General features: G+C 63.9%; 55 protein-coding genes and 1 tRNA gene (1 of these 56 only partly in view). 30 read left to right on the top strand and 26 right to left on the bottom strand.

Translation table 11 applies throughout. The features are described 5' to 3' along the window. Positions 1-3 precede the first annotated feature (3 nt). The 3 genes from M2281_RS24010 to M2281_RS24000 all read right to left on the bottom strand — a co-directional run bounded on the left by M2281_RS24010 (position 4) and on the right by M2281_RS24000 (position 2,778). A complete protein-coding gene (locus M2281_RS24010; protein ID WP_280823723.1) occupies positions 4-585 on the bottom strand; it encodes a DJ-1/PfpI family protein in 582 nt (193 codons plus the stop codon). Between the two features lie 26 nt (positions 586-611). Continuing rightward, the gene (locus tag M2281_RS24005; RefSeq protein ID WP_280823722.1) at positions 612-782 is read right to left on the bottom strand and encodes a hypothetical protein; all 171 of its coding nucleotides are present in this window, start codon (positions 780-782) and stop codon (positions 612-614) included. An 88-nt stretch (positions 783-870) separates the two neighbouring features. Continuing rightward, the gene (locus tag M2281_RS24000) at positions 871-2,778 is read right to left on the bottom strand and encodes a propionyl-CoA synthetase (RefSeq protein WP_280823721.1); all 1,908 of its coding nucleotides are present in this window, start codon (positions 2,776-2,778) and stop codon (positions 871-873) included. 382 nt (positions 2,779-3,160) lie between these two features. Here M2281_RS24000 and M2281_RS23995 point away from each other — a divergent pair, with 382 nt between their 5' ends. Continuing rightward, positions 3,161-3,322: a hypothetical protein gene (locus M2281_RS23995; RefSeq protein WP_280823720.1), complete on the top strand. Its 162-nt coding sequence runs from the start codon at positions 3,161-3,163 to the stop codon at positions 3,320-3,322. 27 nt (positions 3,323-3,349) lie between these two features. On the opposite strand, the gene M2281_RS23990 is transcribed toward M2281_RS23995, so the two are convergent. Both M2281_RS23990 and M2281_RS23985 read right to left on the bottom strand, forming a co-directional pair. Next, entirely contained in the window at positions 3,350-3,712 is a 363-nt protein-coding gene (locus tag M2281_RS23990) for a cell division protein ZapA (RefSeq protein WP_280823719.1), read from the bottom strand. Positions 3,713-3,718: 6 nt separating this feature from the next. Continuing rightward, complete coding sequence (locus M2281_RS23985; RefSeq protein WP_280823718.1) at positions 3,719-3,991, bottom strand: DUF4164 domain-containing protein; 273 nt, start codon at positions 3,989-3,991, stop codon at positions 3,719-3,721. A gap of 260 nt (positions 3,992-4,251) precedes the next feature. Between M2281_RS23985 and tkt the strand changes: the two genes are divergently transcribed. From tkt to M2281_RS23960, 5 genes are all read left to right on the top strand, one after another. Continuing rightward, the gene (gene tkt / locus M2281_RS23980) at positions 4,252-6,243 is read left to right on the top strand and encodes a transketolase (RefSeq protein WP_280823717.1); all 1,992 of its coding nucleotides are present in this window, start codon (positions 4,252-4,254) and stop codon (positions 6,241-6,243) included. 26 nt (positions 6,244-6,269) lie between these two features. Then, positions 6,270-7,280 (top strand): type I glyceraldehyde-3-phosphate dehydrogenase, encoded by a 1,011-nt coding sequence (gene gap, locus M2281_RS23975; RefSeq protein WP_280823716.1) that lies wholly within the window; start codon positions 6,270-6,272, stop codon positions 7,278-7,280. 183 nt (positions 7,281-7,463) lie between these two features. Then, positions 7,464-9,284, top strand: a complete 1,821-nt coding sequence (locus M2281_RS23970; RefSeq protein ID WP_280823715.1) for a potassium/proton antiporter — start codon at positions 7,464-7,466, stop codon at positions 9,282-9,284. 113 nt (positions 9,285-9,397) lie between these two features. Then, positions 9,398-10,594, top strand: a complete 1,197-nt coding sequence (locus tag M2281_RS23965; protein ID WP_280823714.1) for a phosphoglycerate kinase — start codon at positions 9,398-9,400, stop codon at positions 10,592-10,594. Between the two features lie 263 nt (positions 10,595-10,857). Next, positions 10,858-11,883, top strand: coding sequence for a class I fructose-bisphosphate aldolase (locus tag M2281_RS23960; protein WP_280823713.1), 1,026 nt, complete (start codon positions 10,858-10,860; stop codon positions 11,881-11,883). Between the two features lie 294 nt (positions 11,884-12,177). Here the strand turns inward: M2281_RS23960 and mauJ are convergent, their stop codons facing one another. After that, positions 12,178-13,494, bottom strand: a complete 1,317-nt coding sequence (gene mauJ / locus M2281_RS23955; RefSeq protein WP_280823712.1) for a methylamine utilization protein MauJ — start codon at positions 13,492-13,494, stop codon at positions 12,178-12,180. A 225-nt stretch (positions 13,495-13,719) separates the two neighbouring features. On the opposite strand from mauJ, the gene M2281_RS23950 reads away from it, so the two are divergent. Next, complete coding sequence (locus M2281_RS23950) at positions 13,720-14,439, top strand: SGNH/GDSL hydrolase family protein (RefSeq protein ID WP_280823711.1); 720 nt, start codon at positions 13,720-13,722, stop codon at positions 14,437-14,439. 127 nt (positions 14,440-14,566) lie between these two features. Here M2281_RS23950 and rpoH read toward each other — a convergent pair whose 3' ends face one another. Then, positions 14,567-15,478, bottom strand: a complete 912-nt coding sequence (gene rpoH, locus M2281_RS23945; protein WP_425537795.1) for an RNA polymerase sigma factor RpoH — start codon at positions 15,476-15,478, stop codon at positions 14,567-14,569. A gap of 175 nt (positions 15,479-15,653) precedes the next feature. After that, the gene (locus M2281_RS23940; RefSeq protein WP_280823710.1) at positions 15,654-16,682 is read right to left on the bottom strand and encodes an RluA family pseudouridine synthase; all 1,029 of its coding nucleotides are present in this window, start codon (positions 16,680-16,682) and stop codon (positions 15,654-15,656) included. 31 nt (positions 16,683-16,713) lie between these two features. On the opposite strand from M2281_RS23940, the gene M2281_RS23935 reads away from it, so the two are divergent. From M2281_RS23935 to M2281_RS23925, 3 genes are all read left to right on the top strand, one after another. Continuing rightward, positions 16,714-17,100 (top strand): fimbrial protein, encoded by a 387-nt coding sequence (locus M2281_RS23935; RefSeq protein ID WP_280823709.1) that lies wholly within the window; start codon positions 16,714-16,716, stop codon positions 17,098-17,100. Beyond that, positions 17,097-17,495: a VOC family protein gene (locus tag M2281_RS23930; RefSeq protein ID WP_280823708.1), complete on the top strand. Its 399-nt coding sequence runs from the start codon at positions 17,097-17,099 to the stop codon at positions 17,493-17,495. Before M2281_RS23935 ends, M2281_RS23930 begins: the two co-directional genes overlap by 4 nt. 198 nt (positions 17,496-17,693) lie before the next feature. Next, positions 17,694-17,768, top strand: a tRNA-Glu gene (locus tag M2281_RS23925). Positions 17,769-18,080: 312 nt separating this feature from the next. On the opposite strand, the gene M2281_RS23920 is transcribed toward M2281_RS23925, so the two are convergent. Together M2281_RS23920 and M2281_RS23915 are read right to left on the bottom strand one after the other, a co-directional pair. Next, entirely contained in the window at positions 18,081-19,019 is a 939-nt protein-coding gene (locus tag M2281_RS23920) for a hypothetical protein (RefSeq protein ID WP_280823707.1), read from the bottom strand. 104 nt (positions 19,020-19,123) lie between these two features. Beyond that, the gene (locus tag M2281_RS23915; RefSeq protein ID WP_280823706.1) at positions 19,124-19,825 is read right to left on the bottom strand and encodes a hypothetical protein; all 702 of its coding nucleotides are present in this window, start codon (positions 19,823-19,825) and stop codon (positions 19,124-19,126) included. A gap of 282 nt (positions 19,826-20,107) precedes the next feature. Between M2281_RS23915 and M2281_RS23910 the strand changes: the two genes are divergently transcribed. Further along, positions 20,108-20,821, top strand: coding sequence for an AprI/Inh family metalloprotease inhibitor (locus M2281_RS23910; RefSeq protein WP_280823705.1), 714 nt, complete (start codon positions 20,108-20,110; stop codon positions 20,819-20,821). Between the two features lie 69 nt (positions 20,822-20,890). Here the strand turns inward: M2281_RS23910 and M2281_RS23905 are convergent, their stop codons facing one another. Continuing rightward, positions 20,891-21,373, bottom strand: coding sequence for a GNAT family N-acetyltransferase (locus M2281_RS23905; protein ID WP_280823704.1), 483 nt, complete (start codon positions 21,371-21,373; stop codon positions 20,891-20,893). Positions 21,374-21,530: 157 nt separating this feature from the next. Between M2281_RS23905 and M2281_RS23900 the strand changes: the two genes are divergently transcribed. Together M2281_RS23900 and M2281_RS23895 are read left to right on the top strand one after the other, a co-directional pair. Then, complete coding sequence (locus tag M2281_RS23900) at positions 21,531-21,812, top strand: DUF2218 domain-containing protein (protein ID WP_280823703.1); 282 nt, start codon at positions 21,531-21,533, stop codon at positions 21,810-21,812. A gap of 269 nt (positions 21,813-22,081) precedes the next feature. Then, positions 22,082-22,291, top strand: coding sequence for a hypothetical protein (locus M2281_RS23895; protein WP_280823702.1), 210 nt, complete (start codon positions 22,082-22,084; stop codon positions 22,289-22,291). Positions 22,292-22,293: 2 nt separating this feature from the next. On the opposite strand, the gene M2281_RS23890 is transcribed toward M2281_RS23895, so the two are convergent. Then, a complete protein-coding gene (locus M2281_RS23890; RefSeq protein WP_280823701.1) occupies positions 22,294-22,821 on the bottom strand; it encodes a transporter suffix domain-containing protein in 528 nt (175 codons plus the stop codon). A 280-nt stretch (positions 22,822-23,101) separates the two neighbouring features. On the opposite strand from M2281_RS23890, the gene M2281_RS23885 reads away from it, so the two are divergent. From M2281_RS23885 to M2281_RS23875, 3 genes are all read left to right on the top strand, one after another. Next, complete coding sequence (locus tag M2281_RS23885; protein ID WP_280823700.1) at positions 23,102-23,551, top strand: hypothetical protein; 450 nt, start codon at positions 23,102-23,104, stop codon at positions 23,549-23,551. A gap of 205 nt (positions 23,552-23,756) precedes the next feature. Beyond that, positions 23,757-24,134: a hypothetical protein gene (locus tag M2281_RS23880; protein ID WP_280823699.1), complete on the top strand. Its 378-nt coding sequence runs from the start codon at positions 23,757-23,759 to the stop codon at positions 24,132-24,134. 652 nt (positions 24,135-24,786) lie between these two features. Further along, complete coding sequence (locus tag M2281_RS23875) at positions 24,787-24,963, top strand: hypothetical protein (RefSeq protein WP_280823698.1); 177 nt, start codon at positions 24,787-24,789, stop codon at positions 24,961-24,963. Positions 24,964-24,980: 17 nt separating this feature from the next. Here M2281_RS23875 and M2281_RS23870 read toward each other — a convergent pair whose 3' ends face one another. From M2281_RS23870 to M2281_RS23835, 8 genes are all read right to left on the bottom strand, one after another. Beyond that, positions 24,981-26,495 (bottom strand): ATP-binding protein, encoded by a 1,515-nt coding sequence (locus tag M2281_RS23870; RefSeq protein WP_280823697.1) that lies wholly within the window; start codon positions 26,493-26,495, stop codon positions 24,981-24,983. Between the two features lie 356 nt (positions 26,496-26,851). Then, positions 26,852-27,601, bottom strand: coding sequence for an ABC transporter ATP-binding protein (locus tag M2281_RS23865; protein ID WP_280823696.1), 750 nt, complete (start codon positions 27,599-27,601; stop codon positions 26,852-26,854). Beyond that, positions 27,598-28,431 carry an ABC transporter ATP-binding protein gene (locus tag M2281_RS23860; RefSeq protein WP_280823695.1) on the bottom strand — a complete coding sequence of 278 codons (834 nt, stop codon included), beginning with the start codon at positions 28,429-28,431 and terminating at the stop codon, positions 27,598-27,600. Before M2281_RS23860 ends, M2281_RS23865 begins: the two co-directional genes overlap by 4 nt. Then, on the bottom strand, positions 28,428-29,345 hold the full coding sequence (nikC, locus tag M2281_RS23855) for a nickel transporter permease (protein ID WP_280823694.1): 918 nt from the start codon (positions 29,343-29,345) through the stop codon (positions 28,428-28,430). The genes M2281_RS23860 and nikC overlap by 4 nt, the downstream gene beginning before the upstream one ends. Further along, the gene (locus M2281_RS23850) at positions 29,342-30,352 is read right to left on the bottom strand and encodes an ABC transporter permease (RefSeq protein ID WP_425537798.1); all 1,011 of its coding nucleotides are present in this window, start codon (positions 30,350-30,352) and stop codon (positions 29,342-29,344) included. The genes nikC and M2281_RS23850 overlap by 4 nt, the downstream gene beginning before the upstream one ends. A 76-nt stretch (positions 30,353-30,428) precedes the next feature. After that, entirely contained in the window at positions 30,429-32,060 is a 1,632-nt protein-coding gene (locus M2281_RS23845; RefSeq protein WP_425537797.1) for an ABC transporter substrate-binding protein, read from the bottom strand. Between the two features lie 142 nt (positions 32,061-32,202). Beyond that, a complete protein-coding gene (locus M2281_RS23840; protein ID WP_280823691.1) occupies positions 32,203-33,264 on the bottom strand; it encodes a dipeptidase in 1,062 nt (353 codons plus the stop codon). Between the two features lie 201 nt (positions 33,265-33,465). After that, positions 33,466-34,275, bottom strand: a complete 810-nt coding sequence (locus M2281_RS23835; protein WP_280823690.1) for a phytanoyl-CoA dioxygenase family protein — start codon at positions 34,273-34,275, stop codon at positions 33,466-33,468. Between the two features lie 92 nt (positions 34,276-34,367). On the opposite strand from M2281_RS23835, the gene M2281_RS23830 reads away from it, so the two are divergent. Beyond that, on the top strand, positions 34,368-35,294 hold the full coding sequence (locus M2281_RS23830) for a LysR family transcriptional regulator (RefSeq protein WP_280823689.1): 927 nt from the start codon (positions 34,368-34,370) through the stop codon (positions 35,292-35,294). Positions 35,295-35,301: 7 nt separating this feature from the next. Here M2281_RS23830 and M2281_RS23825 read toward each other — a convergent pair whose 3' ends face one another. After that, a complete protein-coding gene (locus M2281_RS23825) occupies positions 35,302-35,550 on the bottom strand; it encodes a hypothetical protein (RefSeq protein ID WP_280823688.1) in 249 nt (82 codons plus the stop codon). A 176-nt stretch (positions 35,551-35,726) separates the two neighbouring features. Between M2281_RS23825 and M2281_RS23820 the strand changes: the two genes are divergently transcribed. The 7 genes from M2281_RS23820 (at position 35,727) to phoB (ending at position 45,509) form a co-directional block, all read left to right on the top strand. Further along, positions 35,727-38,984 (top strand): PAS domain-containing hybrid sensor histidine kinase/response regulator, encoded by a 3,258-nt coding sequence (locus tag M2281_RS23820; RefSeq protein WP_280823805.1) that lies wholly within the window; start codon positions 35,727-35,729, stop codon positions 38,982-38,984. 338 nt (positions 38,985-39,322) lie between these two features. Then, positions 39,323-40,360, top strand: coding sequence for a PstS family phosphate ABC transporter substrate-binding protein (locus M2281_RS23815; RefSeq protein ID WP_280823687.1), 1,038 nt, complete (start codon positions 39,323-39,325; stop codon positions 40,358-40,360). Positions 40,361-40,430: 70 nt separating this feature from the next. Continuing rightward, positions 40,431-41,897 (top strand): phosphate ABC transporter permease subunit PstC, encoded by a 1,467-nt coding sequence (gene pstC / locus M2281_RS23810; RefSeq protein WP_280823686.1) that lies wholly within the window; start codon positions 40,431-40,433, stop codon positions 41,895-41,897. Further along, complete coding sequence (gene pstA / locus M2281_RS23805) at positions 41,894-43,213, top strand: phosphate ABC transporter permease PstA (RefSeq protein WP_280823685.1); 1,320 nt, start codon at positions 41,894-41,896, stop codon at positions 43,211-43,213. Before pstC ends, pstA begins: the two co-directional genes overlap by 4 nt. 13 nt (positions 43,214-43,226) lie before the next feature. Next, positions 43,227-44,051 carry a phosphate ABC transporter ATP-binding protein PstB gene (gene pstB, locus M2281_RS23800; protein WP_280823684.1) on the top strand — a complete coding sequence of 275 codons (825 nt, stop codon included), beginning with the start codon at positions 43,227-43,229 and terminating at the stop codon, positions 44,049-44,051. A 44-nt stretch (positions 44,052-44,095) separates the two neighbouring features. After that, complete coding sequence (gene phoU, locus M2281_RS23795) at positions 44,096-44,803, top strand: phosphate signaling complex protein PhoU (protein ID WP_280823683.1); 708 nt, start codon at positions 44,096-44,098, stop codon at positions 44,801-44,803. Between the two features lie 16 nt (positions 44,804-44,819). Then, positions 44,820-45,509, top strand: coding sequence for a phosphate regulon transcriptional regulator PhoB (phoB, locus tag M2281_RS23790; protein ID WP_280823682.1), 690 nt, complete (start codon positions 44,820-44,822; stop codon positions 45,507-45,509). Here the strand turns inward: phoB and M2281_RS23785 are convergent. Continuing rightward, entirely contained in the window at positions 45,488-46,741 is a 1,254-nt protein-coding gene (locus M2281_RS23785; RefSeq protein WP_280823681.1) for an ROK family protein, read from the bottom strand. The genes phoB and M2281_RS23785 overlap by 22 nt on opposite strands. Before the next feature lie 227 nt (positions 46,742-46,968). On the opposite strand from M2281_RS23785, the gene xylF reads away from it, so the two are divergent. The 4 genes from xylF (at position 46,969) to M2281_RS23765 (ending at position 52,098) form a co-directional block, all read left to right on the top strand. Further along, on the top strand, positions 46,969-48,012 hold the full coding sequence (xylF, locus tag M2281_RS23780; protein ID WP_280823680.1) for a D-xylose ABC transporter substrate-binding protein: 1,044 nt from the start codon (positions 46,969-46,971) through the stop codon (positions 48,010-48,012). Between the two features lie 150 nt (positions 48,013-48,162). After that, positions 48,163-49,542 carry a sugar ABC transporter permease gene (locus tag M2281_RS23775; RefSeq protein WP_280823679.1) on the top strand — a complete coding sequence of 460 codons (1,380 nt, stop codon included), beginning with the start codon at positions 48,163-48,165 and terminating at the stop codon, positions 49,540-49,542. Between the two features lie 14 nt (positions 49,543-49,556). Beyond that, the gene (locus M2281_RS23770; protein ID WP_280823678.1) at positions 49,557-50,345 is read left to right on the top strand and encodes an ATP-binding cassette domain-containing protein; all 789 of its coding nucleotides are present in this window, start codon (positions 49,557-49,559) and stop codon (positions 50,343-50,345) included. 91 nt (positions 50,346-50,436) lie between these two features. Then, a complete protein-coding gene (locus M2281_RS23765; protein ID WP_280823677.1) occupies positions 50,437-52,098 on the top strand; it encodes a CHASE domain-containing protein in 1,662 nt (553 codons plus the stop codon). A 60-nt stretch (positions 52,099-52,158) separates the two neighbouring features. Here M2281_RS23765 and M2281_RS23760 read toward each other — a convergent pair whose 3' ends face one another. From M2281_RS23760 to M2281_RS23745, 4 genes are all read right to left on the bottom strand, one after another. Then, entirely contained in the window at positions 52,159-52,485 is a 327-nt protein-coding gene (locus tag M2281_RS23760; protein WP_280823676.1) for a hypothetical protein, read from the bottom strand. A 212-nt stretch (positions 52,486-52,697) separates the two neighbouring features. Beyond that, positions 52,698-53,744 (bottom strand): sensor histidine kinase, encoded by a 1,047-nt coding sequence (locus tag M2281_RS23755; protein ID WP_280823675.1) that lies wholly within the window; start codon positions 53,742-53,744, stop codon positions 52,698-52,700. A 190-nt stretch (positions 53,745-53,934) separates the two neighbouring features. Beyond that, the gene (locus tag M2281_RS23750) at positions 53,935-54,102 is read right to left on the bottom strand and encodes a DUF1328 domain-containing protein (RefSeq protein ID WP_280823674.1); all 168 of its coding nucleotides are present in this window, start codon (positions 54,100-54,102) and stop codon (positions 53,935-53,937) included. 125 nt (positions 54,103-54,227) lie between these two features. Continuing rightward, on the bottom strand, positions 54,228-55,022 hold the full coding sequence (locus M2281_RS23745; RefSeq protein ID WP_106725236.1) for a response regulator: 795 nt from the start codon (positions 55,020-55,022) through the stop codon (positions 54,228-54,230). 215 nt (positions 55,023-55,237) lie between these two features. Here M2281_RS23745 and M2281_RS23740 point away from each other — a divergent pair, with 215 nt between their 5' ends. Then, complete coding sequence (locus M2281_RS23740; RefSeq protein ID WP_280823673.1) at positions 55,238-55,438, top strand: NepR family anti-sigma factor; 201 nt, start codon at positions 55,238-55,240, stop codon at positions 55,436-55,438. Between the two features lie 4 nt (positions 55,439-55,442). Then, positions 55,443-55,709 carry the start of an RNA polymerase sigma factor gene (locus tag M2281_RS23735; protein ID WP_280823672.1) on the top strand. 282 nt of this gene lie beyond the right edge of the window, so 267 of the gene's 549 nt are visible here — the first part of the coding sequence; the start codon lies at positions 55,443-55,445; its stop codon lies off the right edge, out of view.

Here is a 55,709-nt window from a genome sequence, read left to right as displayed (position 1 = left end):
AGATCAAGAGTATTCGCGCGCGAAAAGCTCGCGCATTTCGGCAAGCTGCGGCCCGCGCTCCGGAAACAGCGTTTGCAGGAAGGCGAGCGCGAAGGTGCCAGACGCCGAGCCGGGCGCCGACACGATGCGGCCATCGGCCACCGCATGCGGCACGTCGCGATAGCGCGCGGCGCCGGCATAGTAGGGCTCGTGCTTCAGGATCCACTCGCGGCCGTTGCTGGTGTGGTCGGCCTTGGCGAACAGGCCGGCGCGGGCAAGCGCCAGCGTGCCGCCGCAGATGCCGCCGACCACGCCGCCACGCTCCTCGACGGTGCGCAGCAGCGCGGAGACATCGGGCGCGCGGGGCGTGGCCCAGGTGTCGGAGCCGATGACGGCAATGGCGTCGAGATCGGCATTTTCGGCCGGATCGGCGCCGCGCTGCGGGGTGAGGCTGAAGCCGCTCAACGAGCTGACCGCCTCGCCCGTGGGCGTGAGCGAGACGGTACGCAGGCCAAACCATTCCGCCGCCGAGGCGGCCAGCAGGCCGTATTCCCAGTCGGCGAAACCGTCGATGAAGACAAAACCGATGGTCCTTGGTTCACTCATGGCAAACTCCTCTCCGGTGACGTCGTTCAGCCCTGGCTGCGCGCGCGGCGAGCCGCGTAGATGTCGGGCCAGCCTAGATCCTTTTGAATGCTCTCCGGAAGCGAGTTCAGAAAGCGTTCGGTACGGATCTGGTCGCGCAGGGTCTGGATCTTGCCGGCATAGTGCCTGACGGCTCGGAATACATCGGGGGTGAACATGGCGACTCTCCTTGGCTTACGGAGAGCACTGTCGCACACCCGTCCTGACAACAGTCTGTCAGGAGCCTGCCCGGACCCGCCAAAGACTTTAAATGCCGATGCCGCGCGCGGCGAGCGCTGCCTTGATCTCCTCGAGAATGACGGGATCGTCGATGGTGGCGGGAATGATCCACTCCTCCTTGTCGGCGATCTTCTGCATGGTGGAGCGCAGGATCTTGCCCGAGCGTGTCTTGGGCAGGCGCTTGATGGTGACCACCAGCTTAAGCGCTGCGACGGCGCCGATGCGCTCGCGCACCAGCTGCACGATCTCCTGCTCGATTGTCGTGGTGTCGCGAGTGGCGGCGGAGGACAGCACGACGAAGCCGCAGGGCACCTGGCCCTTCAGCTCGTCATGGATGCCGACCACGGCGCATTCGGCGACATCGGGGTGCGAGGCCAGCACTTCCTCCATGCCCCCGGTGGAAAGGCGGTGGCCGGCGACGTTGATGATGTCGTCGGTGCGGGCCATGATGAAGAGGTAGCCGTCCGCGTCCAGAAAGCCGGCGTCGGCGGTCTTGTAGTAGCCGGGGAACTCGTCGAGATAGGCGCGGCGGAAGCGATCGTCGGCGTTCCAGAGCGTCGGCAGGCAGCCGGGCGGCAGCGGCAGCTTTATCACCACATTGCCGAGCGTGCCGGCTGGCACTGGATGTCCGGCATCGTCCAGCACCTGCACGTCGTAGCCGGGCATGGCCACGCCCGGCGAACCGTATTTCACCGGCAGCTGGCCAAGACCCATCGGGTTCTGGCTGATCGGCGCGCCGGTCTCGGTCTGCCACCAATGGTCGATCACCGGGCGGTCGAGATGCTGCTCGGCCCATTTGATCGTGTCTGGATCGGCGCGCTCGCCGGCCAGGAACAGCGTGCGGAATTTCGTCAGGTCATGGCGGGGGATGAAGGTGCCGCCCGGGTCTTCCTTGCGGATGGCGCGGAAGGCGGTGGGCGCGGTGAACAGGGCGACCACGCCATGCTCGGAAATGACGCGCCAGAAGGTGCCGGCATCGGGCGTGCCAACCGGCTTGCCCTCGAACAGGATTGTCGTGCAGCCGTGGAAGAGCGGCGCATAGACGATGTAGGAATGGCCGACCACCCAGCCGACATCGGAAGCGGCCCAGAAGACTTCGCCCGGCTTCACGCCGAATTCGTTCTCCATCGACCATTTCAGCATGACCATGTGGCCGCCATTGTCGCGCACCACGCCCTTGGGCTGGCCGGTCGTGCCGGAGGTGTAGAGGATGTAGAGCGGGTCGGTGGCGAGCACCGGCACGCAAGCCACCTCGCGGCCGGACGCCTTTGTCGCGGCGACGGCCTCGGCATAGTCGAGGTCACGGTCGGGGATGAGCTCGCAGCGCTGTTCTTCGCGCTGCAGGATGATGCAGCGCTCGGGCTTGTGGCGCGCAAGCTCGATGGCGCCGTCGAGCAGCGGCTTGTAGGCGATGACCCGGTTCGGCTCGACGCCGCAGGAGGCCGAGATGATGAGCTTTGGCGTGGCGTCGTCGATGCGGGTGGCAAGCTCCTTGGGCGCAAAGCCGCCGAAGACCACGGAATGGATGGCACCCAGCCGCGCGCAGGCGAGCATGGCAAAGGCAGCTTCCGGCACCATCGGCATATAGATGATGACGCGGTCGCCCTTTTGGACGCCCTGGTCCTGCAGCACGGCGGCAAGCGCGGTCACTTCGGCGAGCAACTCGGCATAGGTGAATTTCTGCTGCCGGCCGGTGGTGGGGCTGTCATATATCAGCGCGATCTGGCCGGCGCGGCCGCTGGCGACGTGGCGGTCGATGGCGTTGTGGCAGCTATTGCATTCGGCTCCGGTGAACCAGCGGCCATAGACGCCGGAGTCAGGGTCGAACACCTTGTCCCAGGGCTTGAACCAGTCGATGTCGCGCGCGGGTTCGGCCCAAAACCCTTTGGGATCGCGTTGCCAGCTCTCATAGACCTGATGGTAGCGCGAAGACATGACGACACCTCCCAATGCCGGGCCTGCACGGCCTTTTCTTAGACAATGATAGTCCAAGGCGTCCATCTGACTAAGGGCTAAGCTCTGCTCACTTGTATGATGTTGGCTCCCTTTTTCACTGACCTCCCCATTGCGGGTGGAAATCGACCCCCACTCCGGTTTGCTTCGCAAACCACCTCTCCCCCGATCGGCGGGGGAGAGGAGACGCCGTCCGCGAGCTTGGCGCCCTTCCTCTCCCCTTTTGAGGGGGAGAGGTGCCGAGCGAAGCGAGGTGGAGTGGGGGTAGGTCGCGCCTTATGCGATTGCCCGATGGACGGGACAGGTGCGAGGCGCCTTGCCGGGGGCACTTTGACAAAGCCAGGCGTTGCTGCTCAATGGCAGCATGTCCAAAGCGCTTTCGCTCGTCATCATTGGCATCATGCTGATCCAGGTCATCAAGCCGCTCGACCTTCCGGGGCTGAGGCAGCGGCGTGATTTCTGGAAGCTGGCGCTCATTGCGCTGGGGGCGATCGGCCTGACCGTGGTGCTCAGCCACGGGCTCTGATTGGGCTTAGAGTCCGACGGCCGAGCGCTATTTCCGAGCGGCGAGCTTTTCGGCCAGATCTTCCATGCGCTGGGCAAGGCCCGAAAGCGCGCCGGTCAGTGCCGCGTCGTTCTTGTCGGCCTTGGTGAGGGCGTCGTCGCGCGTCTTGCGCAGCGTGCTGATCTCGGTCTCCATGCCCTTCACGCGCTTGCGCAGTTCGGACAGCTCGTCCATCACCATGATGCCGGCCATGACGGTCAGGCGCTGGTCGCCGATCTCGCCGAAAGAGTCCTTCAGATGCGAGACATAGAGGTCGAAGTTGCGGGCGAGCTCGATCAGGTGCTCTTCCTGGCCCTCGTCGCACGCCATGCGATAGGCCTTGCCGTCGATCGTGACAGTGACTTGCGCCATCGGACCCTACCTGTCGAGCACGGCGCGGATCGTTTCCATCGCCGTCACCAGCCTGCGTGAGACTTCCTTGTTGGCTTCCTCCAGCCGCTCGGCGCGCGCTTCCGAATTGTCGAGTTCTTGCGCAAGCCGGCTGCGATCGGCATTCATGCGCTGCACTTCGGCTTCGGCTTCGCCGTAATCCTGCTCGCGCTCGAGGTGCGCCGAAACGCTCTGTTCAAGCGTGTCGATGGCCTGGCCGAGCCGGCTGATGACTTCCTTGAGTGTGGTTTCCCCGGTCATGGCTCCGTCTAAACTCCCGCCCATCACCGAATCGTTCACGTTCAGAACGACTTACCCGGGAAACATTATGCTTCGTGCTAAGGGGCCGTCAACAAAGCGATTCGGGCTTTCCCCTGCTATCGCGTTTCGAAACACCGCCGCGACGTCAAGTCCGGTTCGAAAGACCCCGGCTTTGGTTGACTCATGCGGCATGCCTGCTATGTGTCGCCTGCTTTCTCTGGGGGCGCCCCGCCCCGAAAAATAAGGCTTGGCGAGCAATCATGACCTCACGCGATAAACACGACCGGATGGCCAACGCGATCCGCTTTCTGTCCATGGATGCCGTCGAGAAGGCCAATTCGGGCCATCCCGGTCTTCCGATGGGCGCCGCGGACATTGCCACCGTCCTCTTTACCCGCTTCATGAAGCACGATCCGAAGAACCCGCACTGGGCCGACCGCGACCGCTTCGTGCTGTCGGCCGGCCACGGTTCGATGCTGCTCTACTCGCTGCTCTATCTGACCGGCTACGAGGACATCACCCTCGACCAGATCAAGAATTTCCGCCAGCTCGGCTACCGCACCGCCGGCCACCCCGAGTTCGGCCACGCCGCCGGCATCGAGACCACCACCGGTCCGCTCGGCCAGGGCATTGCCAATGGCGTCGGCATGGCGCTCGCCGAACGCATCCTGAACGCCCGCTTCGGTGACGCGATCGTCGACCACTTCACCTATGTGCTGGCCGGCGACGGCTGCCTGATGGAAGGCATCAGCCAGGAAGCGATCGCACTGGCCGGCCACCTGAAGCTGAACAAGCTGATCGTCTTCTGGGACGACAACAACATCACAATCGACGGCGCGGTTTCGCTCTCGGATTCCACCGACCAGCGCGCGCGCTTTGCTGCCAGCCACTGGAACACGCTGGCCGTCGACGGCCACGATCCGGAAGCCATCGCCGCTGCCATCGAGGCGGCCCGCCGCTCCGACCGTCCGACGATGATCGCCTGCAAGACCACCATCGGCTTCGGCGCGCCCACCAAGGCCGGCACCAGCAAGGTGCACGGCTCGGCGCTCGGCGCCGAGGAAATCGCCGGTGCCCGCAAGGCGCTGGGCTGGGATTTCCCGCCCTTCGAAATCCCGTCCGACATCCTCGACGCCTGGCGCGTTTCGGGCCTCAACGCCTGCAAGAAGCGCAAGGAGTGGGAAGCCCGTCTGGCCGAGGCCAACGCCGAGATCCGCGCCGAGTTCGAACGCCGCATGAGCGGCGACCTGCCGGCCAACTTCGATTCGGTCATCGCCGAGTACAAGCAGAAGCTCGCCGCCGACAAGCCGAAGGTCGCCACCCGCAAGTCGTCGGAAATGGCGCTGGAGGTCATCAACGGTGCGATGCCCGAGACGATCGGCGGCTCTGCCGACCTGACCGGCTCCAACAACACCAAGACCAGCCAGACCAAGCCCATCGCCCCCGGCGAATATGGCGGCCGCTATGTCTATTACGGCATTCGCGAGCACGGCATGGCTGCTGCCATGAACGGCATGGCGCTGCATGGCGGCATCATCCCGTACGGCGGCACCTTCATGACCTTCTCGGACTATGCACGTCCGGCCATGCGCCTCGCTTCGCTGATGGGCATCCGTTCGATCTTCGTCATGACGCACGATTCGATCGGCCTCGGCGAAGACGGCCCGACCCACCAGCCGGTCGAGCACCTGGCCGCGCTGCGTGCGATCCCGAACCACAACGTCTTCCGTCCGGCCGACGCCACCGAAACCACCGAATGCTGGCAGCTGGCGCTGGAATCGACCAAGACCCCGTCGACGCTCGCACTCACCCGCCAGAACCTGCCGGCGGTGCGTACGGAATATGTCGAGGAAAACCTCTGCGCCTACGGCGCCTACGAGCTGGCGACGGCTGACGGCGAAGCTGCCGTGACCATCTTCGCCAGCGGCTCGGAAGTCGAGATCGCGCTTGCCGCCCGCGCCCAGCTGCAGGCGCACGGCCACCCGACCCGCGTCGTCTCGGTGCCGTGCTTCGAGCTCTTCGAGAAGCAGAGCAACACCTACAAGGCTGCCCTCATCGGCAAGGCCCCGGTCAAGATTGCCATCGAAGCTGCGATCCGCATGGGTTGGGACCGCTTCATCGGCCTCGACGGCATCTTCGTCGGCATGCACGGCTTCGGGGCCAGCGGCACCATCGAGCAGCTTTACCAGCACTTCGGCATCACCGCCGAAGCCACGGTGAAGGCGGCTGAAGAACGTCTGAAGTCGAACTGATTTTTTGCCCCCAGGGAGAAGCTGATATGACCGTCAGAGTAGCCATCAACGGATTTGGCCGCATCGGCCGCAACATTCTGCGCGCCATCTACGAGTCCGGCCGCAAGGACATCGAGGTCGTCGCCATCAACGATCTCGGCCCGGTCGAGACCAATGCGCACCTGCTGCGCTATGACAGCGTGCACGGCCGCTTCCCGCACGAGGTGAAGGTCGATGGCGACACCATCAGCATCGGCAGCGGCGCCATCAAAGTCACCGCGATCAAGGATCCGGCACAGCTGCCGTGGAAGGATCTCGGCGTCGACATCGCGCTCGAATGCACCGGCATCTTCACCTCGAAGGACAAGGCTTCGGCGCATCTCGCCGCCGGCGCCAAGCGCGTCATCGTCTCGGCCCCGGCCGACGGTGCCGACCTGACGGTGGTCTATGGCGTCAACCATGACCAGATCACCAAGGATCACATCGTCATCTCCAACGCCTCGTGCACCACCAACTGCCTGGCGCCGGTGGCCATGGTGCTCAACAATGCCTTCGGCATTGAGAAGGGCTTCATGACGACGATCCACGCCTACACCGGCGACCAGCCGACGCTGGACACGATGCACAAGGACCTCTACCGCGCCCGTGCGGCCGCCATGTCGATGATCCCGACCTCGACCGGTGCTGCCAAGGCCGTTGGCCTGGTGCTGCCGGAACTCAAGGGCAAGCTGGACGGCGTTTCGATCCGCGTGCCGACCCCGAACGTCTCGGTCATCGACTTCAAGTTCGTCTCGAAGAAGCCGGTCACCGTTGAAGAGGTCAACGCCGCGCTCGTCGCCGCTGCCGACGGTCCGCTCAAGGGCATCCTGGCCTACACCAAGGAGCCGCTTGTCTCGATCGACCTCAACCACAACCCGGCCTCGTCGACCTTCGCGCTCGACCAGACCAAGGTCATCGACGGCAACCTCGTGCGCGTCATGTCCTGGTACGACAACGAGTGGGGCTTCTCCAACCGCATGGCCGACACGGCCGTTGCCATGGCCAAGACCTTCGCCTGAGGCGATAGCTTCGCACCACGCATTTCGGACGCCCGGCCTCACCGCTGGGCGTTTCGTTTTCTACGCCGTCAAAAAATGCACTTGGCATAACGTCTTTCGGCCAAGTCGCTTGCACATGGCCATGTCTTCGCCGCACTCTGTGAGGAAGTCGAACGACACGGAGCATGGGGAAGCAGACTACCGATGGATCAGGCGATTTATCTCGTAACGCTGGTGGGGACTGCACTGGTGCTTGCGGCCGCGTTTTCGAGCCTGATAGCCTTTCGCTTCGGCGCGCCACTGCTGCTCCTCTTCCTCGCCATCGGGCTTGTCACCGGCCAGGACGGGCTCGGCATCCAGTTTGACAATGCCGGCGTCGCCTATTTCGTCGGCTCGCTCGCTCTGGCGGTCATCCTGTTCGACTCGGGTTTCGGCACGCCGGTCAATGTGCTGCGCCAGGCTGGCCTGCCGGCGTTGACGCTGGCAACCGTAGGCGTTGCCATCACCGCCGTCGTCTTCGGCGTGGCCGCGCACTACCTCACCCATTTCTCCTGGCTCGAATCCTTCCTGCTCGGCGCCACTGTGGCCTCCACCGACGCGGCGGCCGTGTTCTTCCTGCTGCGTGCCGGAAACATCAATCTGCGCGAACGGGTGCGCTCGACGCTGGAAATCGAATCGGGCTCCAACGACCCCATCGCGATCTTCCTGACGCTTACGCTGGTCGAGATCATCGCCATGGGCGTCGATCCGGAAGCCAAGCTGCTGTTCACCGATCTCGTCGTCGGCTTCGTCGTCACCATGGGGCTCGGCGCCGCCGTAGGCGTGCTCGGCGGCTTTGCCATCGCGCGGCTGGTGGATTGGCTTAACCTCGATCGCGGCCTGGCGCCGATCTTTATCCTGGCCCTGTCGCTGCTGGTCTTTGCGGCCGCGGGCGCCATTGGCGGCTCGGGGTTCCTGGCGGTCTATCTCGCAGGCATGGTCGCCGGCAATTCCGACATAAGGGGCGCGGCGGCACAGAAGCGCTTCCAGGGCGGCATGTCCTGGCTGGCGCAGATCATCATGTTCCTGGTGCTTGGCCTGTTTGCGACGCCATCCCAGTTTCCGGGAATCATCCTCGGCGCCGTCGCGCTCGGCCTGTTCCTGATCTTCATCGCCCGTCCGGTGGCCGTGTGGCTCTGCCTGAAGCCGTTTCGCCTTCCGAGCACCGAAGTCGCCTTCATCTCGTGGGTGGGCCTGCGCGGCGCCGTGTCGATCCTGCTGGCCATTACCCCGCTGCTGGCCGGGCTGGAGCACGGCCGCGTCATCTTCAACACCGCCTTCATCATCGTGCTCGTCTCGCTCTTCGTCCAGGGCTGGACGGTCGGCCCGCTTGCCCGCCGCCTCGGCCTGATCGTGCCGCACAGGGCCGGCCCGATCGAGAAGGTCGAGCTCGAGCTGCCGGGCTCGGCCCACCACGAACTTGTCAGCTACCGCGTGGTGGCGGGCAGCCCGGTGCTGCGCGGCGAGCGCCTGCCCCGCTGGGCGCGCCCCTCGCTGGTGGTGCGCGACGGCCTTTCGATGAAGTTCCCGGACTTCGGCAAGCTGATGGCCGGCGACCGCGTCTACATATTCGTCCACGACCGCTATCCGGCTCTGCTCGACCGCCTGTTCACCAGCCGCGTCGATGTCGATCCGGAGGATGCCGAATTCTTCGGCGCCTTCGCCGTCGATCCCGACCGCCCGGCCGAGGATCTGGAAGCCGCCTACGAGCCCGGGCTTACCGAGGCGGAGCAGAAGATGACCATCGGCGAGCTCGTGCTGGCGCGTTTCGGCGGCCATGTCGAATATGCCGACCGCCTCAATCTCGGGCCCATCGAGCTCATCGTCCGCGACATGGACGAGAAGGGCAAGATCACGGCAATCGGCCTGTCCTTCGAGCCCACCCAGCCGCAGCCGCTGGTGCCGGAAAGCCTGCGCGAACGCCTGCGCTGGCTGTTCGGCCGGGGCAGCGGCACGATCGAGAAACGGGTCGCCGACGAGGCCTGACCACGAGGAAGTGCGGCGGCCACGCGCTACGCGACTTGGCCAAACGCGCTTCTTGCTTCCAGCGCGCACCGCGATAAGGTTCGCCCGACTCAATGCAAGGAGAGGATTTGCCCATGGCCGGTTTCAAGACGCTCGACGACCTGGGAGAGGTCAAAGGCAAACGCGTGCTCGTGCGCGTCGACCTCAACGTGCCGGTCGCCGACGGCAAGGTGACCGATGCCACCCGTATCGAGCGCGTCGCTCCGACCATCCTCGAGCTCTCGCGTCGTGGCGCGAGGGTCGTGCTGCTCGCCCATTTCGGCCGCCCCAAGGAAGGTCCCGAGGCGAAATATTCGCTGGCGCCGATTGCCGGGGCCACGGCTGAAGTGCTCGGCCATGCCGTCGCCTTCGCCAGCGACTGCATCGGCGACGCGGCTGCCAAGGCGGTATCGGCCATGCAGGACGGAGACATACTGCTGCTCGAAAACACCCGCTTCCACAAGGGCGAGGAAAAGAACGAGGCCGAATTCACCAAGGCGCTCGCCGCCAATGGCGACATCTATGTCAACGACGCCTTCTCGGCCGCGCACCGCGCGCACGCCTCGACCGAAGGTCTGGCGCGTCATTTGCCGGCCCATGCCGGCCGCACTATGCAGGCCGAGCTCGAGGCGCTGGAAAAGGGCCTCGGCAATCCGGTCCGCCCGGTGGTGGCGATCGTCGGCGGCGCCAAGGTCTCGTCCAAGATCGACCTCTTGATGAACCTCGTGAAGAAGGTCGATGCGCTGGTGATCGGCGGCGGCATGGCAAACACCTTCCTCGCCGCGCGCGGCACCGATGTCGGCAAGTCGCTGTGCGAGCACGACCTGGCCCAGACCGCCAAGCAGATCATGATCGAGGCGGCCGGGGCCGGCTGCGCCATCATCCTGCCCTCCGACGCCGTGGTGGCGCGTGAGTTCAAGGCCGACGCGCCCAACGAGGTGGTGGCGATCGAGGCCGTGCCGGCCGACGCCATGATCCTCGATGTCGGCCCCAAGACGGTCGAGACCATCAACCAATGGATCGACCGCGCCACGACGCTGGTGTGGAACGGCCCGCTCGGCGCCTTCGAGATTTCGCCCTTCGACCGCGCGACCGTCGCGGCGGCCAAGCATGCGGCCGCCCGCACCAAGGAGGGCAAGCTGGTGTCGGTAGCCGGTGGCGGCGACACGGTGGCCGCGCTCAACCATGCGGGCGCCGCCGACGACTTCACCTATGTCTCGACGGCGGGTGGCGCCTTCCTCGAATGGATGGAAGGCAAGGAGCTGCCGGGCGTCGAAGTCCTCAAGAAGTGAGCTTTAGAGCACTCGTTTCGCCCCTCGAGCATTTTGCAGCGAGGTGGTTTCACCTCGCGTCGCACAAATGCGGCACAATTAATTAGATAGACCATGATGTCGTCCGAAAACCGGTTCCCACTTTTCGGCATCATGGTCTAGCGAGGGGCGAAATTTTTTGTTGGGGTAGTTGATCGTCTTTCAATCGATTCAAGCATTTGCACGGCATTCCGTTGCGCAGATACTTCTGTTATGCGCCCCTCGAGCACCAAAGGAGGATTTGCATGAGCGAACGTCTGGAAGATATTGCCGCCGCGATGGTGGCTGACGGCAAGGGCATTCTGGCTGCCGACGAAAGCAGCGGCACGATCAAGAAGCGGTTCGACGTGATCGGCGTCGAATCGACGGCCGACAGCCGCCGCGATTATCGCGAGCTGCTGTTCCGCTCGACCGACGCGATGAAGAACCACATCTCGGGCGTCATCCTCTACGACGAGACGATCCGCCAGAAGGCCGCCGACGGCACGCCGCTGGTCGATCTGATCAAGGCTGCCGGCTCCATCCCCGGCATCAAGGTCGACGCTGGTGCCAAGGCCCTGACGGGCTTCCCGGGCGACACCATCACCGAAGGCCTCGACGGCCTGCGCGAGCGCCTGGCCGACTACTACAAGCTCGGTGCGCGCTTCGCCAAATGGCGTGGGGTGATCGACATCGACACCGCCAAGGGCGTGCCCTCGCGCTATTCGATCGACGCCAACACCCAGGCGCTGGCCCGCTATGCGGCGCTCTGCCAGGAAGCCGGCATCGTTCCGATCGTCGAGCCGGAAGTGCTGATGGACGGCGCCCACGACATCGACACCTGCTACGAGGTCACCCGCGCCACGCTGGTGAAGCTCTATGACGCGCTCTACGACGCGCGCGTGAAGCTGGAAGGCTCGATCCTGAAGCCCAACATGGTCATCGCAGGCAAGAAGTCGGGCCAGAAGAACTCGCCCGAGGAAGTCGCCGAAAAGACGCTGCGCCTGTTCCGCGAGACGGTGCCGGTCGCCGTGCCGGGCATCGCCTTCCTGTCGGGCGGCCAGTCGGACGAGGAGGCAACCGCCAACCTCAACGCCATCAACGCCAGCGGCCCGCATCCGTGGAAGCTGACCTTCTCCTACGGTCGCGCCCTCCAGGCCGCGCCGCAGAAGGCATGGTCGGGCAAGGCCGAGAACGTCGCCGCCGCCCAGGCAGCCTTCGCCCACCGCGCCCGCATGAACGGCCTTGCCGCGCTGGGCAAGTGGCAGGAAGCGCTGGAAAAGGCGGCGTAAGCCAAGCCTTCCGGAGCATCAGGAAAGCCCCGCCTCGCGCGGGGCTTTTTCTTTGGGCGGCGGTAGGAGTATAGCTCGCCTTCGCGACGAACCTCGCAGATGGGTGGGTATCTGCCAGTCCGCTTCTGGATGCGCATATTAGAAAGCGGACGTTGCGAACTGGCCGTACGAGGCGGACGCTTGTCCAGCACCTCTAGGATTTGGAATGGGGAAGTCAGACCTCCTCACGGTCAGCGAAAGCCAGCCCAACGATTCAGGATCGTGCTTTAGGATGGAGCGACAGAACGCCGAATATTAGCCGCCGCGCTGCTTGAGCTCTGCCTCTGCCTCGGCAATCATCTGCTGGTAGCTCTCGTGAGTGCGACCTAAATCAATGTTCTCTGGAATGAACGCGTCCCTCCTCGAAAGCCGCTGGGCACCAGCCCATATCTCAAGCTTTCCATTTAGCAGGTAAAGGTCAGTGAAGCGGAGCTTGTCGAGCTTAGCCTGCCCGCCAGCGAAGCTGCCATCGTCCTCAGTCGCCATTTGTTGAAATATCTCAAAGTCAAACCTTTCAGCCCCGAAATCCAACACGACAAGCACCGAGGCAAGGCTGTGGGGCGAGTTCAGCGCAAGGTTCACCCTCCCATTGGCACAATCGACTACCTCCGCGCCCATATCCTCGAAAGAGGGGAAGAACTCGTGTAAAGCGAGCCGAACTGACAATGCCGGTAGCTCGGGGAACTCTTCGAGCGGCACCTCTTCGCAAGCCTTGATGCGAGCCACGAGAGGCGGGCCGAAAAGATCAGCGAAGCCGGCGAGTTCATAGAGATGCTCACGCCAAACTGTCAGGGCAGATTTAATGCCAAACTCTTGCTCGATGAAATATTCGGCAAGCGCCTTGACCATCCGCACGTCATTTTCCAAGCGGCGCCGATCATCGGGGTCATCAGGATCAATAAGGGGATCGCTAGCCGCGTGCGCAATGGCGCATCGGTTCGACACATAGAGGTAATGTCCGGCCGTCTCCTTTGTCGGATCGAAACCTGCGTTATTCTCCCAGTCTTTGGTGCCAAGCGGGTCGACCTTCCTCGCTTCTCCAATATTGGCGTCAATCCAATCCCTCTGAGCCTTCCAATTGTCGATTGTAATATTCAAAATTTTGAAGAACGACAGGCATTGGTACGCGACGGAATTGAGGGTCAGCCCCTCCCGATAGAAAGCCAGCGCCAACCTTGCACGATCATCGGCCGGCTCCGGAACATAGTTGAGCTCGAAGTGGTCATCGACCACGGCCTTAGCATCCGGCCCGCCGAGACCATGGACGCGTGATCCACCGCCAAACTGTGCTGTGCGGATACCGGCCTTTCGGACCCATGCGATGCTATTAACGAAAGCGCTGATCAGGCGCTGTCCATCCTCGAAGCTCATTCCCGAGTGCTCGAAGGCAATGACGGGGTAAAGGTCGCCGAATATGTTGTTTTCACCCTTTGGCGTGCCAGGAAGCAAATAGAGCGTACGACCGCGGAAGACGATCGCGGTAGGCTCCTTCGGAAACCCCATCCCTGTGATGCCACACTGAACCCACTGCCCCGGCTTGTGGTACGCCGGGATTCTCCCGCCGAGCATCATCTCGTGCTGCCACTGTAAGTTGACACTCTCATTTGCCCCGTTGCTTCGATGGCCGACTGGATATGGCGCAAGGGTGCGGTTGCCTCCGTAGATTTGCAAGTCTGCTTTCAGAATGCTGCTGCGATCCCCTAAGCGTCCACATAGAGGTCGTGAGCAGACTGTCCCCGAAGTCGGTGCCGTGAAAGCCGGGTTCCCACCTTTCCGGTCACGCTTTATAACCGGCCCATGTCCCGCCTGCTGCCACTCCTCACTTGGCTCGCCTTTCCTGCCTATGTCTGGCAAGGGCTGGGTGTGCGCCGTCGCACGGAGCGCATGCTGCCGGCGCGGGGGCCGGTGCTGCATGCCGTCGAAGGCGAGGAGCCGCCGCTCTCGCTTCTGGTGCTGGGCGGTTCCTCCGCCGCTTCGGTCGGCATCGACCATTCGCAGGAAGGGCTGGCCGCGCAGCTTGCGCTCATCATTTCGGAGCGCACCGGCCGCGCCGTGCGCTGGCGGGCGGCGGGCTTCAACTCGGCCACCGCCGGCGAGCTGCGCGACCACGTGCTGCCCAATCTCTCCGCCGACCGCTGGACGCATATCGTGCTCTCAGTCGGCTCGAACGACACCAAGAATTTCCACACGCTGCGGCGCTTCAAGAAGGAGTTCGGCGGCCTGCTCTATGCGCTGCGCGCCAAGTGGCCGGAGGCGCGCGTGATGTGGTCGCCGGTGGTGGAGTTCACCCGCGTGCCGGCGCTGCCGCCGCTGCTCGGAAAAATCCTGGAAATCCGCGCCAGCGCCCTCAATGCGCTCGCCACGCGGCTCTGCCACGAGCGCGGCGCGGTGCCCGCCACGCGCCTGCCCATCCTCGACCCGGCCGCCGGCTTCTCGACCGACGGTTTTCATGCCTCCGCCGCCGGCTACCGCGCCTGGGCCGAGCATCTGACCGATCTCGTTCTGGCGGCAGACTGAGCAGCCCTCCGGCCTCGGTCACCATCGGGGAGCGATCAAACAATGTAGCGGCCAAAAAAAATCGCGCCGGCAGGGGCCGACGCGATTGCTGTGCATATTTCTAGGACCTGCCGCCGGGGCGGAAAAATCAGGCGGCGGGCTGGGCCTCTATGGTGCGCAGGGCCTGGGCCCGGCGCTTGGTGGCGGCCTTGACCGCGTCCTGTACCTTTTCGAAAGCGCGGACCTCGATCTGGCGGACGCGCTCGCGGCTGATATCGAACTCGGCCGAGAGTTCCTCGAGGGTCATCGGATCGTCGGCGAGGCGGCGTGCCTCGAAGATGCGACGTTCGCGGTCGTTCAGCACCGACATGGCGTCGGCCAGCATGGCGCGCCGGTTTTCCAGCTCGTCCTGCTCGATCAGCGTTTCTTCCTGGCTTTCGTGGTCGTCGACCAGCCAGTCCTGCCATTCGCCGGATTCGCCTTCGGTGGCGCGGATCGGCGCGTTCAGCGAAGCGTCGCCCGACAGGCGGCGGTTCATCGAAACGACCTCTTCCTCGCTCACGTTGAGGCGCGTGGCGATCTCAGTGATCTGCTCGGGCTTCAGGTCGCCTTCGTCGAGCGCCTGGATCTTGCCCTTCACCTTGCGCAGGTTGAAGAACAGGCGCTTCTGGTTGGCGGTGGTGCCCATCTTCACCAGGCTCCACGAACGCAGGATGTATTCCTGGATCGATGCCTTGATCCACCACATGGCGTAGGTCGCCAGGCGGAAACCGCGTTCGGGTTCAAACTTCTTCACGGCCTGCATGAGGCCGACATTGCCCTCGGAGATGACTTCCCCGATCGGCAGGCCATAGCCGCGATAGCCCATGGCAATCTTGGCCACGAGTCTGAGATGGCTGGTGACCAGCTTGTGGGCGGCTTTGGTGTCTTCGTGCTCCTGATACCGCTTGGCGAGCATGTACTCTTCCTGCGGCTGCAGCATCGGAAAGCGACGGATTTCTTCGAGATAGCGGCTGAGGCCGCCTTCCCCGGAAACGATGCTAGGTAGTGTCTGGGCCATGATTGCGCCCTCCCTCTTTAAGGATTTGCCCCCTGATTCAGGCAGGCATATGACGCCGGCGCCTCGCGCTCTCCGGTGTCAAGCGTGTTTATATAGGAACAAAGCGAGAAAAGCACCCACATTGTTCAACACGAAACAGTGTGTCACGCCAAAGTGAACAAACGTGGTCAAGTTTTCACAACTTGCGGAAACCCTCGACAATTCCGGCCATATCCAAAGGCATGGGTGCCTCGAACCTCATCAACATATGGGTATCGGGATGGCGAAATGCCAGTAGCCGCGCATGCAGGGCCTGGCGGGGCAGCCCCTGCACCTTAGCCTTGAGCTCCTCGGGCAGGCGGTTGGCCTTGGTGCGGAAGGCGGTGCCATAGTCGGGGTCGCCGACCACGGGGTGGCCGATATGGGCCATGTGGACGCGGATCTGGTGCGTGCGGCCGGTCTCCAGCCGGCATTCCACCAGAGCTGCCTCCACGCTGCGGCTATCGGCCTGCCCGTAGCGTTCCAGCACGGTGTAGTGGGTGACGGCGTGGCGGGCGTCGTCGCGGGTTTCGGGCACCACGGCGCGGCGCACGCGGTCGGCGGCGCGGCCGAGCGGGGCGTCGATCGTTCCGGTCAGGCGGGCAGGGATGTTCCACACCAGCGCCACATAGGCGCGCTCGAGGTCGCCGTCGCGGCCATGGTCGGCAAAAGCTTCCGACAGCGCCTTGTGGGCCTTGTCGGTCTTGGCGACCACCATGACGCCCGACGTATCCTTGTCGAGACGATGCACGATGCCCGGCCGCTTCACCCCGCCGATGCCCGACAGGCTGTCGCCGCAGTGGTGGATCAGCGCGTTGACCAGCGTGCCGGTCCAGTTGCCGGCGCCCGGATGCACGACCAGGCCGGCCGGCTTGTTGATGACGATGAGCTGGTCGTCCTCGTAGAGGATGTCGAGCGGAATATCTTCGCCGATCGGCTCGGCCGGCTCCGGCTCGGGCATCTCGATGGCAACGCGGTCGCCCTCGGCCATCTTGCGCTTGGCCTCGGTGATAGCCTGGCCGTTGACCGCGACTGCGCCCTGGCGGATCAGCGCCTGGACGCGGTTGCGCGAAAAGTCCGGGCCAAGTGCTGCGGCCAACCACTGGTCGAGCCGCGTGCCTGCGGCGTCAGCGCCGGCGCTGAACTCTTTCATTACGCCTTCGGCTTCGCTATCAGGATTGCTCATTTCGTTTCAATAATCCGGAACCGTGTGGACAATGGCATCGCCGCATCTGAATGACGAAGACGACAAGCCGCTAGACCCGTCGGTCGAGAAGGTCCGCCGCAAGCTGGTGCGCTTCATCGCCATCAATCTGGGCCTGCTGTTCATCGCCCTTATGGCGGTGCTGGCCGCAATTGTCTACAAAACCGGCTCCAAGCCCGAAGCGCCGGCCGTGACCAATGGCGGCGTGCCGTCGCCATCCGAACAGGCCTTCATGTCGGGCGACATCGCCTTGCCGGCGGGGGCGAAGGTCGTGTCACAGTCGCTCTCGGGCAACCGCGTCTCGATCGAGGCCGAGCTTGCCGACGGCAGCCGCGTGATCTTCCTCTACGATTTCGCCGAGCGCCGCATTGTCGGCCGCTTTGCGGTGACCCAGCAGTGAGCGCGCCGGCCCGCAAGGTCGCCACCGTCTCGCTGGTCGTGCGCGACTATGACGAGGCGATCGCCTGGTACGTCGAAAAGCTCGGCTTCGAGCTTTTCGACAATATCGACTTCGGCGGCGGCAAGCGCTGGGTGACGGTCGGCCCCGCCGGCGGCAATGGCGCGCGCCTGCTGCTGGCCGAGGCCAAGAACGAGGCCGAGCTTTCGCGAATCGGCGACCAGACCGGCGGCCGCGTCTTCCTGTTCCTGGAGACCGACGATTTTGCGCGCGACCATGCGGCGATGCTGGCCGCCGGCGTCGAGTTCCGCGAAGCCCCGCGCCACGAAGCCTATGGTTCGGTCGCCGTCTTTGCCGATCTCTGCGGCAATCTGTGGGATCTGATCCAGCGGCGCTAGAGCGGCGGGCATCCTGGCGGATGCCCTTTATCCGCTGCTTTAGCCGCATTTGTGCGACGACACGCGATGCTGCTTGGCTGCAAAATATCTCGGGCCGACAGGCGCCTTTCGACGGCGTGTTTGCATTGCCTGTGCATTGATCGAAGAATCCCGGTTGCGTTTTCCAAAAGCCTCGCCTATATGGCGCAAGTCTTACACGCGCCCATCGTCTAGCGGTCAGGACGGCGCCCTCTCACGGCGCAAACAGGGGTTCGATTCCCCTTGGGCGTACCAAGACTTTTTCAAGGCACATGGCGGCGATCTAGAGCGACAGCATTCTGACGAATGCAACTCCGCCGCTCTATCTGTTTTCTTAGCCGGATTTGTGCGGCGCCAGACGATTCCGTCTGGCTGCAATATGCTCTGGAAAATTTCGTCGAATAGCCAATGGCGATTTCGTGCGCGCAACGCGTGATTCGCGACTGTCAATCCTATGCCAGCCGGCTTTCAGCGCGGCAGCGATGACGACAAAGCTGCTCACAATAATGAACATAGCCCAGCCGTGCGGGACGGCATGCCGTCCCGGCCTCGCTACGTTGATCGCAGCTACTGGCTTACGCCCACGACGTTGAAGTTGCCAATCTGGCTAAAACTGGTGAAGTTGCCGTCGCCGGTCTGCACCACCACAGCCTGGTTGCCGATGCCGTTGACCGAGCCGACAATACCGTTGCTGTTGCCGCTCTGGGCAAAGGCGAAGAGGTTCCTGTTCGAGTCTGCCGTGGCCGTCCCAACGTCCAGCGTAATCGTATTGCCCTTGCCCGACTGATAAATCGTGCCCGGGCCGAAGCTAGAGACGCCTGCCGCAGCACCGAGCGCCGTGGAAAGGGAAGGGGAATGGAACCCGCCAAGCAATGGGTCATTGTTGCGGTTGCCATAGATGCTGACGTTCAGCGTATTGCCCGATCCGCCAAGGCCTGATTTCGACTGCACTACATCGAGATAGTTGCCGCTGCCGTTGAAGGCTATGGTGGCCAAGTTGGTGCCGCCGCCCGAGATCGACTGATTTGCTTTCAGTTCGTTCCAGTTACCGGCGATATCGGCCTTTAGCACGTTGCGGCCGAGCGCGCCTGTGGTCTGCGAACTGGAAACTGCGTTGCGATTGCCGGTAATGTCGATGGTTGCGTCATTGCCCAGCAAAAGGCTGGCCTGTGTGACGGTGACCAAATTGGCGTTGCCGGTGATGCCTGCCGTCGCGGCGTTATTGTTGCCGTCCTGGGCAATACCGACAGCGTTGCGGTCGCCGGCAAGGGTCACGCTGGCGTCGTTGCCGAAGCTGAGTGCTCCGCTGGTCTGGGTGATGTAGACATCGTTTCTGTTGCCCGAACCGATCTGGATACCGGCTCGGTTCGCCGTGCCGTCCTGGTCGACGCCGATCTGGTTGTCGTCGCCGATAACGGTGCCGTTGACGTTGTTACCGATGCCGTTTTGGCTGAAGCCGAAGGCCGTGCCGTTGCCGGTGACCAGGAAGCCGATGTGATTGCTCAAGCCTGTCTGGCGGACATTGCCTTGAGTGAGGGTGCCGAACGCACCGAAAGCAGTCAGCCGACCTGGGTCGAAGCTGGTGGCGCCGTTGCCGGCGCCAGTGAAGGTCAGTGAGGCTTCTTGCCCGTGCCGTTCTGGTCGATGGTGCCGACCTTGTTGCCGTCGCCCGACTGCTGGAGCAATGTTGCGCTGTTCTGGCTGCCCTTCTGATTTAGTGCGCCCAGGTCGTTGTCGCTGCTCGACTGGGTCACCGTGGCGGAGTTGCCGCGCCCGGTCTGCGAAAGCGTGCCGATATGATTGCCGCCGGTCTTCGTGCCCTCACTCGTCGTGTCACCCTGCGTGATCATGGCGTTGTTGCCGGGCTGGGCATTAAGGCCGCTTGTCCGCGTCTGCCGCACGGTGTCAACGCGGTTTTTGCCGCTGCCCTGCTGGGTGATCGTCAGCGCGTTGCGCGTCGTCGCGCCGCTATTCGTCTGGTCGACCTGCTGCACCTCGCCGACCGTGTTCCAATCCGCCGATTGGGTGATGTTGGCCCGGTTACGATTGCCCAACTGGTCGAAGCCCTGCCTTGCGGTGCCAACCTCGTTGGAGCTTCCGCTTTGAAGGATATTCAGATCATTGTTGCTGCCGCTCTGTAGCGCAGCGTCTGCTTCGGTGCCGATTTTGTTATGGCTGCCCGGCCCCTGAGTGACGACACCGCTGTTGCTTGAACCGCTCTGCACAACATTCGCGAAATTGCTGTCGGCATGCGCGGCGCCCATGAGCAGAGCAAGCGCGGTGGCGGTGGCAGGGTAAAACTTGATCTGCATGCGGGCTCCGAAATACCGGATTAATCAGGGGGCTTCCCCCGACCGAACTGCCTGAACTGACGTGGAAAGAAGACCAGGGCGGATCGCTCCGCCCTGGTCCAAGGGGCATTACTGGCTGATGCCGATGTTGTTGAAGCCGCCGACCTGGCTGGTATTCGAGACGTTGTTCATGCCCACCTGGACGATGACCGCTTGATTGCTGTCCCCACCAGAGATGCTGTGTCCAATCGAAATACCGGAACCGCTCTGATAAGTGGCAAAGGCGTTCTTGCTCGAAGCTACGTGGCCGCCGCGCTGTCCTGCGCGCTTTGGACCACCGCCGCCCTGGCGCAAAGCGAGACCGATCTTGTCGCTGCGTTTTCTGGCAAATGGAAGGTCTTCGATGCCCGGTTCGGCAAGGGCGACGAACGCTGCGTGCTAGATCTCGGCAAGACATCCGTCGAACAGAATTTCTCGCTGGGCAATGCGGGCTGCGGCGGTGAGTTAGCCGGCGCAGCCACGTGGGGGATCGTTGACAAGCAACTCGCCCTTCTTGGCGGCGGGAACCTTGTGCTGGCTCGGCTTGGCGGCAACCAGAGACGTATGACCGGCACCACGGCCGGTGGTTTGCCCGTCATCCTCGACCGGGTAGACGGGACCGTTGACAGGCTGGATACGGCCGTCAAAACCAGTGGCTGCTATTTTCTCGGCTTCACCAACAAATGTGCGCCCAAGGAGGAACTTGGCGATCCGCTGGTTGGCGACTCTGCCGGAAGCAAAAAGATCAACGTGATCGTCAACCTGAACGTGCGCGCGGAAGCGCGTGACGACGCCGGCATCGTCGGCGCAGTGCCCCAAGGCGCTTGCGTCGAGGTGGACACCTGTCTGACGGCTTCAGACGGCGTCTGGTGCCAGGCACAGTTCGGTCCCAAGACCGGCTGGCTGCGCAAGACGGCCCTTCGCAAGGAACGCTGGCCGATTATTACTTTCGTGAACAAGTGTGACGCGAAGCAATGAGGCTTGGCCTGCCCTCTTGAGGGCGGGCCACTGATCCATCGAGAGAGCCGAGCCTCCGCCTCGGACGATTCACAGCGTCCTGAACATCACAAACGCGTCGACATAGCCACGGGAGGGGTGGAGGAAGGCGTTCGGAAGGCGGCCTACGATCTCAAAGCCCATTGACTGCCACAGGCGCACCGCGCGCTCGTTGCTGCTGATCACGAAGTTAAATTGCATGGCCTTGAAGCCGCGCTCACGGGCACGTTCCACCGAGTGCTCGCACATGCGGCGCGCGACGCCACGGCCGGTCGCGGCCGGGTCGGTGATGTAGCCGCAATTGGCGACGTGGCTTCCGCCGCCCGCCTGGTTGCGGCGCAGGCAGTAGGTGCCGAGGATGCGACCATCCTCTTCGGCCACGAAGGTTTCGCTGCTTGGGGCCATCCAGTAGGCCAGGGCGTCGGCCTCGCTCATGTCGCGCTCGAGCGCATAGGTCTCGCCGGCCCTGATCGTGGGGCCGATGATCGACCAGATGGCGGCTGCGTCGTTCGGTGTGGCGGGTCTGATCAGCATGTGTACTCCGACGAATGACGAGGATGATATAGTCGGACGGCTTGGTGTGGTTCAATGCGGCGTCCGCGAGAAGCCTTGTGTGGCTGCCTGTTCTGGAAAAACCCGGCAACTGTGGCTACATCAGGTTGCGTTGGATTGAGGGAATGAGGGAGCCGTCATGGCAAAGTCGAAGGCCGTCGTCGAAACCGAACATGCAAGCCGCTACCTTCAGCAGCTGTGCAAGCACTGGAGCCATAAGTTCGCGGTCGAGTTTTCGCCGACCGAAGGGCGGATCGATCTGGGCGAGGGGCGGGTGGTCGACCTCCGGGCGGATGATGCGTCGCTGACCGTCGAGGTCGAAGCGGCCGAACTGCCGCGCATGGAACAGGTGGTCGTCGATCACATCGTGCGCTTCGCGTTCCGCGAAGATCTCGTCTTCGACTGGAAGCCGGTGCAATAACGGCTTCGAGGCAGCGTTCCGGGAGACGAGTTGTTTTCCGGAATAGACGAAATTCTCTAGCTATATTGATGATGATCTAAACATCGACCATGGGCTTACCGCCATTGGTGGATGCGGCCCGCTTTTTTTGCCATCTACCGCAACGGCTCCGGTTGTTGGACTTTGAGGCTCTGGCTTCCGACAGGCAATAGCCAGCAAGAGGCTCGGTGCCGCCCAAGCCCCCCCAACGACGGCGCACCGAGCCTCGTGCCAGCCCCCGGGAGGGCAAGATGGACGACAAGGCCGACGTAGTGGATGAACTGCTCGTGCTGGCGAAGGATTCCAGCCCCTTCAGCAAGGATGAGCTCGCGGAAATTGCCCTGGTGGCTGCCACCGAAATCATGAAGCTGCGCGGGTATGAAGCCAGCTTGGCCCGGCCTGCCGGGCGACGACCCGCAGGTGGCGGTGGGCATGGCATCTCCCTGCCGCGCGCCGTTTGACGTCACTCTATCCTGTGGCTTGACGTGTCGACCACGCGCGCGGTGCGGATGAAGAGCGCCTGGACCTTCTCCCAGAAATTGCCGCCCAGCACGAAAATGCCGGCCACGAAGATGAGATCGCCGCCGAGTTGATATGCCCATTTGTTCGGCCGCAGGCCGGGCCAGAAATAATCGATATACGGCTCAAGCACGGACCATGTGAGGGGTATCCAGAACATGGCCAGCCCGGTTGCGTGACGCACGGGCCCGATTGGTCCGACTTTCTTCACGTGAGGAACATAGCTGGCGAGAATGTTCTTCAGCTCCTGGAAGCCGGCCTTGCCGACCAGGGCGATGATCAGGATCAGCAGCAGCTTGTTGATGATGAAGACGGCGCCGGTGATGGCCGCCAAAGTGGCCGGTGGCAGTCCGAAGGCGGCAAGAAGCGGGATCGCCAGCACCAGCGCGATTGCCAGGACGAGTAGGGCCACGCCGCATTTGAAGCGCCAGCCCCTACCAGCCTGACCCAACGCGGACGGCATGTCTGCCATGGTTCCCATCCCTCGCGACGAGATCGATACCGAAAATATACCGCCGGCGGGGGCGTTTTGACAGGAGCGCCCGGAACATCTGCTTCTGCGCAGCCGCCTGTGTCGGCTTTGCAAGCGGTGCGATTTCTTTTTCCTGGCCGGGTTCCGGCTCTCGCAAAAAAGTCTGGATCGGTTGATTGATCCTGTCATGCGGTGCCGCCGAATCGCCCGACCGGGAGATGAGTCGACGGACCACCGAACCAGACCGGCACGAGGTGCCGGCAACCCGGAGGGACGTTTCATGTTTTCGTTCGTGCGCAATGCAACGCTTTCGGCGTTGCTGTGCCTTGGTGGAGTGGCAGCCGCCCTGCAGCCGGCCGCTGCCCAGTCGGTCCAGTTCGAGATCGGCCCGTCCGGCAGCCGTGTCGTGGTAGAGCCTGATTGCAGACGGGATCGCCATGATCCGCGCTGCCGCCGCGACTGGCGCAGCAACGACGACGAGGGCTATGACGGCGACTACCGCGGGGACTATCGCGGCGAACGCCGTGACGACCGCCGCGACCGGCGCGACCGCTATGGCCGTGACTGCTCACCCGAGCAGGCGCTGGACAAGGCCGACCGCATGGGGATTCGGCGCGCGCGGATTGAGACGGTCGGTCGCCGCTTCGTGGAAGTCAGCGGCCGCTCCGGCGGGCGCTGGGTCAGCGTGACCTTCGCACGCGAGCGTGGCTGCCCGATCCTGCGCCGCTGACGGCGCAAGGACCCTCGAGAAACGGTTTTCACGGTTTCGCCGCCGCCCGATGCGTGGCGGCGAAACAACAGCTTCAAATTTTATTTCGCGTATTTGCAAAAGTTCTAACGGTTACGCCAGCTTAGTGGCTACACTACCCCAAATGCCGAGAATCCGGTGTGTGCCGTAGGATTCGCTTGTCGTTTCGGTGTGAGGGGTGAGTTTTATGATCGTAGATCGGGTCAGTCCCATGCTTGCCGCGCTGGCTTGCTGTGGCCTGCTGGCAGCCGGTGGCTGCACGCGCACCTCGGACGGTTCGATCGAGTTCAGCCCGACCTACGTGCCGGGGACCCCCCACTGGTTCAAGCGCCGCTCGACGACGGTCGTGGTCGCGCCCGCGGCCTTCCCCGAACAGCCGCCCGCACCCGCGCCGATCGCTGCGCCCTACAAGCCGGCCGCCAAGCCGCACAAGCCCGCCAAGAAGGCTGCGCAGGCAGCGCAGCCGGCCTCGCAGGCCGCGCCCAAGCCGGCGGCGGATCCTGCTTCAATGGACTGCCACAATGTCACCGAGGCCGGCGGCCGGGTGAGATACGTCTGCAAATAGCGCAAGGGGCAAGGCCCAGCCGGTCAGGGGCTGGAGCAGGCAGGGTTGCTTGAAATCCGGCACCCCCCGTCGCGTTCATATCTGTCCGCATAGTGCACGAGGCCGGCCAGTGTGGCGGCAAAGGCGACCGACAGCAGGAAGACTATTCCCATTCGGGTAAGCGGCATACGCGTGAACTCCGATCCGACACCCCCGCCGGCTTTCTGTTCCGCCTGTTCCATTCACTAGAACTTCAATCAGATTGCCAAAGGCTTAATGCCCGCGACCGCGGTGCGCGGAAAAGCAGGGGCCGGCCGGATTTTGGGCAAAAAGAAAGCCGCCTCTTTCGAGGCGGCTGTTGAGTAAGGGCACGGCGGGCGTAGAGGGGGATGTCGCCCGGCGCATCCCTAAAACACGCGGGCAAAAGAAAGGTTCCGAAAAAAAATAGAAATTTTTTTGGGATCGTTTCCAAAGGTTTTCGGGTGGCCGCCGACCGAGTGCCGCGGGGCTTGATGTTTCGGTCTGTCGGCCCCGTGCGCTGCACGGGTGCGGCGGGTCGTATCAATCGGGGGTGACGGTGTGTTCACACCCTTGACCCCGGTTGCAACGGAACTCTGGTTTCATTTGCCGGTTGCAGCCCCCAAATAGCAGCCGAAACCAATGGAAAGGCATCATGCGACAGAAGCGCCACGAGATGCGTGAGGCCCTGCGACACGCGCACGGCACGCTCAGAACGCTACGTCGTTCGATCGCGGCGGTGGACGCGGATCACGCCTTGTACGATCTCGGCGCGCTGCTGGCCGTGGCAGAGCAGGAAGCGCTGTGCCGCCTGCGCGAGGCCGGGGGCTGATCAACAGCCGCCAGCCGTTATTCGGCCGCGAATTGCTCGTCGGCCAGATCGTCCGGCAGATTGGGATCGCCCGGGGCGGTCTCGCAATCGAGGTCGGGGAAGGCAACGACGCGGTTGCCGCGAAAATCCGTCCGCACCACCAGAAGCCCGCGTTCCTCGAAATAGGTGAGCACGCGCCGCGCACGTCGCGCGGAGTGGGTGCCATAGGCGCGCGCGAGCGCTGCATCCGAAGGGCAGGGCGCGCCGGTGACGGCAGCCTGCGCGACGATGAGGAACACGCCCTGCACATCCTCCGGCACGGTGGCCGAAAGCTCCAGCGCCTGCTGCCAGCCGTCGCTGGACGCGGTGGTGTTGTCGACGCCGGCACGGGCCACGGCAAGCCTGCGGCGGAAGGCGGGCAGCGACAGCGGCTCGCCCGGCACGCGGCGGATGCGGCAGCGGACGAGAAAATCCTGATAGAGGATGGCGTCGGTACGGAAGGAGGAGTCCGCATCCTCCAAAATCTCCTTCAGCACCAGCTCGATGCGTTCGTCGCGGTCGGCCTCGTCGATAATGGCGAAGACCGGCTCGGCCGGGGCTTCGGGCGCCGGCTTGGGCTGCGAAAGCTGCGCGAGAATGTCAGCCGTGGGCGTCGGCGGAGGGGGCGGGGGCGTGCGCTTGATCACCGGGCGCCGTTCCTCCGGGCCTGGCGTGAAGATCAGGTCGCTGGCGTCTTCCGGCGCGGTCTCCGGCAGGGGCATCAGCCTGGGGCTGGTGGAGCGGGCCGCGGTCTCGACCGAGCCGATGGTGACCTGCAGCGGCCGGCGCGCGATGGAGGGGCCGAGCGCCACGAAATGGCCGCGGCCGAGGTCGCGGAACATCTCCGCCTGGCGCTTTTCCATGCCGAGCAGATCGGCCGCGCGCGCCATGTCGATATCGAGGAAGGTGCGGCCCATCAGGAAGTTGGACGCTTCGGCGGCGACGTTCTTGGCGAGCTTGGCGAGGCGCTGGGTGGCGATGACGCCGGCAAGGCCGCGCTTGCGTCCACGGCACATCAGGTTGGTCATGGCCGCCAGCGACAGGCGCCGGGCGTCGTCCGCGACTTCGCCGGCGGCGGCGGGCGCGAAAAGCTGCGCCTCGTCGACCACCACCAGAACCGGATACCAGTAGTCGCGCTCGGCATCGAAAAGACCGCCGAGGAAGGCTGCGGCGGCCCGCATCTGCTGGTCGACGTCGAGGCCTTCGAGATTGAGCACGACAGAGACGCGGTGCTGGCGGATGCGCGCCGCGATGCGCGTCAGCTCGGCTTCGGTGCGCGCGGCATCGACCACGACATGGCCGAACTTGTCGGCCAGCGAGACGAAATCGCCCTCGGGGTCGATAATGCACTGCTGCACCCAGGGCGCACTCTGTTCGAGCAGGCGGCGCAAAAGGTGCGACTTGCCCGAGCCCGAATTGCCCTGCACGAGCAGACGGGTCGCCAGCAATTCCTCGAGGTCGAGCATCGCAGCGGTTCCGTTGGGTCCCGAACCTATGTCAATGCCTACCTTCATTGCGCCTCCTCGACGCATCGGACGAGTTTTCTGGTTTTCGACGGTTCGCCTGCAGGGCAGACGTGGAGAAGCGCGGGAGACTCACCTGAAGTCTCGCAAGCGCTGGCTTTCTTTAACATTCCGGCGAGGCGGTTGCGCAAGCCCGCAGCTGAAACTCACAGCTGAAAGGTCGCGGAGATGTGCTCAATCGGCCTCATACCCCACCCCTAACCCCTCCCCACAAGGGGGAGGCGAACTCTGTTGCGCGACCGTCCGCATCAGCTTCGCCGTTTGTGGCGGGCAGGATCATGAAATCGTCTCCCTCCCCCTTGAGGGGAGGGGACAGGGGGGTATTTCAATTTGCGGGACGACCGAAATCAGGCGCTGCGCCTATAGCCTTCGCTGGCGGTGAGCAGGCTACGCGTATAGTCCTGGGTCACTTGGCGCGCGGCGAGATCGGCCGAGGACAAGAGCTCAACCTCGCGGCCGTGCTGCATGACCATCAGCCGGTCGCACATATGGGTGACGACGGCCAGGTCGTGGCTGACCATGACGAAGGTGAGCTTGCGGTCGGCGCGCACCTTTTCGAGCAGGTTCAGCACCTCGGCCTGCACCGAGGCGTCGAGCGCCGAGGTCGGCTCGTCGAGCAGCAGGATGGACGGCTCCAGAATCAGCGCCCGGGCGATGGCCACACGCTGGCGCTGGCCGCCGGACAACTGGTGCGAGTAGCGGAAGCGGAAGCTGGGGCCGAGGCCGACTTCGTCCAGCGCACGCACGATGCGCCTTTCGGTGTCGTCGAAGCCGTGGATATCCAGCGGCTCGAGCAGCAGCCGGTCGACCGTCTGGCGCGGGTGCAGCGACCCATAGGGGTCCTGGAACACCATCTGCACCTGGCGATAGAAGGCCTTGTCGCGCTTGGCGCCCAGCGGCTTGCCGTTCACCTCGACCTTGCCGCCGGTGACGGGTGCAAGGCCGGCCACCGCACGCAGCAGCGTCGATTTGCCGGAGCCGGATTCGCCGACCAGGCCGAAGGATTCGCCGGGCTTAACCTCGAGGCTGACGTCCTTCAGCGCAAGGAAGTCGTCGAAGGTGACGCGGAGCTTGTCGATCGAAAGAGCCGAGGTCATAGCGCCCACTCCGGTTTGCGGTCGAGTACCGGCAGCGGGTGCCGGTCGGCGCCGATCTTCGGCATGCAGTTGAGCAGGCCGCGCGTATAGGGATGCTCGGCTTGCGCGAGCCGCGAGGCGGGCAGTTCCTCGACGATGCGGCCGGCATACATGACGATGACGCGGTCGCAGAAGGAGGAAACGAGCCTGAGATCGTGCGAAACGAAGATCAGGCCCATGCCGCGCTCGGCCACCAGCCGATTGAGGATGCCCAGCACTTCGAGCTGCACGGTGACGTCCAGCGCCGAGGTCGGCTCGTCGGCGATCAGCAGTTCTGGGCCGGCCACGAGCATCATGGCGATCATGGCGCGCTGGCCCATGCCGCCCGACACTTCGTGCGGGTAGAGGTTGAAGACGCGCTCGGGGTCGCGGATCTGCACCGCGGCCAGCATTTCCAGCGCCCGGCGGCGGGCCTCGGCGCCACCAATCCGCTCGTGCGCGCGCAGCGCCTCGACGATCTGGCGGCCGATGGTCATCACCGGGTTGAGCGAATATTTCGGGTCCTGCAGGATCATGGCGATGCGCTTGCCGCGCATCGCGCGCCGCTGGGCGGGCGATGCCTTCAGGAGATCGATGCCGTTGAAGTCGAGCTTCTTGGCGGTGATCTGGGCGGTTTCCGCCGTCAGGCCCATGATGGCGCGGCCGGTCTGCGACTTGCCCGAGCCGGATTCGCCGACGATCCCCAACCGCTCCTTGCCGAGCGAGAAGGAGACGCCGCGCACCGCCTGCACGAGGCCGGTGCGCGTGGGGAAGGAGACGCGAAGGTCTTCTACCTCGAGAAGCTTGCTCATTGGCTGTTCCCCCGCGGATCGAGAGCGTCGCGCAGGCCGTCGCCCAGAAGGTTGAAGCCGAGGCTGACGACGAGGATGGCGACGCCGGGCATGGCGGACACCCACCACTGGTCGAGGATGAAGAGGCGGCCCGAAGCGATCATGGCGCCCCATTCGGGCAGCGGCGGCTGCGCGCCGAGGCCGAGGAAGCCAAGGCCGGCGGCAGTGAGGATGATGCCCGCCATGTCGAGCGTGACGCGCACGATGAGCGAGGAGATGCAGAGCGGCATGATATGCCGCAGCACGATGCGCCAGGGCGAGGCGCCCATCAGGCGCACGGCCGAGATGTAGTCGGAATTGCGCACCGTCAGCGTCTCGGCGCGCGCAATGCGCGCATAGGGCGGCCAGGAGGTGATGGCGATGGCGATAATGGCGTTGCCGATGCCGGGTCCGAGGGCTGCGACGAAGGCCAGCGCCAGCACCAGCTTGGGGAAGGCGAGGAAGATGTCGGTGATACGCATCAAGACCGCATCCACCCAGCCGCCGGCATAGCCGGCCACGGTGCCGACCAGAAGACCGATGGGCGCGGCGATGACCGCGACCAGCACGACCACCTGAAGCGTGAGCCGCGAGCCGTAGATCAGGCGCGAGAGGATGTCGCGGCCCTGGCCGTCGGTGCCCAGCCAGTACTGGGCGCTGGGCGGCAGGAGGCGTGCGGTCTTGAGGTCGCCGATATAGGGCGAATAGGGCGCAAGCAGCGGCGCGAAGATGGCGACGAAGATCAGCGCCAGGATGATCAGCATGCCGAGGACGGCCAGCTTGTTGGCCGTGAAGCGGCGCCAGGTGACATAGGCGCGGCCGAGCCGGGCCTGCGTGCGAGACTGCGGCCTGTCGGTCAGCAGCCATTCGCGGCGGGTCATTGCAAGTTCGCTCATCGTGCGCGCGTCCTTGGATCGAGCATGCGGTAGAGCACGTCGGAAAGAAGATTGATGGCGATGAAGACCGAACCGATCACGATCGTGCCGCCGAGCACCGCGTTCATGTCGGCGTTCTGCAGCGAGTTGGTGATGTAGAGGCCAAGACCCGGCCAGGCGAAGACGGATTCGGTCAGCACCGAGCCCTCGAGCAGGCCGGCATAGGACAGCGCAATCACCGTGATCAGCGGCACGCCCGCATTGCGCAGTGCGTGGCCCCAGATGATGCGCCGTTCGGACAGGCCCTTGGCGCGTGCGGCGACGATATATTCCTGATGCAGCTCGTTCAGCATGAAAGAGCGCGTCATGCGGCTGATATAGGCCAGCGAGAAATAGCCGAGCAGCGTGGCGGGCAGGATGATGTGGGCGAAGATGTCCCTGAAGGCCGCCCAGTCGCGATTGAGGACCGCGTCGAGCAGGTAGAAGCCGGTGATCGGGGTGAAGGTGTATTCAAACACCACATCGATGCGGCCGGGGCCGGCGGTCCAGCCCAGACGGGCGTAGAACACCAGGAGCGCGAGCAGCCCGAGCCAGAAGATCGGTATCGAATAGCCGAAAAGCCCGATGACGCGCACGATCTGGTCGGCCCAGCTGCCGCGCTTGACGGCGGCAAGCACGCCGAGCGGAATGCCGAAGGCGACGCCGATCAAGGTGCCGACGGTGGCGAGTTCCATCGTGGCCGGGAAGACGCGGCGGATGTCGGTCATGACCGGATTAGTGGTCAGCACCGAGGTGCCGAAATCACCCGACAGCACGCCTTTCACATAGAGAAAGAACTGCTGGTAGTAGGGCAGGTTGAGGCCCATCTCCTCCCGCACGCGATCCATCACATGGGCGGGCGCGCGGTCGCCGACGATGGCCAGAACCGGGTCGATCGGCACGACGCGGCCGATGAAGAAGGTGACCGCCAGAAGGCCAAGATAAGTGGTTACCACAATGACCAGGAAGCTGGCGATCGAGGCGGCGATGGCATAGGCGCGCCCTTTGGCGCGCCCTGCCGACTGTTGCGTTTCCGTGTGGCTCAACGGACTGATCCCTTCAGGGTCATTCCTTGGTCACAGGAGCGAGGAAGTTCGAGTCGAAGTTCGGCCCGAGCTTGTAGTTCTTGACGTTGCCGCGGACGCCCGCGACCTCGGTCTGCTGGAACAGCATCACGAAGGGGCTGGAGTCGAGCGCTTCCTGCTGGAGCTTCTGGTACATCTCGGCGCGCTTGGCGTTGTCGCGTTCCAGAAGGGCGGCCTTGGTCTGCTCGGTCAGCCCAGGGATATCCCAGGCGTTGCGCCAGGCGAGCGTCTTGGTTGTGCCGTCGTCGGCGTTGTTCGGGTTGGAGGTGAAGGTTTCCGCGTTGGAGTTCGGATCCCAGTAGTCCATGCCCCACTGGCCGATATACATGTCGTGGTTGCGAGCACGGTACTTGGTCAGCACCTGCTTGCCGTCGCCGGGGATGATCTCGATCTTGACGCCAGCCTGGCCAGCGGTCTGCTGGAAGGCCTCGGCAATGCCGGAGACCGGCTGGCTGTTACGTACGTCGAAGGTCACCGAGAAGCCGTCCTTCAGGCCGGCCTTTTCCAGGAGTTCCTTGGCCTTGGCGATGTCGAACTTGTACGGGGAAGCCTCGAGAGCGCCGAGAACGCCCTTGGCCTGATAGGTCTGGCGGATTTCGCCAATGCCCTTGATCAGGGTCGAGCCGATGGCATCGTAGTCAACCATGTACTTGAACGCTTCGCGTACTTCGGGCTTGGCGAGGTTCGGGTTCTTCTGGTTGAGGCTGATGTAGTAGACGGTGCCCTTGGGCGCGCTGGTGGTGGTGAGGTCGGCGTTCTTCGAGACAGCCTCGAGGTCACCCGGCTCGAGATTGCGGGCGACATCGATGTCACCGGCTTCGAGCATCAGGCGCTGGGTCGCGCTTTCCTTGACGTGGCGATAGATGACGCGGGCAAGCGCGGGCTTCTCGCCGTAGTAGTTGTCGTTGCGCTCCATCACGAGCACTTCGTTGGCGCGCCAGTCGCGGATCTTGAACGGGCCGGAGCCAGCGTAGCCGGTCTTCATCCAGCCATTGCCGAAATCGTTGTCATACTTGTAGTCGTCGGACGGCGTGACCGGCGCGACGTGCTCCAGAACCAGCTTCTTGTCGACGACCGCACCTACGGTGGCGGTGAGGCAGTTCAGCACGAAGCTCGGCGCGTAGGACTTGTCGACGGTGAAGACAAACGTGTCAGCGTCGGCGGCCTTGGCCTTCTCGGTGACATTGTCCTTGGTGAGGCCGAACTGGGTGAGGATGAAGGCCGGGCTCTTGTCGAGCTTGACGGCGCGCTCGAACGACCAGGCGACGTCCTCGGCGGTGATCGGGTTGCCGGAGGCGAACTTGAGGCCCGGCTTCAGCTTGAAGGTGTAGGTCAGGCCGTCGTCGGAGACGGTCCAGCTTTCGGCGACGCCGCCCTTGACCTTGGTGGTGTCGTCGATGTCGAGGCGCACCAGCATGTCATAGGCGTTGCCGAGGAATTCAGCGGGGCTGAGCTCGAAGGACTCGGCCGGGTCGAGGGTGATCGTGTCGTCGATGGCCCAGGCCTGCACCAGCGTGTCGGCCGGCGTGGCGGCCAAAGCCGGCGAGCCGGCATAGGCGATCATGGCAAGCGCAGCGCTGGCAAGCAGCGTGCGTGCGTTCATTTTTCCCATAAACATTCTTGGAACTCCCCCGTGTGTGGCGAATGTTGTCGTTCGGAACCTGATCGATGCCGAGCAATGTCGACATGGATCGGGTTCCACTTATGGATGAATCACTTTCCTGCCGGAAAAGACAATCTCCCGTAGCAGTGGTTCAAGCATTTTCGGTGTCGTGCCAGGCCGACCGCAGCACGCGGAACCAGTTATCGCGGCAGAGCTTGGCAAGCTCGGCGCCGCCGTAGCCCGCCTTCTGCAGGGCGTCGACGAGGTTCTGGAGCCCCGCGGCGGTGCTGATCTCGCGCGGGACGAGCGCGCCGTCGAAGTCAGAGCCGATGGCGACGCCATCGATGCCGAGCTTGTCGACGAGATAGTCGATGTGGCGAACCATGTCCGAAAGCGGCGTGTCGGCGTTCTCGCGGCCGTCGGCGCGCAGCATCGTGACGGCGAAGTTGAGGCCGACCAGGCCCTTGCTTTCGCGGATGGCGTCAAGCTGCTTGTCGGTGAGGTTGCGGGCCACGGGAACCAGGGCATGCGGGTTCGAGTGGCTGGCCACCAGCGGCTGGTCGGAAAGCTTTGCGACGTCCCAGAAACCCTGTTCGGTGATGTGGGACAGGTCGATGAGGATGCCGAGGCGGTTGCACTCCTTGACCAACTCGCGGCCGATGTCGGTGAGGCCGGGACCGGTGTCGGGGCTCATCGGATAAGCGAAGGGAACGCCGTGGCCGAAAATGTTGTTGCGGCTCCAGACAGGGCCGAGCGAGCGCAGGCCGGCGGCATAGAACACTTCGAGCGCCGTCAGGTCGGCGTCGATCGCCTCGCAGCCTTCCATGTGCAGCACGGCGGCGAACTTGTCGTCGGCGAGCGCGTGGTCGATGTCGGTCATGGTGCGGCAGAGGCGCCAGCTGCCGGCGCGCTCGAGCCTGAGCGCGATCGAGGCCATTTCCATGGCGATGTCGAGCGAGGGCGCGCGTTCGAGCGGCTCCGAAAGCGGCGTCACATAATGGCCGTTGGCGTCGGGCTCCTTGAGCACCAGGTCGCCGGAGGGGATGTAGATGGCGCAGAGGCCGCCGGCGAGACCGCCCGCTTTGGCGCGCGGCAGGTCGATATGACCCTTGTCGGTTCCTTCGGTGAATTCGGCGACGGCATCGCCACCCTTCTTTTCGTTCTGCCAAAGGCGCAGCAGAACGTCGTTATGGCCGTCGAAAACAGCGTGCATCAAATACCCCGGTTTGACCGCCCCAAATTATGCCCCGCCGTTGCCGCTTTCGCGGTCGGCGTATTTGAAAGGGGTGGCGGTCCGTTTCGGGGGCCGATCAATGCAGAAGGATCGGGCAAGATCAAGAGGCAAGAATCGCACAGTTGTGATCTGCCCCAAGGGAAGACACCCGGTCGAGCCGGGTGCCGTTGCGTCAGAGAATCAGGCGGCGCTTGCGTCCCAGACCACGGGGAACCAGTCTTCGCGCAGCTTCTGGCCGTGCTTCATATCGTGGCCCGTATAGGGCGGCGAGGTGCGGCCGGGGCGCTCGACATAGTGGGCGTCGTCGCCCACCCAGCGCAGCGAGATCACGCGGCGGCGGTTGGGCGCCAGGTTGCCGCGTGCGCCATGGACGGTGCGGAAGTCGAAGAGCACGGCATCGCCCGGCTCCATCTCCCATTCCAGCACCTTCATTTCCGGATCGCTGTCCGGATCGGGCACGGGAAGATAGTCGCCTTCGCCGGCATAGAAATTGCTGTCGTCCAGCCAGCGGACGGGCAGAACCAGCTTGTCCCATTTGTGCGAGCCGGCGACCAGGCGCAGCGTCGCCTCCTTCACGGGATCGATCGGAATCCAGAAGCTGACGGTCTGGCTGCCGTCGACGAAATAATAGGGGATGTCCTGGTGCCAGGGCGTCGCCTTCTGCGTGCCAGGCTCCTTGACCAGCACGTGGTCGTGGAAGAACTGCGCGGATTTGGACTGCATGACGCCGGCGGCAATCGCGGCGGCAGGCGATTCGCGCACCACCTGCACGAATTCGGGGATGCGCTCCCAGTTGCAATAATCGTCGAAGAAGCTGCCGACGCCGCCCGCAATGTCGACGGCGGTGGCGCTTCTTTCGCGCATGTTGCGCTCGATGCCTTCGGCGATGACGTCGACCCAGTCCTTGAAGGCGCCGCGGATGCAGACGGCACCATCTCGCTGGTAATCGGCGATGATTTCGGGGCTGAGGGAATAAGGGGCGGGCTTCATGGCTCTCTCCGCTTGAAAAACTGCCGTGACTATCGCGCGCCTTCGTCATCGGATAAAATAATAAGTATTGATGTCAAATATAGGCATTTCCTATGATCTATTCGCTGAGCCAGCTTCGCTATGCGGTTGCCGCGGCGCGCCATGAAAGCATCAGCGCGGCCGCGCGCGAGCTCAACGTCTCGCAGCCGTCGATCTCGGTGGCGATCAGCCAGATAGAAGAGCGGACCGGACAAAAGCTGTTCGTGCGCCAGCGCGGCGCCGGCATCGCGCTGACGCCGTTCGGCCAGGCCTTCATGCTGAAGGCCAAGGTCGTGCTGGACGATGTCGACGATCTCGACGCGTTGGTGCGCGGCAAGGCGGCGGTGGGCGGCGAGGTGGTGCTGGGCTGCTTCCAGGACCTTGCGCCGCATTTCGCGCCGGCGCTCATCCGGCGCATGGCGGAGCTTCATCCGGGCGTTCGCATCAGCGTCAGCGAAGAACGCTTCGAGACTCTGGAAAAGCGGCTCGGCGACGCCGCGGTGGACATTGCGCTGACCTATGACCTCGGCCTGCCGATCAATGCGGAACGCGTGCTGTTGAGCGAACTGGCGCCGCACGCGCTGCTGGCCGCCAGCCATCCGCTGTCGCGGCAGGAACGGGTCAGCCTAGCCGAGCTTGCGCGCGAGCCGCTGATCGTCACCGACCAGCCTTACAGCTGGCAGCACATGCTGGACCTGTTCCGCGCCTTCGGCCACGCACCGGCGGTGGCGGCCAAGACGCGCTCCTTCGAGCTGCAGCGCAGCATGGTGGCGAACGGCTTTGGCGTTGCAATTTCCTACACGCGCCCGGCGGTCAACCGCAGCTATGACGGGCAGCGACTGGTCTGCCGCCCGCTCAGCGAGCCGGTGCCGCTGCAGCGCATCATCATTGCCCATGACGCACGCCAGCGGCTGTCGAAGGCGGCGAGCGCCTTCATCGAGGTTGCGAGGGAGTGGTTTTCAAAGCGCGAGCCGTTTTCAACCGTCGCGGACGGAAGCTGACGGCCGGCTATTCGTCATCTTCCTCGCCGTTGAGCGGCTTCCACGAATGCGGCTCGATCTTCCTCTGGGTATGGGAATCGACGAAGGCCCACCAGCCGATATCATTGGCGTCGCCATCGCCGCCGAGCGCCTGCAGCATTTCGGCGGAACGATACTGCGCGATGGATTCATTCTCCTGCCCGTCGGCGTCGGTCCAGAAGGCGCGGACCTTGATGCCGTTCTTCGGTGCGGTGGCGATCGGCATGGGGTTCGGCATGGGCGGCTCTCCTTCCTGCCCATGAACTATGGCCGATTTCGCGAACGGCAATGCGACTCGCACGGTTCGGCGGCAAATCAATAAGGTTAGCCAATCGTTAAGCCTTGTACGGCAGAATTGCCGCAACCGCCGGTCGTGGTGGTTCGGCCGCGACTTGGCGGGGTGGGGGACACATGATGGATATGGCAGGCGTCGAAGGATCGCCCGCGCTTGGGGGAGCGCAGTCGGATCTGGCACGTGTGCTCGACGCCATGAACATGGGCGTCGTGCTGCTGGATGCCGACCTGCGGGCCGAGATCGTCAACAAGGAATTCTACCGGATCTGGAACGTGTCGCCGAAGGATGTCGGCGCCGGCTCGCCGTTTCTGGCGCTGCTGGAGATCAGCCGCTACGACGGCGTCTATACGGTCGCCGACGGAGAGTGGGAGGGCTACGCCGCCCACCGGCTGGCCGAGATCCGGGCCGGCGATGTGGCGCCGCGCGAGTTCAAGCGCGCCGACGGCCGCACGCTGATCTATTCGGTGACCGCACTTTCGGGCGGCAAGCGGCTCGTCAGCTACTACGACATCAGCCCGATGAAGGACCGTGAGACGCGGCTTGGGGAGGCGCTGAACAAGGCGCACCTTGCCGAAGTGGTCATCAACGGCATCAAGGACCCGATCTTCGTCAAGGATTCGGAGCTGCGCTTCGTCTTCGTCAACGAGGCCTTTTCCTCGCTGTTCCGCTGCCAGCCCCAGGACATGCTGGGCCGGAGCTACCGCGAATTCGTCGACACCGCCGACGCCAAGCGCTTCGAGGGGACCGAGCGGCAGGTGCTGGCGACCGGCGAGAGTTTCGAGATCGAGCAGAGCTTTGCCCACAAGGGCAGGACGCGGACGCGCATCGTGCGCAAGACGCGCATCAGCCCTGACGGCAAGCAGAACTATATAGCCGGCTTCCTGTTCGACGTGACCGAGATCAAGACGCGCGAGAACGAGGCCGAGGAAGCGCGGCGGCGGCTGGCCAATGTGCTGGAGTCGCTGCCGGCAGGCGTCATCATCTACGACCGCGAAGACCGCTTTGTCCTTGCCAACCGCATGTTGCAGGACGGCCTGCCCTTGATGAAGGAGGCCTGGGTTCCCGGCAGGCCGCTGCGCTTTGCCATCGAGCTCGCGCATCAGGTCGGCTATTTCCGCGACACTGGCGATGCGGCGCTGGACGCTCTCTACGATACCGATGCCGCAGCCTGGGTAACGGGCTATCTGGAGCGCTATTACGCCAGGCACGTCGTTTCCGAGCGTCTCAATCCCGACTGCCGCTGGCTCAAGGCCTTCGACACCCGCGCCGAGGATGGCACCTATATCGGCGTGCGCGTCGACATCACCGAGCTGAAGACGCGCGAAAAGGCGCTGCGCGACAGCATGGACCAGATCGAGCTCTATCGTCACGTGCTCGATGAGCTGCCGGTGTCGGCCTACGTCAAGAATGCCGATCTCGCCTTCGAATTCGTCAACAAGATGTGGTGCAGCTTCGGCGGCAAGACCAAGGAAGAGGCCCTCGGCCGCACCGATCGCGATTTCTTTGGCGACGAGGGACAGGGTTTTGCCGAGCGCGACCGGGAGGTTCTGCGGAGCGGCCAGCTCAACGAGTTCCAGGAAACGCTGACGCATCCCGACGGCACCGTCCGCCATCTCATCGCCAAGAAGAGCCGGCTCATTTCCGGCGACGGCTCGGTGCATCTGATCGGCTCCAGCACCGACATCACCGAACTCAAGCAGCGCGAAACGGAATTGCAGGAAGCGCAGCGGCGCGCCGTGATCGCCGACCGCGCCAAGTCGGAATTCCTGGCCAATATGAGCCATGAGATCCGTACGCCGATGAACGGCGTGCTCGGCATGGCCGAGTTGCTGGCAAAGTCGGACCTCGATCCCAAGCAGCGCACCTTCACCGACATCATAGTCAAGTCGGGCAATGCGCTGCTGACGATCATCAACGACATCCTCGACTTTTCGAAGATCGATGCCGGGCAGCTGGTGCTCGACCCCGCGCCGTTCAACCTGGCCGAGGCGATCGAGGACGTTGCCACACTCGTCTCGACGCGCGCCAAGGAAAAAGACCTTGAGCTCATTGTTCACGTCGCGCCGGGCCTGCACGATCTCTTCATTGGCGATGTCGGGCGCATTCGGCAGATCATCACCAATCTGGTCGGCAATGCGGTGAAATTCACCGACGCCGGCCATGTGCTGGTCGATGTGACGGGGGAGACGCTCGAAGGCGTCGCCCAGCTGCGCATCGCCGTCACCGATACCGGTATCGGCATACCCGTCGACAAGCTCGATCTTGTCTTCGACAAGTTCAGCCAGGTGGACGCCTCGTCCACGCGCCGGCATGAGGGCACCGGGCTCGGCCTTGCCATCACCTCGCGGCTCGTCGACCTGATGGGCGGCAAGATCGGCGTGGAAAGCACCGAGGGCAAGGGCTCGACATTCTGGTTCACGCTTTCCCTGCCCAATGCGGGCAAGCCGGAGGGCCGCCGCACCACGCCGATCGACGTGACCGGCGCGCGTGTCCTCATCGTCGACGACAATGCGGTGAACCGCGCGATCCTTTTGGAGCAGATGGCCTCGTGGGGCTTTGACGCCTGCGCCGCTGAGAGCGGGCCCGAAGGCCTGAAGGTGCTGCATGCTGCCGCGTCGCTCGGGGTCGCGGTCGACTGCATCGTGCTCGACTTCCAGATGCCCGGCATGACCGGGGCGGAGATGGCGCGCATCGTGCGTGCCACGCCGCCGATCGCCACAACCCCGATTGTGATGCTGACCTCGGTCGACCAGTCGCTGGTCCAGATCAGCCACCGCGATCTTTCCATCGAGGCGCAGCTCATCAAGCCGGCGCGCTCCTCGACGCTGCTCGAGTCGCTCGTCACCACCATCCAGCGCAAACGCGCGGCGACCGCGCCGGAACAGATTTTGGCAAAGCCGGTCGCGCCGGCCGCCGCCAGGCCGTCCCCGCAGCCTGCGCCCGCACGACCTCGCCGCCCGGCAATGCGGGCCGAGGGCCATGCGGTCGATATCCTTGTCGCCGAGGACAACGAGGTCAATCAGCTCGTCTTCACCCAGATCCTGGGCGAGACGGCCTACACTTTCGAGATCGTCAGCAACGGCCGCAAGGCAATTGCCGCTTACCGCGAGATGAACCCGCGCATGATCCTCATGGACGTCTCGATGCCCGAGATGAACGGGCTCGAGGCAACGGGTGCGATCCGCGAGCTGGAGACTTCCTCCGGTGGCCATGTGCCGATCGTCGGCGTCACCGCGCATGCCCTGAAGGGCGATCGCGAACGCTGCCTGGAGGCGGGTATGGACGACTATCTCTCCAAGCCGATCAGCCCCAGGGCGCTGCTCGAAAAGCTCGAGCGCTGGATGACGCAGGACGAGGAAGAACGCGCCGCCGGTTGAGCCGGGCATTGGCGTTGTCCATTAGCCGCGTTCAAGCGAGAAAATAACTGTCAAAAACCGCACTTGCGAGCCCGCCCATCGGCGGCCTCGCCGTAGGCGAACACGAGCCTGTGAAAAAAAGAATCTGGCCGGGAAAACAACCTGCGAGTGTGCACCTGTTCGGCTAAATGATTGATTCTTCCGCTCAAGTCGGAGCGTCTCGGGGCCAAGCCGATTTTGATGTCGAAAGCCGTTACCGGCGTGACATCAAACTGTCATGTGACTGTTACAAACCGGCGGTAAGTCCCCTCCCGACGCGAGAAAGCGTTGCAAGACCATTTCCGACAGGAGCCAGGTTCATGACCAGATTTTTCCTCACGGCGTCGGCCGCAGCGATCGCGCTTACCGCGTCCGTTGGCTACGCCGCTGCCCGCGACCAGATCCAGGTCGCCGGTTCGTCCACCGTGCTGCCCTATGCCAAGATCGTTGCCGAGAATTTCGGTGAGACCTTCACCAACTTCAAGACCCCGGTTGTCGAGTCGGGCGGTTCGGGCGCTGGCATCAAGGAATTCTGCAAGGGCGTGGGCGAGAACACCATCGACATCGCCAACTCCTCGCGCAAGATCAAGGACGACGAGGTCAAGTCCTGCGCCGACGCCGGCGTGAAGGAAATCCAGGAAGTCCGCATCGGCTATGACGGCATCGTCTTCGCCACCGACATCAACGGTCCGGATTGGGCGCTGACCCCGGCCGACGTCTACAAGGCCCTGGCCGCTCAGATCGTCGTCGACGGCAAGCTCGTCGCCAACCCGAACACCAAGTGGAACCAGGTCAACCCGAAGCTGCCCGACTGGGACATCTCCGCCTACATCCCGGGCGAGAAGCACGGCACCCGTGAAGTCTTCGAGACCAAGCTCCTCGACGCCGGCTGCAAGTCGACCGGTGCGCTCGACGCCATCAAGGCCGCCGGCCAGGATGAAAAGGAAGCCGCCAAGACCTGCATCGCCATCCGCAAGGACGGCAAGGCCATCGACATCGACGGCGACTACACCGAGACGCTGGCTCGCATCGATGCCAACAAGACCGGCGTTGGCGTGTTCGGCCTCGCCTTCTACGAAAACAACGCCGACAAGCTGAAGGTCGCCACCGTTGGCGGCATCAAGCCGTCGACCGAGACCATCGCCAAGGGCGAGTATCCGGTTTCGCGTCCGCTGTTCTTCTACGTCAAGAAGGCTCACCTCGGCGTCGTCCCGGGCCTGAAGGAATATGTCGACTTCTTCCTGAACGACCAGATGATCGGTCCGGACAGCCCGCTGGCTGAGTACGGCCTGGTTGCCGCTCCGGAAGCCGAGCGCAAGGAACAGCGCGACGCTTTCGACGCCGGGAAGACCATGTAATGATGCTTACGGCTTCGGGGCGCGCGATTCTGCGTGCCCCGAAGTTTTGCCTTTTAGCCGGGAGCAGCCCATGTCCTTGATGCTCGTCTTCGCAGCTGTACTCGCCATCGGCGCGGTCGCCTACTTCGTGGGTCGCCAGCGCGCAGTCGCGCAGGACGACGGCAAGATCAAGCCGCACTCCCGCGCCCATTATCACGGCTGGTGGGCCTTCCTGCTCGCCACCTTGCCGGCCCTGCTGTTACTGATCGTCTGGAGCGTGGGCTCCAGCGTCTATCTGCAGGAGCACATCAGGTCGCAGCTGCCGGAGCAGACTGCCGACAGCCCGATCGCCAGTGAGAAGCTTGCCGCGAGCCTGACCAGGAGCCTTGCCAACGGCCTGCACCGGCTCGACCCGCAGACCGCTGCCAACCCGCCGGCCAGCTTTGCCGAGCTTCAGCCGCAGCTTGCCGCGCGCGGCGTGGCGCTGGCGCCGGACACGCAGAACTACATGATCCCGATCGCGGTGGACGCCAACCGCATGCAGGACAGGCTGAGCCTCATCGGCGCGATCCTGATCCTGGCGGTCTCGATTGCCGGCGCGACGCTTGGCGTCTCGCATGTCCAGCTCAGGGCGCGTGCGCGCAACAATGTCGAGAAGCTGGTGCTGTGGGGACTGCTTGGCGCCTCGACCATCGCCATCCTGACCACCGTCGGCATCATCCTGTCGCTGCTGTTCCAGACCATCAATTTCTTCGAGCGCGTGCCGCTCACCAACTTCTTCTTCGGTACCGTGTGGGATCCGCGCTTCGCCGCCGCCGGCTCGGGCGGCTCCGAAGGCCAGTTCGGCCTCATCCCGCTGCTTGCCGGCACGCTCTACATCGCCCTCGTCGCCATGCTGGTGGCCGTGCCGGTCGGTCTGATGTCGGCCGTCTACATGGCCGAATATGCCTCGCCGAGGGTGCGCGCGGTGGTGAAGCCGGCTCTCGAGCTGCTCGCCGGCATCCCGACCATCGTCTACGGTATCTTCGCGCTGGTGACGCTCGGGCCCTTCCTGCGCGACCTGAGTGCTGCCCTTGCCGGCGGCACCGGCTTCATCCAGGCGCAGAGTGTGTTCACCGCGGGCCTGGTGATGGGCGTGATGCTGATCCCGGTGGTCTCGTCGCTCTCCGACGACATCATCACCGCCGTGCCGCGCGCCATGCGCGACGGCTCGCTGGGCCTGGGCGCAACGCGCTCGGAAACCATCAAGCGGGTCATCCTGCCCGCCGCGCTGCCGGGCATCGTCGGCGCCATCCTGCTCACCGCGTCGCGCGCCATCGGCGAGACAATGATCGTGGTGCTGGCCGCGGGCGTCGCCGCCAACCTGACGCTCAACCCGTTCGAGGCGATGACCACCATCACCGTCAAGATCGTCAACCAGCTGACCGGCGACCTCGAGTTCAACTCGCCGCAGACGCTGGTCGCCTTCGCGCTGGGCATCACCCTGTTTGCGCTCACCTTGGTGATGAACATCTTCGCGCTCTACATCGTGCGCAAGTATCGGGAACAGTACGAATGACCGACATCCCTTTGAATGGCATTGCCAACGGAACTGTCGCCCGCCCGCGGCGCGACATCGGTCTGAAGCGCCGCTACGCCGCCGAACGCCGCTTCCGCATCTATGGCGTCCTGGCGATCTCGGTGGGCCTCGTGTTCCTCGCCGTCATGCTCACCACCATCGTCTCCAAGGGCTACACCGCCTTCTGGCAGACGACGGCGACGCTGCCGATCACCTTCGACCAGAATATCATCGACCCGGAAAACAAGCGGGCGACCGATCCGAACGTGCTGATCACCGCCAACTATCCCAAGCTGGCCGAGAACGCGCTGATCGCCAAGCTCGGCATCAATCCGGACGACAAGGTGGCGACCCGCAAGCTCAAGGGCTTCCTGTCCGACGGCGCACGCGCGCAGCTGCGCACGCTGGTGACCGACGATCCCTCGATCATCGGCACGACCCGCAACGTCGAGATCCTCGTGGCCGCAAACATCGACTCCGCCTTCAAGGGCCAGATCGATCTGTCGGTCGACGAAAGCCGCCGCAAGGTGTCCGACCAGCAGGTTACCTGGATGAAGCAGCTCGCCGCCGAGGGCTCTCTCGCCAAGCACTTCAACAAGGGCCTGTTCACCTTCGGCGCCTCCAGCCGGCCTGAGACCTCGGGCATGGGCGTGGCCATCATCGGCTCGTTCTACATGATGGTCATCGTGCTCTTGCTGGCGCTGCCCATCGGCGTCGCCGCCTCGATCTATCTCGAGGAGTTCGCCAAGAAGAGCCGGCTAACCGACCTCATTGAGGTCAACATCAACAACCTCGCCGCCGTGCCGTCGATCGTGTTCGGTCTCTTGGGCCTGTCGGTGTTCATCAACTTCCTCGGCCTGCCGCGTTCGGCAGCACTTGTCGGCGGCCTGGTGCTGACGCTGATGACGCTGCCCACCATCATCATCGCAACGCGCGCCGCCCTTGCCGCCGTGCCGCCGTCGATCCGCTCGGCGGCGCTGGGCCTCGGCGCCTCCAAGATGCAGATGGTGTTCCAGCACATCCTGCCGCTGGCCGCCCCCGGCATCCTCACCGGCACGATCATCGGCCTGGCGCGCGCGCTGGGCGAGACCGCACCGCTGCTGCTGATTGGCATGGTCGCCTTCGTTGCCGATCCTCCGGCGACGCCGCTGGAGCCGGCCACCGCACTGCCGGTGCAGATTTACATGTGGGCCAATGAGGCCGAGCGCGCCTTCGTCGAGCGCATGTCGGGCGCCATCATCATCCTGCTCGTCTTCCTGATGGCGATGAACATCACGGCGATCGTGTTGAGACGGCGTTTCGAGCGGCGCTGGTAGGGAGATCAGTATTATGAACATCATGACCGAAACGGCACTCGAAAGCGCGGTGAACGACAAGATGAACGGTACGCCCAACGAAACGATCAAGATGCGCGGACGCAAGGTCAGCGTCTTCTATGGCGAGAAGCAGGCCCTGTTCGACGTTGATCTCGACGTGCGCGAAAACCAGGTGACGGCGCTGATCGGCCCCTCGGGCTGCGGCAAGTCGACCTTCCTGCGCTGCCTCAACCGCATGAACGACACCATCGACAGCGCCCGCGTGACCGGCCAGATCACGCTCGACGACGAGGACATCTACGACCCCAAGATCGACGTGGTTGAGCTGCGCGCCCGCGTCGGCATGGTGTTCCAGAAGCCGAACCCGTTCCCCAAGTCGATCTACGAGAACGTTGCCTACGGCCCGCGCATCCATGGCCTCGCCCGCAAGAAGGGCGACCTCGACGAGATCGTCGAGACCAGCCTGAAGAAGGCCGGCCTGTTCAACGAGGTGAAGGAACGCCTGCATGAGCCGGGCACCGGCCTTTCGGGCGGCCAGCAACAGCGCCTCTGCATCGCGCGTGCCATCGCGGTGTCGCCGGAAGTGATCCTGATGGACGAGCCGTGCTCGGCGCTCGACCCGATCGCCACCGCGCGCGTCGAGGAACTGATCGACGAGCTGCGCCAGAACTACACCATCGTCATCGTCACGCACTCCATGCAGCAGGCGGCGCGCGTTTCGCAGCGCACGGCGATGTTCCACATGGGTTACCTGGTCGAGGAAGGTGAAACGGACAAGATGTTCACCAACCCCGACGACAGGCGCACCCAGGACTACATCACCGGCCGCTTCGGCTGACGCCGCGCGCCGGTTCTTGCAGACGCCGATTACGAGGACAGATAATGGGCAAACACACCGTTACCTCATTCGATGATGAGCTCGGTCATATCGACCGGCTCATCCGGGACATGGGCGATCTTGCAGCCTCGATGGTGAGCGCCTCGATCCAGGCGTTGGTCAGTTCCGACAGCGCGCTCGGCCAGCGCGTGATCTCCGACGACACGGTGATGGATGCCCGCCAGCGCGAGCTGGACGACCGCGCCATCACACTGATTGCCAAGCGCCAGCCCATGGCGCAGGACCTGCGCGCCGTGGTCGGCGCCATCCGCATGGCGGGCGACCTCGAACGCATCGGTGACCTTGCCAAGAACATCGCCAAGCGCGTCAGCGCCGTCGGCCAGGGCTCGACCCCGCGCAACCTTGCCCACAGCATCGAGACGATGTCGGCGATGGTGCTCGAGCAACTGAACGCCGTCGTCGACAAATATGTCGCGCGCGAGCCGGAAGCCATGCAGGGCCTGCGCGCCGCCGACGAGAAGATCGACGTGAAATACACCGCCGTCTTCCGCGAGCTCCTGACCTACATGATGGAGGATCCCCGCAACATCACGGCCTGCACGCATCTCCTGTTCTGCGCAAAGAACCTGGAGCGCATCGGCGACCACGTCACCAACATCGCCGAGAACGCCTACTACGTGATGACCGGACAGCAGCTTCCGCCCAACCGGCCGAAGCTTGACGAAACTTCGCTGGCGAGCCCGGCGGCCTGAGAACGGCAAAAAGGTAATGATTGCACCAAAAGTCATGGTCGTGGAGGACGAGGAGCCGCTAGGCGTCCTGCTCCGCTACAATCTCGAATCCGAAGGCTATCAGGTCGAGGTCGTCACGCGTGGCGACGAGGCCGAAATCAGGCTTCAGGAGAACGTGCCGGACCTTCTGGTTCTCGACTGGATGCTGCCGGCGATCTCCGGCATCGAGCTTTGCCGCCGCCTGCGCATGCGGCCCGAAACCGAGCGCCTGCCGATCATCATGCTGACGGCGCGCGGTGAGGAAAGCGACCGCGTGCGCGGCCTGTCGACCGGTGCGGACGACTATCTGGTCAAGCCGTTCTCGACGCCCGAGTTCATCGCACGCGTGAAGGCGCTGCTGCGCCGGGCCAAGCCCGAGGTGCTGTCCAGCGTGCTGAAGGTCGGTGACATCGTGCTCGACCGCGAGGCGCACCGCGTCTATCGCCGCAAGAACGAGATCAAGCTCGGGCCCACCGAGTTCCGGCTGCTCGAATTCATGATGCGCCATCCCGGCCGCGTGTTCTCGCGCACGCAACTGCTCGACAATGTCTGGGGCGAGACGATCTATATCGACGAGCGCACGGTGGACGTCCATGTCGGGCGCCTGCGCAAGGCCGTGAACCACGGCCGCATGCCTGACGTCATCCGCACCATTCGCGGTTCCGGCTACGCGATCCGGGAAGACTGAGAAACCGGGTTGTCCGCAGCCGCAAGGCCGGCCGCGAAGAGTTCTTCGTCGACGAAGGTCAGCGCGCGCATGGTGCAGCCTTCGCGGATCAGCGGCCTTTCGTTCGGTTCGGTGTCGAAGGAAATCGCCTTGTTGTGCTGGCCGCCGGCGGTCCGGTCGATCGCCACGCGCAGCGGCGGCTCGATGAGGTCGAAGGCGGCGGCGCCGATGCCGACCACGGCGACGGGTGCCGGATCGATCAACGCAAACAGGCTGCCGAGGCCAAAACCGATCGCCTCTCCCGCGACGCGGAAGGCCTCGCGCTCGGGGCCGTCGGATGCGCGCGCCCGGTCTGCCAGGTCGCGGATCTCCTCGTCAGAAATGTCGGCCAGCGGGGCCTCGTCTTCACTCCTTAGCCCGGCGTTGCGCCAGATGGCGTAGTTGCCGGCATAGGCTTCGACGCAACCGCGCCGGCCGCAGCGGCACAGCGCGCCGTCGGGCCGGTGGATCATGTGGCCGAACTCGCCGCCGGAGGATTGCGTGCCGGTGAACAGCTCGCCTTTCAGCATCATGCCCATGCCGATGCCGTGCGACAGCAGGATGGCGATGAAGTCGTTGCGATAGCGCTCGGGCCGACGCCATCTCAGCGCCACCGCGATCATGTTGCAGTCGTTCTCAACGGTGACGGGAATGCCTGTGGCCGTTTCGAGGCGGTCGCCGAACTCGATGTCGGCATGCGGCGTGATGGGCGACCACAAAAGCATGCGCGAGGCGGAATCGGTGATGCCCTGCACGGCCATGCCGATGCGCAGCACCTTTCGCCCGGCGGCGTGGCGTTGCTCCAGCTGGCGGCGCACCATGGCGACGCAAAGGCCGATCAGCTCCTCGCGCGACATGGACAGCGTGTCGATCTTGCGCTCTTCCTCCGAAACCAGCTGGCCCGAATAGTCGACCACGGCGACCGACAGATAGTTCAGCGACAGCACCACCGTGACGATCTCGGCCGCATCGGCGGCAAGGCCGAGCGCCACCTGCGGGCGGCCACGCTTGGCGGTCGCGGCTTCCGCCCCCTTGATCTCAATGAGGATGCCTTCAGCGATGAGATCGGCGGAGATGGCAGAGATGGTCGAATGGCTGAGGCCGGTGGAGCCCGCGATTTCAGTGCGCGAAGGCTGGCCGGTCCGGCGCACGGCTGCAATCACCATGGCGCGGTTGCGCTTCCTGAGATCGTCGTGACGGATCGCGACGGACATGTGCGGTTTTCCTCCCGGCCCTGTCCGCTTCTGGAAACTGCGGCGCGATCTCTGGGCTTGAACGTTGCCGACATTCCAGTTTGCAGGCCCTGCGTCAACGGCCTGTCGAAGCATATTGACAGAACTCCGGGCATGCGTCATTCTTTTTTTCGAGGCTCGAAAAAAAGAGCTTCAGGGAGGCTCATGCCAACGTCATAGCGCTCCTGAGGGGGTGCAGGGAGGAAATCATGAAGAAGTTTGCAACCGCCATGCTGGCGGGTGTTGCGCTGGCCATGTCGCTGGCGGCTGTCGCCGAGGCGAAGGACAAGGTCGTCGGCGTTTCGTGGTCGAATTTCCAGGAAGAGCGCTGGAAGACCGACGAAGCCGCCATCAAGGCCGCGCTTGAAGCCGCGGGCGACAAGTACATTTCGGCGGACGCGCAGTCGTCGGCCGCCAAGCAGTTGACCGACGTGGAAAGCCTGATCTCGCAGGGCGCCAACGCGCTGATCATCCTGGCGCAGGACTCCAGCGCAATCGGGCCCGCCGTCGAAAAGGCCGTGGCCGAGGGCATTCCGGTCGTCGGCTATGACCGCCTGATCGAGAACAAGGACGCCTTCTACCTGACCTTCGACAACAAGGAAGTTGGCCGCCTGCAGGCCAAGGCGGTGTTCGAGGCCAAGCCCGAAGGCAACTACGTCTTCATCAAGGGCAATGGCGCCGACCCGAACGCTGACTTCCTGTTCTCCGGCCAGATGGAAGTGCTGAAGGAAGCCATCGCCGCCGGCAAGGTCAAGAATGTCGGCGAGGCCTATACCGACGGCTGGCTGCCAGCCAACGCCCAGAAGAACATGGAGCAGTTCCTGACCGCCAACGACAACAAGGTCGACGCGGTCGTGGCCTCCAATGACGGCACCGCGGGCGGCGCGATCGCAGCGCTGGACGCACAGGGCCTGGCCGGCTCGGTGCCGGTGTCGGGCCAGGACGGCGACCATGCCGCGCTCAACCGCATCGCGCTCGGCACGCAGACCGTGTCGGTGTGGAAGGATGCGCGCGAACTCGGCAAGGCGGCGGCTGAAATCGCCTCGCAGCTCGCCGACGGCAAGAAGATGGACGAAATCCCGAATGCAACGAAGTGGTCGGACGGCCCCAACAAGGTCGAGATGACCTCCGTCTTCCTCAAGCCCGTCGCCGTCACCAAGGACAACCTCCACCTCGTCATCGACGCCGGCTGGGTTTCCAAGGACGTGGTCTGCCAGGGCGTGAAGGCAGGATCGACGCCGGCCTGCAACTGACGCCGGCCCCGGTCGGGCTCGCCACCGTCCCGCCGGGCGAGGGGCGAGGCCGATGTTAGGAACGACGCCGCGGTTTGACGAAAACCGCGGCGTTTTATTAGGGTGCAATGCCGGCAGGAAACCGTTGACGGCCGCCGGCGGGAGGATGTCATGACGCAAGTGACAACAGGCGAGCCCCCGGCTCAGCAGGCTCAGGAATTCGCCGACCGGGCGCGGGCGTCCGAGACCGGCGCCATCGGGCGGTTTTTGAAAGCCACGGAACTCGACACGCGCATGCTGGGCATGATCGGCGCGCTGCTGGTCATCTGGATCGGCTTTCAGTTCATCTCGAGCCTGCGCCTGGGCGTCAGTCCGTTCGAGCTGGACAGCCGCACCTTCCTGACCGCGCGCAATCTCTGGAACCTGTCGGTCCAGTCGTCCTCGGTTGCCGTCATGGCGACGGGCATGGTGCTGGTGATAGTCACCCGTAACATCGACCTGTCGGTCGGCTCGATCCTGGGCGTCTGCGGCATGATCATGGGCGTGACCCAGGCCTTCATCCTGCCGCACTATGCCGGCTATTCGCTCGGCGATCCGTCAATCTGGATCATTGCGCTCGCAGCCGGCCTCGTCGTCGGCCTGACGATCGGCGCGCTGCACGGCTTCCTCGTCGCCTATCTCGGTATTCCCGCCTTCATCGTCACGCTGGGCGGCCTGCTGGTCTGGCGCGGCGCGGCCTGGTGGGTCACCAGCGGCCAGACGGTAGCGCCGATGGACGCCACCTTCCGCCTGATGGGCGGCGGGCCGGAAGGCTCGATCGGCGCGACCTGGAGCTGGGTGGTGGGTCTCGTCGCCTGCGCCGCCGTCGTGCTGATGCTGATGTCGAACCGCAACCAGCGCCGACGCTTCCGTTTTCCGCAGCGCCCCCTCTGGGCGGAGGCGTTCATAGGTGCCGTGACCTGCATACTCATCCTCGCCGGTGTCCTGGTCGCCAATTCCTATCCATGGCCGGCCGGCACGGTGAAGAAATATGCCGAGGCCAACAACATCACCATTCCGGACGGCGGGCTGTTCATTGCCCATGGCATCGCCATTCCGGTGCTGATGGCGATTGCCGCCGGCATCATCATGACCTTCATCACCACGCGCACGCGCTTCGGCCGCTATGTCTTCGCCATCGGCGGCAATCCGGAAGCCGCGGAGCTGGCCGGCATCAACACCCGCTGGGTGACGATGAAGATCTTCATGATCATGGGCTTCCTGGCGGCGATCAGCGCGGCGATCTCGACGGCGCGCCTCAATGCGGCGACCAATGCGCAAGGCACGCTGGACGAGCTTTTGGTCATCGCCGCGGCCGTCATCGGCGGCACCTCGCTGTCAGGAGGCGTGGGCACCGTCGCCGGGGCCATGCTGGGCGCGATACTGATGCAGTCGCTGCAATCTGGCATGGTGCTGCTGAATGTCGACACGCCGCTGCAGAACATCGTCGTCGGCATCGTGCTGGTCCTGGCCGTTTGGCTGGACACGCTCTACCGCCGCCGCGTGCATTGAACCGGGAGGCCACGATGGACCAGATACGCACCCCGCTCGTCGAGCTTCGCAACATCTCCATCGCCTTCGGCGGCATCCGCGCCGTGGACGACGCCTCAGTCGACCTGCATGCGGGCGAGGTCGTGGCCCTGCTGGGCCACAACGGCGCCGGCAAGTCGACGCTGATCAAGATCCTGTCGGGCGCCTACAAGCGCGATGCCGGGAGCATACTCGTCAATGGCGAGGAGGCGGCGCTCGGCAATCCGCGCGATGCCAAGAGATATGGCATCGAGACGATCTACCAGACGCTGGCTTTGGCCGACAATGTCGACGCTTCCGCCAATCTGTTCCTCGGCCGCGAGCTGAGGACCGGCTGGGGCACGCTGGATGATGTCGCCATGGAAGCCGAGGCGCGCAAGGTGATGGGGCGGCTCAATCCGCGCTTCCAGCGCTTCAAGGAGCCGGTCAGCAAGCTGTCGGGCGGTCAGCGCCAGTCGGTGGCGATTGCCCGCGCCATCCTGTTCAACGCGCGCATCCTGATCATGGACGAGCCGACGGCAGCACTTGGGCCGCAGGAGACGGCGCAGGTGGGCGAGCTGGTCAAGCAGCTCAAGGCGGACGGCATCGGCATCTTCCTGATCAGCCACGACATCCACGACGTTTTCGAGCTGGCCGACCGGGTCTGCGTGATGAAAAACGGGCAGGTGGTCGGTACGGCGCGGACTGAGGACGTCACCAAGGACGAGGTGCTCGGCATGATCATCCTGGGCAAGTGCCCGCCTGGCGCGATACCGGGGCCGGGCGCAATGAACATGGCTGCGTAATCAGGATTGTCACAATGGTTGAGGCCTTGCTCCCTCAATCAGAAGGGCAGTCCATTGCAATCGTTCCGCTACCCTTTAATAAGAGTAGTATATGAGCGATGGAAGTGCCCGCCCGTTGAAGAAGTTCTTTTCCGTTGCCGCGTTCCTGGCTGTAGCCCTTGCCAGTCTTGGGCTGGCGAGCTTTGCCTACGTCGCTTCGCAAGAGGCGGCGCGCTTCAAGTTCGAAGCCACCGTCGACGATGCGATGAACCGCATAGAGGGTCGGCTCGACCTGCAGCTTTCGCTGCTGCGCTCGACCCAGGCGCTGTTCCAGGCGCGCGATGGCGCCATGTCGCGCGACGAGTTCAACGCCTTCTATGACGCGCTCGACGTCAAGGACAATTTCAAGGGCCTGCGGGGCATCGGCTATCTCGGCTTCGGCACGCATGGCGAAGAGCCGGAACTCGAAAACCGCATCCAGCAGATTCACGGTGTGAACCGCTCGATCCATCCCCCTTCGACCCAGGACTGGCGGACGCCGGTGCTGCTCTATGAGCCGACCAATACCGATCTCACCGGCATCGGTTTCGACATGTTCACCGACCCGGCGCGGCGTTCGGCCATCGAGATGGCCGTGCACAGCGGCCAGCCGCGCGCCACCGGCCGCATCCTTCTTGGGGAGGAAAGCCCGGAAATCCAGCGTGTGCCGGGGTTCCTGGTCTTTGCCAGCGTGACCGACAAATCGCCGCGGACCAATACCGATCCCAAGCCGGACGTCGTCGGACTGGTCTTCGTGGCCTTCCGCACCGGCGACCTGTTCCAGGCGGCGCTTGGCGCCGCTCCTGCCTTGCCGGTCAGTGCCGAAGTGTTCGACGGGGCGGCCAGCGACGAGCATCTGTTCTACCGCTCGACCGTCCCGCCCTCCACCGCCTATGGCGACGACTTTCGGGTGACGCGCACGATCATCCTGGCCGGCCGGCCCTGGACGCTGCGCTTCCGGCCGACCGTCGGCTTCTCCGAGCCGTCCTCGCCGACGATACCGGTGCTGCTCGGCCTGTTCGGGTTGCTGCTGGCAGGTGCTGTGGCCCTGGTGGCCCGCTATCAGGAACGTGCCTACGAAGCCGTCTCGCAGCTTCACGAGACGACCGAAAAGAGCCTGCTCGAAAAGGACCTGATGCTTCAGGAAATGAAGCATCGCATCAAGAACTCCATCACCCGCGTGCTGGCCATGGCGCGGCAGACCGCAGCCCACTCGCCCGACCTCAACGAGTTCTCCAAATCCTTCGCCGCCCGCCTCCAGGCAATGGCCGCCTCGCAGGACATGCTCACGCGCTCGCGCTGGCAAAAGGCCGATCTTCGGGAACTGCTGGAGATCGAGCTGGGGCAGGCCTTCGGCAAGGAGCTTCCGGAGGACATGCTGACCGGCTCCATGGTGCTCTTGGACGAGACCATGACCCAGGCTCTGGGCCTGACTTTCCACGAACTGGCAACCAATGCGCTGAAATATGGCGAAGTCAGCGAATCCATGGGGGCCCTCAAGGTCAGCTGGACGGTGACGGGCCAGGGCAAGGACAGGCGCCTGGTGCTTACCTGGAAGGAAAGCAGCAGCAAGCCGATCGAGCCGCCCACCCGCATCGGTTTCGGCACCAAGCTGATCGACATGAACATCGAGCGCGAGCTCTACGGCACGATCAAGCGCGAGTACGGTTCCGATGGGCTCCTGGTGCTGATCGAAGTACCGCTGACGCCGCCCACCAAGAAACAGGCCGCATAGCCAACGGCATCTAAGCGACGCCAAGCGATCCCGCTTGGCTGCAAAATGCTCTGGGTCAACCTACTTGGCCAGCAGGTTTACTTGCTGCGGAGATGGCGTGGAGGCGGTGACCGTCGGGTCGGGGAAATCGATCGAAGCGACGAGCCTGCCGTCGGGCGTGACGTCCCAGTTCAGCTCGGCGTCTTCCTCTTCCATCGCCGGGTCGACGAACACGCATTTGCCGAAAACACGCGGCCGCCTGCCCTGCACATCGTTCAGCGCGAACGGAAGTGCGGCGTCGCACTCCTCGCTGGTTTCATAGATCGGAACAGGCGCGGGCAGCTCGCTGCATTGTTTCAGGTCGCCCGAACATCCGATGATCAGAAGCAAAGCAGCAATGTGTTCCATCGCGGTTTCCTCTCACGAGGAAAACGAATCGACTGACAAGCGGTTCCACGATTCTTGGGGAAGGCAAGAACTATTTTGAGGCGCGGGGGAACTACTCGGAGGAGCCTAGAGCAACGGTCATTCTGACGAATGCAATTCCGCTGCTCTACCTGTTTTCCTAGCCGCATTTGTGCGGCGCCAGACAATCCAGTCTGGCTGCAAAATGCTCCAAACTATTCGAGCTCGAAGCTGTCGCCGGGGATCACCAGCTCGTAGCGCAGCATGTCGTTGTCGAAGCTCACGCTGGCCGTGCCGTTGAGCGAGGTCGGGACCACGCGCTCCAGCGCAACGCTGCCGAAGCGCTTTTCGTTCGGCGTGCGGACGGCGTGGCCGATGGCTTCTGTCCAGGTCAGCGACAGGGCCGCCTGGTCGTCGTCGCCTTGCGGGATGAGGTTGGCCGCGACGGTGACGGATCCACCGTCGCGCGAAAGCGCGCCGTAGTTGACCGAATTGACGGCAAGCTCGTGCAGCGCGAGCCCGATATGGATGGCGGCATTCGGATTGAGGTAGGGGTTTTCGCCCTCGAACACCACCGCCCGCCTGGCGTCGCTGCTGTAGCGCCCGACCTGGCTGACCACCAGTTCGCGCAGGTCGGCACCGCGCCAGTTGGACGAAGTGACGAGATCCTGCGACGAGGCCAGCGACTGTAGCCGGCCGCGGAAGCGCGACAGGAACGTGTCGATCGAGCCGGAATAACGGCCGGTCTGGGTGGCGATGCTCTGGATGATTGCCAAGAGGTTCTTCGACCGGTGGCTGAGCTCGCGCAGCAGCGCCTTCAGCGTCTGCTCGCGGCGCTTCTTCTCGGTGATGTCGATGGCGGTGGTGATGATGCCCCGCGAGGATTCCTCGGGGTCCCTGTCAGCATCGATCCAGACGTCGAACCAGCGCGTGCCGTCATTGTGGGGGAGGTGGATTTCCAGGCTTTCCGGCTGGCCAGTGTCGAAGACCGCCATCTTGGCCGCCCGCAACTGCTCGGCCTGCGCGGGCGGGAGGAAATCGCTGTCGGTCTTGCCGATGACGTCGCCCGATGCCCAGGCTGCGGGCAGGTTCTGCGTCCACAAGACGCGCAGGTCGCGATCCTGGTAGACGACGGAGATGCCGGTGTTGCGCAGGGCGCGGATGAGGCTGCGGCCGATATCGTGGGTGCCGCCGCCACGCGTGGCCACGACGGTGCTTGAGCCGCCCTTAGTGTGTTCGTGCCCGCCAGCTGTCGTTGTCATCGTTCAACATTTATCCCCACGCGCAGGTTGAACGATTCAATCTGTGATGGGTTCCCGCTAGATACCCTGCACCTTCATGCGGCGTCCGCCGCTGGTCTTCCGCCGCGCCCTTAAAGGCTGATCCGGCGGTCGCCAAGAAGCCGACTCAGGACGGCTTCCGGCATTATGTCACCTTTTTCGAATTTACACGTCACTGCGCTCGGCGAACGAGGCCGGCGATCAGCGAAATCACAAGGAATGCCAAGAAAATGAAAAACAAAATCTGTGCGAGGCCGGCCGAAGTGCCGGCAATGCCGCCAAAGCCGAGTGCGCCGGCGATGATGGCCACAACTAGAAATACCAAAGCCCAATAAAGCATTTATTCTTCTCCCTATTTCGTTGCTGGGAAACGTTGAAGCGCAGCTTTTGTTCCAGAAGCCGCCTTGGTCAAAGAAAAAGGCCGCCGCGGGCGACGACCTTTCCGAATGCGCCGGACTAATCCGGTCAGGCGGCGGCCCTGGCCTGCCTGTCGAAGAAAAGTGCCTGACTGATCAATGCCTTGACCATTTCAGGGTTGAACGGCTTGGTCACCAGGAAGGCCGGCTCGGGCCGTTCGCCGGTGAGCAGGCGCTCCGGGAATGCTGTGATGAAGATGACCGGTACCGAGGACGAAGAGAGGATCTCGTTGACGGCGTCGATACCGGAGCTTCCGTCGGCAAGCTGGATGTCGGCCAGGATCATCTTGGGCCGGGTGCGGCCAAACATGGCGATCGCCTCGGTGTGGGTGCGTGCCGTGCCGACGACGCGGTGGCCCAGGCTTTCGACCATTTCCTCGATGTCCATGGCGATCAGCGGCTCGTCCTCGATGATCAGGATGTCGGTGGCAACCTGGCGCGAGATCTCGTTGCTGGCCTGCGAGAGGAGATCAAGGAATTCTTCCTCAGTGACGCCGAGGATCTCGGCGGCCTCAGCATTGCTGAAGCCTTCCACCGTCACCAGCAGGAAGGCCTGGCGCGGCACCGGCGACAGTGCCGTCAGATTGGCCGCGGCGCGCTGCTCCCACGGGGACTCGGCCTCTTCCTGCGGCACGCGGATGGCGACCGAGGTGAAGAGCTTGGCAAAGACCTTGTAGAGCGCGATGCGTTCGCTGGAGGCTTCGGGGAAAATGCTGACATCAGCAATGATCGCCTCGAGTACGGCCGCCACCAGCGCATCGCCGCTTTGCTGCGATCCGGAGACCGCGCGTGAGAAACGCCGCAGGTAGGGCAGATGAGGGGCGATTGTTGCGGATAGACTCATGGTAGGATGCTTCCCTCGCATGGCGACTTGGAATTGATAGTTTGAAACACCAACTCCTTCAACGCGGTGCCGCTGAAAAAGTTCCTGCCAAAAATGGAACCAATTCCTTGTTGCTGCGTTTAGATGCAGATTGGGCGACGTGGGGGTGGTTTTCGTTTGCCTAGATTCAGGCTTTGCGAGCCGCCCAAACGGGTAAAACAGGACGACATCTCAGAATGACCAGACAGAACGCCGGCGTCGAACCCGCAGCTTCGCGCCGCCAGGGGGCAAGCGATCCCCTCGGCTCGAATTCAGAAATTGGCCGCAAACTTAAGCAATATTATGACGAGCTGCTCTCCGACGACGTGCCGGAGCGCTTTAGTCAGTTGCTATCGCAACTGGAGCAGGCTGAGCCTCTTCAGAAGAAGGAGGGATGACTGCATGGCTGTTTCTACCGCGTTCAAGAACGACCTGCTCGCAGCTATCCCCAATCTGCGGGCCTTTGCCGTGTCCTTGACGCAAAATGCCGACAAGGCGGACGACCTCGTCCAGGAAACGCTGGTCAAGGCCTGGGACAAGCATGAGAGTTTCCAGATGGGAACCAACCTCAAGGCCTGGCTCTTCACCATCCTCCGCAACGAGTTCTACTCGCAGATGCGCAAGCGCGGCCGCGAGGTGCAGGACAGCGACGGTGTGATGACCGAGCGC

The organism is Pseudaminobacter soli (ex Li et al. 2025), from assembly GCF_029892515.1.
GTDB lineage: Bacteria > Pseudomonadota > Alphaproteobacteria > Rhizobiales > Rhizobiaceae > Pseudaminobacter > Pseudaminobacter soli_A.
This window is presented reverse-complemented; position numbering and strand designations above follow the sequence as displayed.

Bases quoted from the DNA above. Each gene is read 5' to 3' on its own strand.
- M2281_RS24010 (WP_280823723.1), bottom strand. From the start codon at position 585: ATGAGTGAACCAAGGACCATCGGTTTTGTCTTCATCGACGGTTTCGCC.
- M2281_RS24005 (WP_280823722.1), bottom strand. From the start codon at position 782: ATGTTCACCCCCGATGTATTCCGAGCCGTCAGGCACTATGCCGGCAAG.
- M2281_RS24000 (WP_280823721.1), bottom strand. From the start codon at position 2,778: ATGTCTTCGCGCTACCATCAGGTCTATGAGAGCTGGCAACGCGATCCC.
- M2281_RS23995 (WP_280823720.1), top strand. From the start codon at position 3,161: ATGTCCAAAGCGCTTTCGCTCGTCATCATTGGCATCATGCTGATCCAG.
- M2281_RS23990 (WP_280823719.1), bottom strand. From the start codon at position 3,712: ATGGCGCAAGTCACTGTCACGATCGACGGCAAGGCCTATCGCATGGCG.
- M2281_RS23985 (WP_280823718.1), bottom strand. From the start codon at position 3,991: ATGACCGGGGAAACCACACTCAAGGAAGTCATCAGCCGGCTCGGCCAG.
- tkt (WP_280823717.1), top strand. From the start codon at position 4,252: ATGACCTCACGCGATAAACACGACCGGATGGCCAACGCGATCCGCTTT.
- gap (WP_280823716.1), top strand. From the start codon at position 6,270: ATGACCGTCAGAGTAGCCATCAACGGATTTGGCCGCATCGGCCGCAAC.
- M2281_RS23970 (WP_280823715.1), top strand. From the start codon at position 7,464: ATGGATCAGGCGATTTATCTCGTAACGCTGGTGGGGACTGCACTGGTG.
- M2281_RS23965 (WP_280823714.1), top strand. From the start codon at position 9,398: ATGGCCGGTTTCAAGACGCTCGACGACCTGGGAGAGGTCAAAGGCAAA.
- M2281_RS23960 (WP_280823713.1), top strand. From the start codon at position 10,858: ATGAGCGAACGTCTGGAAGATATTGCCGCCGCGATGGTGGCTGACGGC.
- mauJ (WP_280823712.1), bottom strand. From the start codon at position 13,494: ATGATGCTCGGCGGGAGAATCCCGGCGTACCACAAGCCGGGGCAGTGG.
- M2281_RS23950 (WP_280823711.1), top strand. From the start codon at position 13,720: ATGTCCCGCCTGCTGCCACTCCTCACTTGGCTCGCCTTTCCTGCCTAT.
- rpoH (WP_425537795.1), bottom strand. From the start codon at position 15,478: ATGGCCCAGACACTACCTAGCATCGTTTCCGGGGAAGGCGGCCTCAGC.
- M2281_RS23940 (WP_280823710.1), bottom strand. From the start codon at position 16,682: ATGAGCAATCCTGATAGCGAAGCCGAAGGCGTAATGAAAGAGTTCAGC.
- M2281_RS23935 (WP_280823709.1), top strand. From the start codon at position 16,714: ATGGCATCGCCGCATCTGAATGACGAAGACGACAAGCCGCTAGACCCG.
- M2281_RS23915 (WP_280823706.1), bottom strand. From the start codon at position 19,825: ATGCAGATCAAGTTTTACCCTGCCACCGCCACCGCGCTTGCTCTGCTC.
- M2281_RS23905 (WP_280823704.1), bottom strand. From the start codon at position 21,373: ATGCTGATCAGACCCGCCACACCGAACGACGCAGCCGCCATCTGGTCG.
- M2281_RS23900 (WP_280823703.1), top strand. From the start codon at position 21,531: ATGGCAAAGTCGAAGGCCGTCGTCGAAACCGAACATGCAAGCCGCTAC.
- M2281_RS23895 (WP_280823702.1), top strand. From the start codon at position 22,082: ATGGACGACAAGGCCGACGTAGTGGATGAACTGCTCGTGCTGGCGAAG.
- M2281_RS23890 (WP_280823701.1), bottom strand. From the start codon at position 22,821: ATGGCAGACATGCCGTCCGCGTTGGGTCAGGCTGGTAGGGGCTGGCGC.
- M2281_RS23885 (WP_280823700.1), top strand. From the start codon at position 23,102: ATGTTTTCGTTCGTGCGCAATGCAACGCTTTCGGCGTTGCTGTGCCTT.
- M2281_RS23880 (WP_280823699.1), top strand. From the start codon at position 23,757: ATGATCGTAGATCGGGTCAGTCCCATGCTTGCCGCGCTGGCTTGCTGT.
- M2281_RS23875 (WP_280823698.1), top strand. From the start codon at position 24,787: ATGCGACAGAAGCGCCACGAGATGCGTGAGGCCCTGCGACACGCGCAC.
- M2281_RS23870 (WP_280823697.1), bottom strand. From the start codon at position 26,495: ATGAAGGTAGGCATTGACATAGGTTCGGGACCCAACGGAACCGCTGCG.
- M2281_RS23865 (WP_280823696.1), bottom strand. From the start codon at position 27,601: ATGACCTCGGCTCTTTCGATCGACAAGCTCCGCGTCACCTTCGACGAC.
- M2281_RS23860 (WP_280823695.1), bottom strand. From the start codon at position 28,431: ATGAGCAAGCTTCTCGAGGTAGAAGACCTTCGCGTCTCCTTCCCCACG.
- nikC (WP_280823694.1), bottom strand. From the start codon at position 29,345: ATGAGCGAACTTGCAATGACCCGCCGCGAATGGCTGCTGACCGACAGG.
- M2281_RS23845 (WP_425537797.1), bottom strand. From the start codon at position 32,060: ATGGGAAAAATGAACGCACGCACGCTGCTTGCCAGCGCTGCGCTTGCC.
- M2281_RS23840 (WP_280823691.1), bottom strand. From the start codon at position 33,264: ATGCACGCTGTTTTCGACGGCCATAACGACGTTCTGCTGCGCCTTTGG.
- M2281_RS23835 (WP_280823690.1), bottom strand. From the start codon at position 34,275: ATGAAGCCCGCCCCTTATTCCCTCAGCCCCGAAATCATCGCCGATTAC.
- M2281_RS23830 (WP_280823689.1), top strand. From the start codon at position 34,368: ATGATCTATTCGCTGAGCCAGCTTCGCTATGCGGTTGCCGCGGCGCGC.
- M2281_RS23825 (WP_280823688.1), bottom strand. From the start codon at position 35,550: ATGCCGAACCCCATGCCGATCGCCACCGCACCGAAGAACGGCATCAAG.
- M2281_RS23820 (WP_280823805.1), top strand. From the start codon at position 35,727: ATGGATATGGCAGGCGTCGAAGGATCGCCCGCGCTTGGGGGAGCGCAG.
- M2281_RS23815 (WP_280823687.1), top strand. From the start codon at position 39,323: ATGACCAGATTTTTCCTCACGGCGTCGGCCGCAGCGATCGCGCTTACC.
- pstC (WP_280823686.1), top strand. From the start codon at position 40,431: ATGTCCTTGATGCTCGTCTTCGCAGCTGTACTCGCCATCGGCGCGGTC.
- pstA (WP_280823685.1), top strand. From the start codon at position 41,894: ATGACCGACATCCCTTTGAATGGCATTGCCAACGGAACTGTCGCCCGC.
- pstB (WP_280823684.1), top strand. From the start codon at position 43,227: ATGAACATCATGACCGAAACGGCACTCGAAAGCGCGGTGAACGACAAG.
- phoU (WP_280823683.1), top strand. From the start codon at position 44,096: ATGGGCAAACACACCGTTACCTCATTCGATGATGAGCTCGGTCATATC.
- phoB (WP_280823682.1), top strand. From the start codon at position 44,820: ATGATTGCACCAAAAGTCATGGTCGTGGAGGACGAGGAGCCGCTAGGC.
- M2281_RS23785 (WP_280823681.1), bottom strand. From the start codon at position 46,741: ATGTCCGTCGCGATCCGTCACGACGATCTCAGGAAGCGCAACCGCGCC.
- xylF (WP_280823680.1), top strand. From the start codon at position 46,969: ATGAAGAAGTTTGCAACCGCCATGCTGGCGGGTGTTGCGCTGGCCATG.
- M2281_RS23775 (WP_280823679.1), top strand. From the start codon at position 48,163: ATGACGCAAGTGACAACAGGCGAGCCCCCGGCTCAGCAGGCTCAGGAA.
- M2281_RS23770 (WP_280823678.1), top strand. From the start codon at position 49,557: ATGGACCAGATACGCACCCCGCTCGTCGAGCTTCGCAACATCTCCATC.
- M2281_RS23765 (WP_280823677.1), top strand. From the start codon at position 50,437: ATGAGCGATGGAAGTGCCCGCCCGTTGAAGAAGTTCTTTTCCGTTGCC.
- M2281_RS23760 (WP_280823676.1), bottom strand. From the start codon at position 52,485: ATGGAACACATTGCTGCTTTGCTTCTGATCATCGGATGTTCGGGCGAC.
- M2281_RS23755 (WP_280823675.1), bottom strand. From the start codon at position 53,744: ATGACAACGACAGCTGGCGGGCACGAACACACTAAGGGCGGCTCAAGC.
- M2281_RS23750 (WP_280823674.1), bottom strand. From the start codon at position 54,102: ATGCTTTATTGGGCTTTGGTATTTCTAGTTGTGGCCATCATCGCCGGC.
- M2281_RS23745 (WP_106725236.1), bottom strand. From the start codon at position 55,022: ATGAGTCTATCCGCAACAATCGCCCCTCATCTGCCCTACCTGCGGCGT.
- M2281_RS23740 (WP_280823673.1), top strand. From the start codon at position 55,238: ATGACCAGACAGAACGCCGGCGTCGAACCCGCAGCTTCGCGCCGCCAG.